Annotated in this window: 51 protein-coding genes (1 of these 51 running past the window's edge); 24 read left to right on the plus strand and 27 right to left on the minus strand. The window is 68.8% G+C overall.

From position 1 onward, the window contains the following. Window positions 1–71: 71 nt before the first annotated feature. Window positions 72–971: a MerR family transcriptional regulator gene (locus tag AWC24_RS00005; protein WP_085081479.1), complete on the plus strand. Its 900-nt coding sequence runs from the start codon at window positions 72–74 to the stop codon at window positions 969–971. 22 nt (window positions 972–993) lie between these two features. Here AWC24_RS00005 and AWC24_RS00010 read toward each other — a convergent pair whose 3' ends face one another. Then, the gene (locus AWC24_RS00010; protein WP_085081480.1) at window positions 994–2,220 is read right to left on the minus strand and encodes a cytochrome P450; all 1,227 of its coding nucleotides are present in this window, start codon (window positions 2,218–2,220) and stop codon (window positions 994–996) included. A gap of 52 nt (window positions 2,221–2,272) precedes the next feature. On the opposite strand from AWC24_RS00010, the gene AWC24_RS00015 reads away from it, so the two are divergent. Next, a complete protein-coding gene (locus tag AWC24_RS00015) occupies window positions 2,273–3,217 on the plus strand; it encodes an oxidoreductase (RefSeq protein ID WP_085081481.1) in 945 nt (314 codons plus the stop codon). Here AWC24_RS00015 and AWC24_RS00020 read toward each other — a convergent pair. Further along, entirely contained in the window at window positions 3,186–3,806 is a 621-nt protein-coding gene (locus AWC24_RS00020) for a TetR/AcrR family transcriptional regulator (RefSeq protein ID WP_085081518.1), read from the minus strand. The genes AWC24_RS00015 and AWC24_RS00020 overlap by 32 nt on opposite strands. A 134-nt stretch (window positions 3,807–3,940) precedes the next feature. On the opposite strand from AWC24_RS00020, the gene AWC24_RS00025 reads away from it, so the two are divergent. Next, complete coding sequence (locus tag AWC24_RS00025) at window positions 3,941–4,804, plus strand: TIGR03619 family F420-dependent LLM class oxidoreductase (protein ID WP_085081482.1); 864 nt, start codon at window positions 3,941–3,943, stop codon at window positions 4,802–4,804. A 40-nt stretch (window positions 4,805–4,844) separates the two neighbouring features. Here the strand turns inward: AWC24_RS00025 and AWC24_RS00030 are convergent, their stop codons facing one another. Both AWC24_RS00030 and AWC24_RS00035 read right to left on the minus strand, forming a co-directional pair. After that, entirely contained in the window at window positions 4,845–5,315 is a 471-nt protein-coding gene (locus AWC24_RS00030; protein ID WP_085081483.1) for a polyketide cyclase, read from the minus strand. Between the two features lie 13 nt (window positions 5,316–5,328). Beyond that, window positions 5,329–6,474 (minus strand): phosphotransferase family protein, encoded by a 1,146-nt coding sequence (locus AWC24_RS00035; protein WP_085081519.1) that lies wholly within the window; start codon window positions 6,472–6,474, stop codon window positions 5,329–5,331. A 149-nt stretch (window positions 6,475–6,623) separates the two neighbouring features. Here AWC24_RS00035 and AWC24_RS00040 point away from each other — a divergent pair, with 149 nt between their 5' ends. From AWC24_RS00040 to AWC24_RS00050, 3 genes are read left to right on the plus strand one after another with little or no spacing between them, the layout of a single operon-like run. Further along, window positions 6,624–8,081 carry an aldehyde dehydrogenase family protein gene (locus AWC24_RS00040; RefSeq protein ID WP_085081484.1) on the plus strand — a complete coding sequence of 486 codons (1,458 nt, stop codon included), beginning with the start codon at window positions 6,624–6,626 and terminating at the stop codon, window positions 8,079–8,081. A 13-nt stretch (window positions 8,082–8,094) separates the two neighbouring features. Beyond that, window positions 8,095–8,946, plus strand: a complete 852-nt coding sequence (locus AWC24_RS00045) for an LLM class flavin-dependent oxidoreductase (RefSeq protein WP_085081485.1) — start codon at window positions 8,095–8,097, stop codon at window positions 8,944–8,946. A 25-nt stretch (window positions 8,947–8,971) separates the two neighbouring features. Beyond that, window positions 8,972–9,589 (plus strand): hypothetical protein, encoded by a 618-nt coding sequence (locus AWC24_RS00050; RefSeq protein WP_085081486.1) that lies wholly within the window; start codon window positions 8,972–8,974, stop codon window positions 9,587–9,589. On the opposite strand, the gene AWC24_RS00055 is transcribed toward AWC24_RS00050, so the two are convergent. Next, window positions 9,586–10,257: a maleylpyruvate isomerase family mycothiol-dependent enzyme gene (locus AWC24_RS00055; RefSeq protein ID WP_085081520.1), complete on the minus strand. Its 672-nt coding sequence runs from the start codon at window positions 10,255–10,257 to the stop codon at window positions 9,586–9,588. The genes AWC24_RS00050 and AWC24_RS00055 overlap by 4 nt on opposite strands. Beyond that, window positions 10,250–11,500 carry an FAD-dependent oxidoreductase gene (locus tag AWC24_RS00060; RefSeq protein ID WP_234807195.1) on the minus strand — a complete coding sequence of 417 codons (1,251 nt, stop codon included), beginning with the start codon at window positions 11,498–11,500 and terminating at the stop codon, window positions 10,250–10,252. The genes AWC24_RS00055 and AWC24_RS00060 overlap by 8 nt, the downstream gene beginning before the upstream one ends. Before the next feature lie 243 nt (window positions 11,501–11,743). Between AWC24_RS00060 and AWC24_RS00065 the strand changes: the two genes are divergently transcribed. Genes AWC24_RS00065 through AWC24_RS00075 form a run of 3 tightly spaced genes read left to right on the plus strand, consistent with a single transcriptional unit; the run spans window position 11,744 to window position 14,663 of the window. Beyond that, window positions 11,744–13,015 (plus strand): PPE family protein, encoded by a 1,272-nt coding sequence (locus tag AWC24_RS00065; RefSeq protein WP_085081487.1) that lies wholly within the window; start codon window positions 11,744–11,746, stop codon window positions 13,013–13,015. Beyond that, entirely contained in the window at window positions 13,012–14,316 is a 1,305-nt protein-coding gene (locus AWC24_RS00070; RefSeq protein WP_234807196.1) for a PPE family protein, read from the plus strand. Before AWC24_RS00065 ends, AWC24_RS00070 begins: the two co-directional genes overlap by 4 nt. Next, window positions 14,313–14,663, plus strand: a complete 351-nt coding sequence (locus AWC24_RS00075) for a DUF732 domain-containing protein (protein WP_085081488.1) — start codon at window positions 14,313–14,315, stop codon at window positions 14,661–14,663. The genes AWC24_RS00070 and AWC24_RS00075 overlap by 4 nt, the downstream gene beginning before the upstream one ends. 16 nt (window positions 14,664–14,679) lie before the next feature. Here the strand turns inward: AWC24_RS00075 and AWC24_RS00080 are convergent, their stop codons facing one another. Then, on the minus strand, window positions 14,680–15,123 hold the full coding sequence (locus tag AWC24_RS00080) for an Rv1352/Rv1906c domain-containing protein (RefSeq protein WP_085081489.1): 444 nt from the start codon (window positions 15,121–15,123) through the stop codon (window positions 14,680–14,682). Window positions 15,124–15,240: 117 nt separating this feature from the next. On the opposite strand from AWC24_RS00080, the gene AWC24_RS00085 reads away from it, so the two are divergent. Then, window positions 15,241–16,437, plus strand: a complete 1,197-nt coding sequence (locus tag AWC24_RS00085) for a hypothetical protein (RefSeq protein WP_133055673.1) — start codon at window positions 15,241–15,243, stop codon at window positions 16,435–16,437. Between the two features lie 36 nt (window positions 16,438–16,473). Here AWC24_RS00085 and AWC24_RS00090 read toward each other — a convergent pair whose 3' ends face one another. Then, window positions 16,474–17,112, minus strand: a complete 639-nt coding sequence (locus AWC24_RS00090) for a class I SAM-dependent methyltransferase (protein WP_085081491.1) — start codon at window positions 17,110–17,112, stop codon at window positions 16,474–16,476. Window positions 17,113–17,166: 54 nt separating this feature from the next. Between AWC24_RS00090 and AWC24_RS00095 the strand changes: the two genes are divergently transcribed. From AWC24_RS00095 to AWC24_RS22285, 4 genes are all read left to right on the plus strand, one after another. Continuing rightward, window positions 17,167–17,961, plus strand: a complete 795-nt coding sequence (locus tag AWC24_RS00095; RefSeq protein ID WP_085081492.1) for a rhomboid family intramembrane serine protease — start codon at window positions 17,167–17,169, stop codon at window positions 17,959–17,961. A gap of 104 nt (window positions 17,962–18,065) precedes the next feature. Then, window positions 18,066–20,183 (plus strand): SGNH/GDSL hydrolase family protein, encoded by a 2,118-nt coding sequence (locus tag AWC24_RS00100; RefSeq protein ID WP_234807197.1) that lies wholly within the window; start codon window positions 18,066–18,068, stop codon window positions 20,181–20,183. Between the two features lie 153 nt (window positions 20,184–20,336). Then, the gene (car, locus tag AWC24_RS00105; RefSeq protein WP_109560256.1) at window positions 20,337–23,876 is read left to right on the plus strand and encodes a carboxylic acid reductase; all 3,540 of its coding nucleotides are present in this window, start codon (window positions 20,337–20,339) and stop codon (window positions 23,874–23,876) included. Window positions 23,877–24,173: 297 nt separating this feature from the next. Continuing rightward, on the plus strand, window positions 24,174–24,350 hold the full coding sequence (locus tag AWC24_RS22285; protein ID WP_163705465.1) for a hypothetical protein: 177 nt from the start codon (window positions 24,174–24,176) through the stop codon (window positions 24,348–24,350). Window positions 24,351–24,353: 3 nt separating this feature from the next. Here the strand turns inward: AWC24_RS22285 and AWC24_RS00110 are convergent, their stop codons facing one another. Genes AWC24_RS00110 through AWC24_RS00120 form a run of 3 tightly spaced genes read right to left on the minus strand, consistent with a single transcriptional unit; the run spans window position 24,354 to window position 27,798 of the window. Beyond that, window positions 24,354–25,124, minus strand: coding sequence for a L,D-transpeptidase (locus AWC24_RS00110; RefSeq protein WP_174813664.1), 771 nt, complete (start codon window positions 25,122–25,124; stop codon window positions 24,354–24,356). Between the two features lie 39 nt (window positions 25,125–25,163). Further along, the gene (locus AWC24_RS00115; RefSeq protein ID WP_085081493.1) at window positions 25,164–25,646 is read right to left on the minus strand and encodes a hypothetical protein; all 483 of its coding nucleotides are present in this window, start codon (window positions 25,644–25,646) and stop codon (window positions 25,164–25,166) included. A gap of 28 nt (window positions 25,647–25,674) precedes the next feature. Further along, window positions 25,675–27,798, minus strand: a complete 2,124-nt coding sequence (locus tag AWC24_RS00120) for an elongation factor G-like protein EF-G2 (RefSeq protein ID WP_085081494.1) — start codon at window positions 27,796–27,798, stop codon at window positions 25,675–25,677. 206 nt (window positions 27,799–28,004) lie between these two features. On the opposite strand from AWC24_RS00120, the gene AWC24_RS00125 reads away from it, so the two are divergent. Beyond that, window positions 28,005–29,057: a S1C family serine protease gene (locus AWC24_RS00125; protein ID WP_085081495.1), complete on the plus strand. Its 1,053-nt coding sequence runs from the start codon at window positions 28,005–28,007 to the stop codon at window positions 29,055–29,057. Between the two features lie 47 nt (window positions 29,058–29,104). Then, complete coding sequence (locus AWC24_RS00130) at window positions 29,105–29,785, plus strand: YoaK family protein (RefSeq protein ID WP_109560258.1); 681 nt, start codon at window positions 29,105–29,107, stop codon at window positions 29,783–29,785. 87 nt (window positions 29,786–29,872) lie between these two features. Here the strand turns inward: AWC24_RS00130 and ag85C are convergent, their stop codons facing one another. Next, entirely contained in the window at window positions 29,873–30,865 is a 993-nt protein-coding gene (gene ag85C / locus AWC24_RS00135; protein WP_085081496.1) for a diacylglycerol acyltransferase/mycolyltransferase Ag85C, read from the minus strand. Between the two features lie 227 nt (window positions 30,866–31,092). Here ag85C and AWC24_RS00140 point away from each other — a divergent pair, with 227 nt between their 5' ends. Both AWC24_RS00140 and AWC24_RS00145 read left to right on the plus strand, forming a co-directional pair. Further along, window positions 31,093–32,304, plus strand: a complete 1,212-nt coding sequence (locus AWC24_RS00140) for a CoA transferase (RefSeq protein WP_085081497.1) — start codon at window positions 31,093–31,095, stop codon at window positions 32,302–32,304. A gap of 33 nt (window positions 32,305–32,337) precedes the next feature. Next, window positions 32,338–32,793: a MaoC family dehydratase gene (locus AWC24_RS00145; RefSeq protein WP_085081498.1), complete on the plus strand. Its 456-nt coding sequence runs from the start codon at window positions 32,338–32,340 to the stop codon at window positions 32,791–32,793. Here the strand turns inward: AWC24_RS00145 and AWC24_RS00150 are convergent. Both AWC24_RS00150 and glnA read right to left on the minus strand, forming a co-directional pair. Next, window positions 32,781–33,866 (minus strand): MinD/ParA family ATP-binding protein, encoded by a 1,086-nt coding sequence (locus AWC24_RS00150; RefSeq protein ID WP_174813663.1) that lies wholly within the window; start codon window positions 33,864–33,866, stop codon window positions 32,781–32,783. The genes AWC24_RS00145 and AWC24_RS00150 overlap by 13 nt on opposite strands. Before the next feature lie 103 nt (window positions 33,867–33,969). Next, the gene (glnA, locus tag AWC24_RS00155) at window positions 33,970–35,394 is read right to left on the minus strand and encodes a type I glutamate--ammonia ligase (RefSeq protein WP_109560259.1); all 1,425 of its coding nucleotides are present in this window, start codon (window positions 35,392–35,394) and stop codon (window positions 33,970–33,972) included. 267 nt (window positions 35,395–35,661) lie between these two features. Between glnA and gltB the strand changes: the two genes are divergently transcribed. After that, window positions 35,662–40,296 carry a glutamate synthase large subunit gene (gltB, locus tag AWC24_RS00160; protein WP_085081527.1) on the plus strand — a complete coding sequence of 1,545 codons (4,635 nt, stop codon included), beginning with the start codon at window positions 35,662–35,664 and terminating at the stop codon, window positions 40,294–40,296. Continuing rightward, window positions 40,289–41,740: a glutamate synthase subunit beta gene (gltD, locus tag AWC24_RS00165; protein WP_085081500.1), complete on the plus strand. Its 1,452-nt coding sequence runs from the start codon at window positions 40,289–40,291 to the stop codon at window positions 41,738–41,740. Before gltB ends, gltD begins: the two co-directional genes overlap by 8 nt. 405 nt (window positions 41,741–42,145) lie before the next feature. Here the strand turns inward: gltD and AWC24_RS00175 are convergent, their stop codons facing one another. After that, a complete protein-coding gene (locus AWC24_RS00175; protein WP_085081502.1) occupies window positions 42,146–43,003 on the minus strand; it encodes an LLM class F420-dependent oxidoreductase in 858 nt (285 codons plus the stop codon). Between the two features lie 68 nt (window positions 43,004–43,071). Between AWC24_RS00175 and AWC24_RS00180 the strand changes: the two genes are divergently transcribed. After that, window positions 43,072–43,494 carry a hypothetical protein gene (locus AWC24_RS00180; RefSeq protein ID WP_085081528.1) on the plus strand — a complete coding sequence of 141 codons (423 nt, stop codon included), beginning with the start codon at window positions 43,072–43,074 and terminating at the stop codon, window positions 43,492–43,494. 16 nt (window positions 43,495–43,510) lie between these two features. On the opposite strand, the gene AWC24_RS00185 is transcribed toward AWC24_RS00180, so the two are convergent. Further along, window positions 43,511–44,131: a TetR/AcrR family transcriptional regulator gene (locus AWC24_RS00185; protein ID WP_174813684.1), complete on the minus strand. Its 621-nt coding sequence runs from the start codon at window positions 44,129–44,131 to the stop codon at window positions 43,511–43,513. Window positions 44,132–44,233: 102 nt separating this feature from the next. Between AWC24_RS00185 and AWC24_RS00190 the strand changes: the two genes are divergently transcribed. The 3 genes from AWC24_RS00190 (at window position 44,234) to AWC24_RS00200 (ending at window position 50,618) form a co-directional block, all read left to right on the plus strand. Further along, a complete protein-coding gene (locus AWC24_RS00190) occupies window positions 44,234–45,703 on the plus strand; it encodes a flavin-containing monooxygenase (RefSeq protein ID WP_085081504.1) in 1,470 nt (489 codons plus the stop codon). A gap of 625 nt (window positions 45,704–46,328) precedes the next feature. Then, window positions 46,329–48,995 carry a hypothetical protein gene (locus AWC24_RS23225; RefSeq protein ID WP_163705463.1) on the plus strand — a complete coding sequence of 889 codons (2,667 nt, stop codon included), beginning with the start codon at window positions 46,329–46,331 and terminating at the stop codon, window positions 48,993–48,995. Between the two features lie 144 nt (window positions 48,996–49,139). Beyond that, complete coding sequence (locus AWC24_RS00200) at window positions 49,140–50,618, plus strand: flavin-containing monooxygenase (protein ID WP_085081505.1); 1,479 nt, start codon at window positions 49,140–49,142, stop codon at window positions 50,616–50,618. Window positions 50,619–50,622: 4 nt separating this feature from the next. Here the strand turns inward: AWC24_RS00200 and AWC24_RS00205 are convergent, their stop codons facing one another. From AWC24_RS00205 to AWC24_RS22295, 11 genes are all read right to left on the minus strand, one after another. Further along, complete coding sequence (locus AWC24_RS00205) at window positions 50,623–51,351, minus strand: YggS family pyridoxal phosphate-dependent enzyme (RefSeq protein ID WP_085081506.1); 729 nt, start codon at window positions 51,349–51,351, stop codon at window positions 50,623–50,625. Window positions 51,352–51,364: 13 nt separating this feature from the next. Continuing rightward, entirely contained in the window at window positions 51,365–51,838 is a 474-nt protein-coding gene (gene rraA / locus AWC24_RS00210; protein ID WP_085081507.1) for a ribonuclease E activity regulator RraA, read from the minus strand. A gap of 8 nt (window positions 51,839–51,846) precedes the next feature. After that, the gene (locus AWC24_RS00215) at window positions 51,847–52,368 is read right to left on the minus strand and encodes a hypothetical protein (protein WP_085081508.1); all 522 of its coding nucleotides are present in this window, start codon (window positions 52,366–52,368) and stop codon (window positions 51,847–51,849) included. Window positions 52,369–52,470: 102 nt separating this feature from the next. Beyond that, a complete protein-coding gene (locus tag AWC24_RS00220) occupies window positions 52,471–53,016 on the minus strand; it encodes a copper resistance CopC family protein (RefSeq protein ID WP_085081509.1) in 546 nt (181 codons plus the stop codon). Then, a complete protein-coding gene (locus AWC24_RS00225) occupies window positions 53,013–53,663 on the minus strand; it encodes a YcnI family copper-binding membrane protein (RefSeq protein ID WP_234807198.1) in 651 nt (216 codons plus the stop codon). The genes AWC24_RS00220 and AWC24_RS00225 overlap by 4 nt, the downstream gene beginning before the upstream one ends. Window positions 53,664–53,857: 194 nt before the next feature. Beyond that, window positions 53,858–54,526: a DUF6474 family protein gene (locus AWC24_RS00230; RefSeq protein WP_085081510.1), complete on the minus strand. Its 669-nt coding sequence runs from the start codon at window positions 54,524–54,526 to the stop codon at window positions 53,858–53,860. Window positions 54,527–54,589: 63 nt separating this feature from the next. Then, window positions 54,590–54,988: a helix-turn-helix domain-containing protein gene (locus AWC24_RS00235; RefSeq protein ID WP_085081511.1), complete on the minus strand. Its 399-nt coding sequence runs from the start codon at window positions 54,986–54,988 to the stop codon at window positions 54,590–54,592. Window positions 54,989–55,327: 339 nt separating this feature from the next. Then, complete coding sequence (locus tag AWC24_RS00240) at window positions 55,328–56,017, minus strand: TMEM165/GDT1 family protein (protein WP_085081512.1); 690 nt, start codon at window positions 56,015–56,017, stop codon at window positions 55,328–55,330. 101 nt (window positions 56,018–56,118) lie between these two features. After that, window positions 56,119–56,655: a peptidase gene (locus AWC24_RS00245; RefSeq protein WP_085081513.1), complete on the minus strand. Its 537-nt coding sequence runs from the start codon at window positions 56,653–56,655 to the stop codon at window positions 56,119–56,121. 177 nt (window positions 56,656–56,832) lie between these two features. Further along, entirely contained in the window at window positions 56,833–57,453 is a 621-nt protein-coding gene (locus AWC24_RS00250; RefSeq protein ID WP_013831079.1) for a superoxide dismutase, read from the minus strand. A gap of 189 nt (window positions 57,454–57,642) precedes the next feature. Next, window positions 57,643–57,671: the 3' end of a hypothetical protein gene (locus AWC24_RS22295; protein ID WP_165757691.1), read on the minus strand. 130 nt of this gene lie beyond the right edge of the window; only the last 29 of its 159 coding nucleotides appear in the window; its start codon lies beyond the right edge, outside the window; the stop codon is at window positions 57,643–57,645.

The following is a 57,671-nucleotide window of genomic DNA, read 5'->3' on the forward strand; positions in this document are numbered from 1 at the left end:
GCAGTGACCTGGTGGCACCTCGGGTGCATCAACGCTTCATCCAGAAGCGATGACCTCAGGAAGGTAGACCAGTGAGCACGCCGGATCGTCACCCCAAGCCCGACTCCATCGCCGGCGTGCTGGCCAACCTGCGACGGGTGCCCCGCCGGGTGCGGCGCGAGTCGCGCGAGGTGATCGAAGCCGCAGTGACCCAGCTGTTCGAGGTCGTGGTGCGTCACCCCGGCGGCAGTGCGGCCTCGCGCGAGTATCGGGTCGACGACCTGGCCCGGATGGCCGGCACCACCACCCGCAACGTCCGGGTGTACCGGGACCGGGATCTGCTGCCGCCGCCGCGGCGGGTCGGGCGGATTGCGCTGTTCAACGACACGCACCTGACCCGGCTGCGGCTGATCACCTCGATGCTCGACCGCGGCTACACGATCGCGCACGTCAAAGAGATGATCGGCGCCTGGGAACAGGGCAAGGACCTCGGCGACATCCTGGGGCTGGAGAGCGCCCTTGCCGGAACCTGGACCACCGAGCGCCCGCAAGCCATGCCGCGCGCCGAAGCCGAACGGCTGATCGACGACCCGCCGGCGTTGCGCCGGCTGGTACAGCTCGGGGTGATCCGCCTCGACGGGCCCGACGGATCACAGGTCACCATCACCCGGCCCAAGCTGATCGAGGCGTTCAACGAGATTCGCGGGTACGGCATCACCGTGGACAAGCTCATCGACCTCTACGAGCAGACGCTGCCGCACATCGACGCGATCAGCCAGCTGTTGGTGCGCGCCGGCGCCGAACACGTCCTGGAGCGGGTCCAGCCCGGCGCGCCGCTGCCGGCCGACACCGAGATCGCGGAGTTGATCGGCATGCTGGTGCGGTTTCGCACCCAGGCCGTCGCATCGGTCACCGCCACCTTGGCCTCGTCGATCGAGTCGACCATCGAATCGATGGTCGCCGGTCTGCTCGCCGAGTCACTGCTGCGCTGACGCCCGCCCGGCGTCGAAAGCGCTAGCGCGGCTCGATGGTGACCGGCATGTGCCGCACGCCGGCGTGCTTGTTGCTGCGGACGTACTCGATCGGCCCGGTCAGGGTGACCGTGCCCACCTGGTCGAGCAGCACGTCGAAGATCACCCGCATCTCCAGGCGGGCCAGCGTCGAACCCAGGCAGAAGTGCACGCCGCGACCGAATGTCAGGTGCGGGTTCGGATTCCGCAGAACATCGAAGGTGTAGGGGTCGACGAAGACCGACTCGTCGCGGTTCGCCGACGCCCACCACAGGCTCACCTTGTCGCCGGCGCGGATCTGCCGGCCGTGCAGTTCCACGTCGCGGGTGGCGGTGCGCCGGTTGTAGGGCGTCGAGGACGCCCAGCGCAGCAGCTCCTCGACGGCCACCGGCAGCAGCTGCCGGTCCTGCCGCAACCGCTCCCAGGCCTCGGGATGCTCGCTGAGCGCCGACATGCCGATCGCGATGGAATTGCGTGTCGTCTCGCTGCCCGCGGCCATGATCAGGCTCAAGAACATCTGCTGCTCGTTGTCGGTGAGCGGTTCACCGTCGATCTGCGCGTGCGTCACCACCGACAGCAGGTCATCGGCCGGGTGGGCGCGTTTGTGCTCGAGCAGTTCGGCCCCGTAGGCGAACATCCGGGCCTGGGCCTGCATCATCCGGTCGTTGACCTCACCGACTTCGCGGTCCTCGTAGTCCAGGGTGACGTTGGCCCAGTTCATCAGCTCGTGCCGGTCCTGCTGCGGCACGCCCACCAGTTCCGCCACGGCCTGCAGCGGCAGCTCCGCGGCGACGTCGACCAGGAAATCGCATTCCCCCTTGGCCAGCGCGGCGTCCACGATCACCACCGCACGCTGCCGCAACTCCTGCTCGATCCCGCGCAGCGCCCGCGGAGTCATGCTGGGCATCAGCAGCTTTCGGAACTTGGCGTGGCGCGGATCGTCCATCATGTTCAGTAGTGCACCGACGGCGAAGCCCCGCGGCATGTCCTCCAGTGTCGTGCCGCCGCCGTCGCGCCCGCCGCCGGACTCCGAGGAGAAGGTCTGGTTGTCGGTGGCCGCGGCGACGATGTCGGCGTAGCGGCTGAGCACCCAGAATCCCTCCCCGCCGGGGGAGTGGGCGGTAGGCGGATGGAACCAGACCGGCGACTCGCGGCGCAGCACGTCGAACACGTGGTACGGAAAGCCGGAGGTGAACCGGTCCAGATCGGTGAGATCGACGTCGTCGGGCATCAATCCAGGACCATACACATAGATTCTGTTTGTCCCGTCTATAGTTCGGCGTGTGACGGCGACGGACTGGACCTTGGCGCAGGGTTCACCCCAGCGCGGCCGGATCGCCGTGGTGACCGGCGCCAACACCGGCGTCGGCCTCGAGGTCGCCCGCGGGCTGGCGACCCTGGGGGCCGGGGTGGTGCTGGCCTGCCGCAACCGCGAGGCCGCCGCCACGGCCCGCGACGACATCCTGCGGACGGCCCCGGGCGCCCGAGTGGACGTGGTGCACCTGGATGTCAGCGACCTGGCGTCGGTGCGCGGGTGCGCCGAGAAACTGCGGGCCGCTTACCCGGTCATCGACATCTTGGTCAACAATGCCGGTGTCATGCACCAGGTGCGGCGGGTGACCGCAGACGGCTTCGAAGGTGACTTCGGCACGAATTTCCTCGGGCCGTTCGCATTGACCGGGCTGCTACTCGACCGGGTGCTCGCCGCCCCGGCGGGGCGGATCATCGCGGTGAACAGCAAGACCAGCCGGGGCGGCCGGATCGCGTTCGACGATCTGCACTCAGAGAAGTCGTTCAGTTCGGCGGCGGCCTATACCCAGTCCAAGCTCGCCCAGCTGATGGCCGTGTTCGAACTGCAGCGGCGGCTGGAAACGATGGGCAGCCAAGCGATCTCGCTGGCGGCACATCCCGGCGGGACCCGCACCGGCATCCTGCGGGAGCAATCCCGGTCGGTTCGCTGGGTGTTCAACCGGCGTTTCCGCCATCTGACCGGCTGGTTCACCCAGGCTCCCACCGACGGGGCACTGCCGATGCTGCGGGCGGCGACCGATCCGGCCGCGGTGGGCGGCCAGTTCTACGGGCCCGGTGGGCGTTTCGAGCAGATCGGGCCGCCGGTGCTGGTCCGGGCCGCCGGGCGCGCCCACGACGTCGAGGCGCAACAGCGGCTCTGGCAGATCGCCGAAGACCTCACCGGCGTCAGCTACCCGCTGACCCGCGGACCTTCCTGACGCCGCGCGCCGCGGTCACCGCCGGAGCGATCCAGCGGCGCAACAGTCGCCGCAACTCATCGCCCGGGGCGGCCAACGGCGCCAGGATGAACGACTGCAAGGTGCGCAGCACCATCTCGATGATGTCGTCGACGGCCTGTTCGTCGAAACCGGACCAGTCGACGTCCAACCGCTCGAGAATGGAGTGCCCGAAGGCGCGCCCGGTATCGGTGGTCACCGTGACGGCGAAGGCGCTGGGCTGTTGGGCCCGCAGCAGCAGCCCGACATAGGGGTCATCGGGGAGACGTTCCAGGGTCAACGCGACACCTTCGGCGACCGCCTCCCCGGGATCGGTGATGCCGGCCAGTGCCGCGGCGAGTTGGTCCAGAAAATCCCCGACGCCGTCGATCGCGGTGGCCGACAACAACTCCTCGGTGCTGGGGAAGTAGCGGTAGACGGTCTGGCGGGTGACGCCGAGGGTGCGGGCCACATCGGCGATGCTGGTCTGTTCACCGCGTTCGTCGATGGTGCGCCGGGTGGCCGCCAGGATCCGCGCGACCGCCTCCTCGTCGCTGGCGGGCACATCGCCGCCCCAGCCGCGGGTGCGCATCAGATCCTCCCGGGCCGGTGTCGCGTCATAGCCGGAACGGTAATGGACTCGCCGCCGAACCACGTCATACACGTAAATATCAGCTGTATGATCTGCGTCGTGGAGCAATCGTCTGAAATGTGCAAGCCGGGTACGTGAAGTTCTACATCAGCACCGGGTTTCTGCCGACCGCCGACATCCTGGCGCTTGCCGCGGCAGCCGACCGGCTCGGCTATGACGGCGTCGGCATCCCCGACCACGTCGTGAACTTCGCCGAACTCGCCACGCGCTACCCCTACACCGCGGACGGGCAACGGCGCTGGCCGCCATTCACCGACTGGCCCGATCCATGGGTGCTGATCGGAGCACTGGCCCAGATCACCACACGGGTGCGGTTCGTCACCACCGTCTATGTCGCGGCGCTGCGGGACCCGTATTCGGCCGCCAAAGCGATTGGCACCGCGGCGGTTCTGGCCAACGGCAGGCTGGAACTCGGGTTGGGCGTGGGCTGGTGCGAAGAAGAGTTCGCGCTCATGGGGCAGCCGTTTACGGGCCGCGGCAAACGCACCGAGGAGGCGGTCGAGCTCATGCACGACCTGTGGGCGCCCGGCTGGACCGAACGCGACGGTGACCACTACCGCACGCCCCGGCTGGAGATGACGCCCAACCCGCCGCCGATCCCGGTGCTGTTCGGCGGGTTGACCGACCTCGCACTGCGCCGGGCTGCCCGCTACGACGGCTGGGTCGGCGACCTGATGACCACCGAGCAAGCCCTGGGGGTCGTGGCGCGGCTGCGGGACTACCGCACGGCGCTCGGGCGCGACGCCGATGAATTCACGGTGCTCGCACCGCTTACCGACCTGCTCGGCCCCGCCGATGTGGCGCGTGCCGAAGCCGGCGGGATCACCCACATCCTGACTCAGCCGTGGTTCTATTACTGCAAGCCCGATGCGCCCGTCGAGGCCAAGATCGACGCGATGGCCGCGTTCCGGCGCGATTTTCGCCTCGACAGCCCGTAGTCGTCCTCCTGCCGCAACAGGTTACGGGCCGCCATGCGAGTCAGGTTTGCAACTCTCTGGCGATGGCGGCGTGGTAGTCGTCGATCTTGGCGGGGTTGACCGCTCGGAAGAAACCGTCCGGCAGCGGCGCGTGCTTGTACGCCTCGACGGTCATGGTGCGGCTGAACAGCGTGATGTCCTCGGCGGGCCGGGTGAAGTGGTACTGGACGGTGATCCGGCCCTCCATTCCACCGTTGCCGTCGCGGTCGTGCCCCAGGCGCCCGACCGAATTGAAGACCCACAGTCTCGGGCGCATCGCCATCGCCAGCTGCCAGGTGAAGATCCGCTCGCCGTCCGGGCCGGCCTCGGCCCAGGTGTCGCCCACCTCCAAAGGCCGTCGGCTGGGCAGGTTTTCGATGTGTGCACTGCCGGGATAGGTCTTGGTCCAGTTGGCCGGATTGGTGACGAAATCGTAGATCGTCTCCGGGGCGTGGTTGAACGCGGTCTCCGAACTGGTGGTGACGATGCCCAATGTGGTGCCTTTCTTACAGTGCCGTCCGCAACGCGGCGACGGTGCCGAGATCCTCGAGTGCGGCCACCGACCGGGACAGTCCGGTCAGTGCGATGTCCTCGTTCTGCATGCCACCCAGACCCGCGGTGATCGCGGTCGCGGTGTAGGCGTACAGCGCGGCCTGACGGTAGCGGAGCCAGAGATCGTCGCGGTCGAGATCGGGCCCGCCGGCCGCCCGCAGCGCCTGCCGGTAGGTGTCGAGCAGTTCGCGTTCGCTGTGTCGGCGGTCTGCGGTGGTCATGCCGTTGATCAACGAGTAGGCGAGTTCCCGGCTGACGTGTCCACGCCGTACCGCCTGCCAGTCCAACAGCCCGGCCCGGCCGTTGCCGAAGTACAGATTGCCCGGGTGTGCGTCGCCGTGCATCAGGGTGTGCGGCCCGCGGTCGATCAGCGACGCCACCGCGCGATAGTTCTCATCGATGAATCGGCCACGGCCGATGGGGATTTCGGTCCGCTCCGCCAGCCGTTTCGCGGATGCCCGCAGCAGCCGTCCGGTCAGCAGCGAGACCGGATCCTCCGACGCCGTGTACACCCAGCCCAGACCGGCTTCACCGGAGGCAGGGAGCCGCTCCCAGAACACCGCGTGCACCCGGGCGAGCAGTTCGACGAGCAGCGCCGCCCGGTCCGGGCTCAAGGGATGCAGGGTATCGGCGAATTCGCAACTCCGGGCGGCGAGGTCTTCCAGCACCACCGCGAACCGCCCGGTGCGTGGGTCGAAGGCCGTCCCGAAGGCTCGCGGTACATCGGGTAGCCGCGGCGCGACCTCGCGGTAGAACCGGGTCTCGGTCTCGGCCAGCCGGCCCAGCTCCGTGATGAACCGGGTGGCGACTGTTGCGGCGGGCATCTTGACGAATACCGTGCCGGGGACGCCGTCCCCGTCGAGTGCCAGCCGGGCCCGCGAGGACGTGCCCGCATCGCCGTCGACCACTCGCACGCGTGTCACCCGGCGGCCGAGGATCCCGGTCAGGTGCGCTGCGGTCAGGTCGGTGACACGGCGGGGCAGCTGCGCGGATCTGCCGACGACCGCATCGGTGAGGACCCGTCTCGTTCCGCGGCCCAGTTGGGCAGTCAGACTCAGAGCCGGCGCGAAGCGCTGCGCACGGCGAGTGAGTCCGCCCATTTCCTGCTCCTTCACCAGGGTCGGCCTGACCAGCGGCCGCACCAGAGCCACCTTTACAGAATATGGATAAAATGTCTCGTTGTTGACCGGGCCGCACCCCGGGTGCTAAGCAAGTGCCCAGCATCTGTCGCCACACGAAGGGTCCTGCCATGGCACTGCAGTCGGTAATCGATGATCTGGCGAAGCGCCCCGGCACCGGCGAGGTGATACCGGTGATCGACCCCGCCACCGAGGAACAGATCACCGAGTTCCGCGACGCCGGTCCGGAAGCCGTCGACGAGGCCGTCGCCCGCGCCAAGGCGGCCTATCAGTCCGGGGTCTGGACCGACATCCCGGCCCGCCAGCGCGCCAAGGCGCTGTGGCGTCTCGGCGACCTGATCGACGAGCACGCCAAGGAGTTCGCCGAGCTGGAATCCCTGGATGCCGGTATGCCGCCGGCCCAGTCCGAGATGATCGTGTCCACCTGCGCGGAGTTCTTCCGCTACTACGCCGGCTGGTGCACCAAGATCAGCGGCAACAGCTACCAGGTGCAGATGGAGGGCGGCGTCAACAGCACCCACGCCAGTTTCCACGCCTACACCCACAAGGAGCCCTACGGTGTGGTCGGCCTGATCTACCCGTGGAACGGCCCGCTGTTCAACGCCTGCGCCAAGGTCGCCCCGGCGCTGGCCGCGGGCTGCTCTAGCGTGGTCAAACCGGCCGAGGAGACTCCGCTGTCGGCGGTGCTGTTGGAACGGCTGATCGCGGAAGCCGGTGTGCCCGAAGGGGTCACCAACTTCGTGATCGGCTACGGCGCCACCGCCGGTGCCGCGATCACCGCACACCCCGACGTGGAGAAGGTCGCCTTCACCGGCTCGACCGAGGTCGGCAAGCAGATCATGCGCGACTCGGCCGACAACCTGAAGAAGGTCACCCTCGAGCTGGGCGGCAAGTCCCCGGTGCTGATCTACGAAGACGCCGACCTGGACATGGCGATCATGATGGCCTCGATGGGCATCTTCGTGCACTCCGGGCAGGGCTGCGTGTGCGGCTCGCGGGTCTTCGTGCAGCGCAGCGTCTATGAGCGGGTGGTGGCCGGCATCGCGATGATCGGCGACAACCTGGTGCTGGGAGGGCCCCAGGATGAGGGCGCCATGATCAGCCCGCTGGTCAGCCAGAAGCAGCTCGACCGGGTGCTGGGCTACATCGAGCAGGGCCGCAAGGACGGCGTCGAGATCGTCAGCGGCGGCTACCGGCTGGACCGCAAGGGCTACTTCGTCAAGCCCACCGTGGTCACCGGCGTCGACCCGGCCACCAGCCGGCTGTACAAGGAGGAGATCTTCGGTCCGGTCGTCACGATCCTGCCGTTCGACGACGACGACGAAGCCATCGCGATGGCCAACGACACCAGCTACGGGCTGGCCGCCACCGCATGGACCACCAACCTGGCCCGCGCGCACAACCTGGGCAAGCGCCTCAACGCCGGCATGGTGGGGCTGAATTGCCAGCTCACCTTCGACCACAACGTGCCGTTCGGCGGGTATAAGCAGTCCGGCGTCGGCAAGGAATTCGGCTACGAGGGCATCGAGGGTTACCTGAAGACCAAGTCGATCTGGGCGGCGCTGTAGCCGGAGACCGCCGATGACCGAATGGTTCCTGTTTCTGCCGCAGAGCCGGCTGAGCATCACCGACATCGTGGAGCGGGCGCGCACCGCCGAGGCCAGCGGTTTCGACGGCCTGGCGTTCCTCGACCACCTCGAGACACCGATGGCACCCGACGCGCCGCTCTGGGAGGCGATGACGATCGCCACCTGGGTCGCCGCGCACACCGAGCGACTGCGGATCGGCCACCTGGTGCTCTGCGATGCGTTCCGGCACGCGGCGGTGCTGGCCAAGCAAGCGGTGACGCTGGCCGAAGCCTCCGGTGGCCGTTTCGAGCTCGGCCTGGGATCGGGGTCGATGCCCGACGAGCTGGCCCGGTTCGGCCTCGGCGCGCCGACCGCGGGCGGGCGGGTGACCGCCCTGGAGCAGACGGTGATCGCATTGCGGCGCTACTGGGCCGGCGGCGAGGACACCCAGCTGCCCACCCCGAGCAGCCCGATCCCGTTGCTGCTGGCCGGACGAGGCCCGCGGATGCTGAAACTGGTTGCCCAACACGCTGATTGGTGGAATCTTCCGGCCACCCACGTCGACGAACTGCCGAACCTGGTGGGCAAAATCGGCACGGCGCGGGCCTCGGTGCAGCAGATGGTCGGTTTCGTCGGCGACGGCGTCGACGCCGCTGACGGCGCTGCGGTGATCTCCAAGGCCCGCCGCCGCTTCAGCGCGCTCGGCCCCGGCCTGGTCTGCGGCCGCGCCGACGAACTGACCGCCTACTTCGCCGGTCTGCGCGACCAGGGCGCGCAACGCTTCTACGTGTGGTTCTCCGATTTCGCCGCGCCACAGACCATCGCCGAGTTCGGCGAGCGGGTAGTTTCGGCACTGCGGGACTGACAGCGGCGCGGAAGAGGGGTCACTCGTGACAGAGATTCCGGACAAGACGATCAGCCGGCGCACCTTCGTGCGCGGCGCCGCCTGGTCGGTGCCGGTCCTGGGCATCGCACTCGCCGCGCCCCGCGCCCTGGCGGTGCCGCCCGGCTCGCAGGACTGCGGTGATCCCGACGAACTGATCGAGAACTGCGTGGTGCAACTGCCCGAAGAGTTCACTTCGACCAGTTTCAGCACCACCGCCGTCGCGGGCGGCACGAATTACTCGGTGTTGTTCAGCACCAATATCCGGCCCGGGCCGTTGGTGCCGGCCGCTGCCACCGGCTACCGGATCAACAGCACCGGTCTGACCGGTACCAAGCGTGATGGCGTAGCCTTCTCGATCACACCGCACATCGGTGAGCGCGGGCCCCGGGTACTCGGCGCTCGGTCGGGATCGTCGCTGGGCTTCGTCGTCGACGCGCCGTGGACGGCGGGACAACTGGTTCGCAACTTCGCCTACGCCTTCGACGTGGTGTACCTCAACGGGCTGACCGAGATTCAGACCTGCTCGTATGTGACTGCGATGGCGCTGGCCGAGAACGGACTGATCGTCGGGGGAGTCGGCTCGGTGACGTTCTCCCCGCCGCGGTTGGCCGCCTGTACTTAGCCGACTGGGATCGGCTGGTCGTCGTCGCGGGGGCCGAACGCACCGAACCCGTCGACCAGCTCAGCCGGCGGTGCCGGCGACCAGTCCCAGCCGGCGATCTGCCGTCGCGACCGCCGGCTGAACAGCCCGCGCAGCAGCTCGTAGCCGTCGGCGCGCAACTCCATTACCGACTCCCCTGACCCGCAACGCCATTGCCGGTCCAGCTCATCGGTGATCACCAGCGTTGCGGTGTCGCGCAGCCGCCGGCCGGGGAAGTGGCCCATCGCCGCCAGGAACGGCTGCCAGTGCTCGCGGTCGGTGCGCGCCAGACCCAGCGCCTCGTGCAGGTCTGCTTCGTGGCAGATCGCGTCCGCGGCCAGGTTCGGGCCGGTGTGCCGCTCCGGCAGGCTTGCTTCGACGGCCGGGGCGGCACGTTGCCATTCGTCGAGCAACTCCTCGACCGGCCGGCGACGCCGTTCGGCGACGTGCCGCGCCGTCCAGGAGTCACCGGGCGCGCCGTCAAGACGGCCGGCCAACACGTCGGCGGCACCGCCGACCAGGTGGGCCAGCACGTGGTGCACCGTCCAGCCGGGCGTGGCCGGGACAGGGGTGCGCAGTTGGTGGTCGCCGAGCCCGGCGGCCAGCGCCCCGATCCGGCCGCGAGCGGCCCGGTAGATCGCGTCAAGCATGGGAGCCTCCTGCGCTGGGGTGTGGCGAAAGCAGTGTGCCCGCCGGGTTTTCGGGCAGCAGCCGGCGGGTGGGATGGCGTTCGGTGACTACCATGTCGCGGGCCGCGGCGGTTCCGGCCGCATCGGCGAACCAGCGGCCGAGCCGGTGGCGGATCGGGCGCGGGCGATCCGGCGAGGACGGCTGGTCGGCTGCGCCGTTCGCTGCCCAGACCGGCGCGATCCGGCGGGCCGCGGCGCGAAAGAACCGCTGCGGCAGCTCGGGTCCGCCTTCTCGCAGGCAGTCGCGCAGCGCGACCGCTTCGAGCGCGGCCATCGTCATGCCCTGTCCGTGCAGCGGATTGAGCCGGCACAGCCCGTCGCCGATCACCACCAGCCCGGCGGGCAACCGCGGCATTCGGTCGTAGCGGTGCCACAACGCACCGGTGTCGTGGGACACCGCGAGCTCGCCCATTGGCGTGGCATCGCGTAACCCCGCCAGGATGCCGGCCGGCAGGACTTGTTTGGCCGCGGCCAGCATGGCGGTGAAATCGGTTGGGGGAGGACCGTGCTCGCCGCGGCGGGCGATGGCCAGCATCCAGGTATCGCGCTCGCAGGCCATCAGCAACAGCACCGGGGCGGGCCGGCCCCGGTTGACGAAGACCAGCCGGTCGGCGAGCCGGCCCGGCGGGATGCGCACTAACTGGCTGGAGTAGCCCCAATTCGCGTCGCGGCGCTGCTCGGGCACGCTGCCGAAGCCGTGCCCGGCCAGGAACTCGGCGCTGCGCGCGGCGCGGCCCGTCGCGTCGACGACCAGATCGGCGTGCAGCACCTGGGTGAGGCGGTTGCGTTGATTTTTGACCCGGACGCCGGTGACGGTGTCCCGGTCGTGCACCGGCTCGATCGCGTCGTGGCCGTCGAGAAAGGCGACGTTGCCGATCCGGTCGACGCCCCCTCGCACCTGGAACTCCAGGAACGGCCGGCTCGCGCTGTAAACCGCCAGGGACTTCGGGTCGGCGAGTCTGGCTGTCCGGTTGAGCTCGTCGAGTATGCCGGGGAACAGTTCACCGAGGATGTTCGTGCCGCCGCTGAGGAAGCTGTGCAGGTGGCGGCCCTGCGGCACCCCCTTGCGGTGGACCGGGTGGTCGGGCAGCCGATCCCGGTCCACCACCGTGACGGAGTCGTAGAACTCCGAGACCACCCGAGCCGCCAGCAGTCCGGCCATCCCGGCTCCCAGCACGACCGCAGACGTTCCCGATTCGCCCACCGCAATCCCCTTCCCGACGCCAGGGGCCCACGATACACACAAATTAAGAAACTTAAGAGTATCTTGGCGTAACAGTAAGATGGCTGCCGGTCGGGGCCGCCCGCCGCCATGTGATCGCGGGCACAGCCTTCTCCAGGATGTCGGACAGTTACCTCCCGGCGATCTACCAGAGAGTCACTTTAGATTCGCTTTCTAGCCACCTTGGGTGGTCGTCGGAGTCCCCACTTCCGGAGGTCAGGTGAGATGGAATTCGCAGCGACGCCCCCAGAAGTCCACTCCGGCTTGATGTATTCCGGAGCGGGGCCCGGGCCGCTGCTGGCCGCCGCCGCAGCGTGGGCCGGGCTGGCCGGCGAATTGCACGCCGCGGCCGCGGCCTACTCTTCGGTGATCGCCGATCTATCCGGGTCCTGGCACGGGCCGTCGGCGGTGTCGATGGCGGTAGCAGCTGCCCCCTACGCGGAGTGGATCGGTGCGACGGCGCTGCGGGTCGAGCAAGTGGCCGCCCAGGTCGCCGCGGCGGCCACAGCCTACGAGGCCGCGTTCGCGGCGCACGTCCCGCCGCCGGTGATCGCGGCCAACCGCAGCCTGCACATGACGCTGGTTGCGACGAACCTGCTGGGACAGCACACCCCGGCGATCGCGGCGACCGATGCGCTCTACGCCGAGATGTGGGCGCAGGACTCCGCCGCCATGTACGCCTACGCCGGCTCGGCGGCGGCTGCCACCCAGGTCAGCGTGTTCGACCCGGCTCCGGAGGCCGCCGACCTCGCCGCCGTGACCCGGGCGGTCACGGCGGCCGAGAATGCCGGGGTCAGGACCGCCTCGGCCGCCCCGTCGAGGGTTTCGCAGCTGATGTCGGCGGTGCCCCGAGCGCTGCAGAACCTCAACCCATCCCCGGCGCAGACGGCGCCGTCCCTCGGTGACGTCGGTTCGGGGATCGGCGGCATCGGCGAGCTGCTGGGCGACCTGGTGGGGCCGTACTCGCCGCTCGGTCACCTCTCCAACCTCGGCAGCGGGTGGCTGATCGCCGGCCAGCTGGTGGGCTTGGCCCAGAACCCGCCCGGGGTGGCCGGCGTGCTCAGCGGCCCGGCCCCGGTCACCGGTGCCCTCGGCCCGCTGACGGGTGGGTACATCTCCTCCCAGCTGCCACTGTCCGCGGTGGGCTCGACCGGCGCCACGGTGGCGGCGAGCGCCGGGCAGGCGAGCATGGTCGGGTCGCTGTCCGTGCCGGCGAGCTGGGCCACCGCCGCACCGGCCGGAAAGGCGCTGCCGGCGGCACTGTCGAGCAGCCCGACCAGCGCCGGCGCCTCGGCGTTCGCTGTCGAGGGCTCATCGACTGCGATGTTCAATGAGATGGCGCTGGCGAGCCTGGCCGGCCGCGCCGTCGGTGGCACCGCGGTGCAGTCCGTCGCGGGCGGTGCCGCGCGGGTGATCGACAAGGCGCCCGACACCGAGGCGCTGACCACCGCGACCATTCTGGTCATCCCGGTACCCGAGGAGGGGGGTGCGTCGTGATCGACTTCGCCACCATTCCCCCGGAGGTCACCTCCGGCCTGCTCTACGCGGGCCCGGGCGCCGAATCCCTGCTGGCCGCGGCCACCGGCTGGCAGGGATTGGCCACCGAACTGCAGTCCGTCACGGCCTCCTATCGCGCCGTGCTGTCGACGTTGACGCTCGACTGGGTGGGTCCGTCGTCGACGGCGATGGTCGCTGCCGCAACGCCCTTCGTGGACTGGGTGTCGGGTGCGGCCGCGCAGGCCACCCAGGCGGCGGCGCAGGCCGGTGCCGCGGCGAGCGCCTTCGAGGTGGCGCTGGCCGCCGTGGTGCCACCGCCGGTGATCGCGGCCAACCGCAGCCTGCGGGACGCGCTGCTGGCGACCAACACCCTCGGGCAGCACACCGCGGCGATCGCGGCCGCTGACGCCCAGTACGCGCAGATGTGGGCCCAGGACGCCGCCGCGATGGTCCAATACGAGGCCGCCGCCGCGTCGGCCACCCGGCTCACCCCGTTCGCCTCGCCGCCGCAGTCCGCCAACCCGGCCGGCCAAGCCGGACCGGGCCTCGCCGCGGCCGGGGATGCCGCCGAGATCCCGGGCATCTACGAAGGACTGTTCAGCACCCTCGGTGGGGTCATGAAATTCGGTGGGCTGGGCAATGTCGTGCTGAGCGGGCCCAACTTCGGCATGGTCCAATTCAAGTCGTTCTACAAGCCGCAGGCGCTGCTGCCGGAGATCCCGCGGTCCGCGCTCGGTGCTGGGCTGGGCGCCGGTTTGAGCGGTGGGCCGGCGTCGGCGGCGCGCGGCGGCATGGCCCGCGCGGTGACGGCCGGAGTGGGCGCCGCGCCTACGGTCGGGGCGTTGTCGGTGCCGCCCGGCTGGGCGACCGCGACCCCGGCGATCCGGCTGGCCGCCACCGCGCTGCCGACCTCGCTGCCGACGGCCGGCAGCGCCGTCGCGGCGCCGGTGGCCGGCCCGGCCGGTCTGCTCAACCCGGCGGCGTTGGGTGCCCTGACCGGCGGCGCGCTGGGGGCTCCGGGCGCGCAGCTGATCAACGGCGCCAATATCCGCGGCGGGTCCGGCAGCGGCGGCAAGGGCGGCAAGGGCACCGCCCCGGTTCAACTCGACCGGGTGCTGGCCCAGTTGCAGAAGCAGAAGGATGCGGTGCAGCACTGGCAGATCGACGAGGCGGGCTTGGACGACCTGCTCGAGGAACTGGCGAAGAAGCCCGGTTTCCACGCGGTGCACCTGAGGAAAACCGCCCGGGACGCCGGGACGGCCGGCGCCGCCGGATCCGCCACGGCGACGGCGCTGCCGTGAAGCAGCGGTGGGCGCTGGGCGTTGCCGCCGGCCTCGCCGTCGGCGCGGTTCCGGCAGCCGCCGACCCCGGGCCGGGCGCCCAGCTCGACTCCGACGCTGCGGCCGTCGCCGTCCACCACGCGGCCTTCCTGGAGTCGCTGGACGCCGCCGGAATCACCTACAGCAGCGCCGGTCAGGCCATCGAGGCCGCCCGTGCGGTCTGCGGGCTGGTGGACCGCGGCGAACCCGGCCTGCAGGTGATCTCCGACCTGAAGGCCACCAATCCCGGGTTCACCACCGACGGCGCGGCGCAGTTCGCTGCCATTGCGGCCAACACCTACTGCCCGCACCAACTCGACACCAAGTGACGGGCGCCGGCCCCGGCTAACCCCCGCTGGGGGCGGGCGCGGGAGCGGGCGGCCGTTGCTGGGGCACGAAACCCTTGAGCACGTCGGGCAGCCCCGCCGACTGCTGCGGCACCGGTGCACAGGTGGGCGGGCATTCGGTCAGTTGCCAGGGCGCGCAGCGGTCGGTCCGGAAGGTGGTGTCGCTGGGCTCGATCAGCACCACCTGCGGTTTCTTGGTCATCGCGCTGTCGACGATCTTGTCGCCGCTGTTTCGACGCCAGTAGCAGGCGTTTCCCTCGCGCGGTCCGTCGGAGCGGTAGGTGCCCGGCGCAATGTCCTTTCCGACAGTGAAGGTGCCGTCGGTGTCGATCACCTGTTTGGGTCCCGGCGGTGGCGCCGGTTCCGAACTTGCGGAGCCGGCACCGGCCCAAGCCGCAGCCAGCGTGATAGCCACCGTGCCAGCCAACATCGTCGATCTCATACCAGGCGAGGGTACCGCCTTGCGCTGGTGACCCGACCACTGTAAGGCCGCTGCAAAAGACAAGGGAAAACCCTGTATCGGCGACGACGCGGACGTTGCTATCTTTCGCCTAATAATTTGCTGAAAGAACACGATGGAGGGGTTGAAATGATCCACTACCCTGGGATCGGTGCGCGGGTCGGCGCGCTGGCGCTGGCATTGGGTACCGGTGTGGCAGCGGTGCAGGGGGGCGGGATCGCCACCGCGGCGGCCGGAGTGGATTCCGCTGCCATGGCGGCTCCAGCGGGCGACTCCCTGCTGTCTGCGGTTGTGCAACTGCTCGCTTTGTCCTACGTGGATTACTACGACGATCCATGGATCGAGGCGGAAACTGCGATGGAACGCGAACTCGGCTCGATGTATATCAATCAGTACTTCTCCATATCGCCGGTGGATACCCCCCTTTACGATATGATGGCTCAAATCACTCAACAGCCGGTTTTTCCTTCCCTACTCACGGGTGACTACGGCCCATCCGATGCATACATGGTGGCCTGGCAGACCGATCCCGGCACCGGTATTGGCTATATGACTGGAGCTTGGAAAATGGATGTCGGAGTGCCGCTGTACGAAGAAAGAGGCTATGGACACGACGTCGTATTCTTCGACAAGGGTTTCTACCCGCAGATCTTTACTCAGATACCGGGATTCGCGCCCGAATTCGGTGACCATGCCTTCCCCAGCTACCCAGGTGACCCGGGCGATCCCGGTGGCCCCGGCGACGTTACCGGGTTTCCCGACCCGCTCAAAGATATTGTGGCTGCACTCGCGCCGCCGCTGCGGAGTGAGGACCTGGAAACACTGTTGGCAAACCTGGAGGCCCACCCGTTGGGCGCCACGGGACTCGACGAACTGTTGCAGAGTCTCGGCAACTTCAACGGGGATGTGGGCCGCTATCTGTTCAACAACTACAGTTCCATCGTGGACATACTTGCCAATAGTGTGAAGAATGCCGTCGGCGCCTATAACCTCCAAGGGTTCTTGAGTGGTATGTTCGGCAACGGCGAACTCACCGGACTGGGATTGAAGCTGACAGGAATTGGATATCTCAGCGCCGTGGCATTGCAGGTGGACAAGGACACTATAGGTATGATCCTGGCCAACAAGGATGATTTCAGCCTCGAGAACATCATGATGGTTGCGCAAAATAACTTCTTGCACCCCGATCAGGCGGTGTCCGGCCTCATGGATGGAATTCAAGTAGCCAGCAACAACATAGCGACCGAGGCCGTGGACCTGTTTGTCCCGGAGTGGCTGCAGAACATGTTCGGCTGAGGCCGGCGCATCGGCGGGCGTGGAGGCCGAAGCTCGTTACGACTTGACGCCGACCGTGATCAGGTCCGACACCAGCAGCGTCCATGCCGGTCGCGCCACTCGATGCTGGTCGGCCACGGCGAATCCGGCGTCGGTGAACAGCGTGCGCATCTCACTCGGCGAGGGCTGGCGCGACGGGTTCCACCGGATCCCGGCCAGCTGGAGCGGATCGGGCAGCCGGGGGCTCATCGCGGTGACCGCGGCCATCCCGCCCGGCGCCAGGACCCGGTGGAACTCCCGCACCGCGGCCGGTTGGTTGAAGAAGTGAAACGCCGAGCTGGTGACCACCGCGTCGAGCGTCTCGTCCTCGAACGGCAGCTGTTCGGCGGGCCCGGTCAGCCACTGCACCCGCGGTGACCGCGTCCGGGCCTCGTTGAGCATCCCGTCGGACATATCCACTCCGTAGACGGCATCGGGTTGCAGCTCGCGTTCGATGCGGTCGGCCAGGATGCCGGTGCCGCAGGCGATGTCGGCGACCCGGGCCGGCTGATGAGACCGCAGCGCGGCAATCAGCTCGTCCTGGGCCGGGCGATAGACCCAGCGTTGCAGGAAGCGGGTGTCATAGGCCGGAGCGGCAAAGCTCCAGAACCGGGTGACGACGTCATTGAGTGCTCGGCGCGGAGCGGGAGGTGCCACGACATGAAATCTACCGCCGTGCCGATGCGAGGGTCCCGATGAGAAGGTGTATCCATGACCGTCTGCTACCGGCACCCCGACCGGGCCACCGCACTGCGCTGCACCCGCTGTGAGCGCTACATCTGTGGTGAGTGCATGCGTGGCGCCGCCGTCGGGCAGCACTGCGTCGACTGCGCCCAGCAGGGCGGCGCGCCGCGCCGGTCTCGCCCGCTGGTGCGGGCCGCCTCGGCGACACCGGTGATCAGCTTCGGGCTGATCGCGCTGAACGTGCTGGCATTCATCGGGCAGATGTCATCCGGCCAGCTCGACTCCGAGTTGGTGCTCTGGTCGCCGGCGGTGGCCGACGGGCAGCTCTACCGGCTGTTGACCTCGGCGTTCCTGCACTACGGGGCGATGCACCTGTTGCTGAACATGTGGGCGCTGTATGTGGTGGGCCCGCCGCTGGAAGGCCTGCTCGGCCGGGCCCGATTCAGCGCGCTGTATCTGCTCAGCGCGCTGGGTGGTTCGGTCACGGTCTATCTGCTGGCGCCGCTGAACACCGCCACCGCCGGGGCTTCCGGGGCCATCTTCGGCTTGTTCGGGGCGACGCTGATCGTCGGCCGGCGACTGCAGATGGACATCGGCTGGGTGGCGGCGATCATCGTGATCAACCTGGTCTTCACGTTCACCATCCCGCAGATCAGCTGGCAGGGCCATGTCGGCGGCCTGGTCACCGGGGTGCTGGTCGCGGGCGCCTACGTCTATCCCGCGGCGCCACGCCGCACTCAGATCCAAGTCGCGGTCAGTGTCGCACTGCTTGCGCTTTTCGTTGCGCTGATCTGGTGGCGCACTGCCCAATTGGTCTCCTGACACCGAGCGTGTCCTCCCGGTACGACGCCCGCTCGCCCCCTAAGCTTTCGGTGGTCCACCAGCGAGAGGATCGACCAATCGTCGCCACCAGCGACCAACAGGAGATGAGTCGACCGGTCGGGAGCCGGACTCGCCGGGCCACCTCCGTGCGCACCTCGGGCCGAACCCGTTGGGTCGCGCCGGCCCCGCGTGCCGCCCGGCTGACCACCGCACGCGCCGCGGACCGGGATCGGCGGGAGCGGCGGCGGCCGGGGATTCACGCCCTCGACGGCCTGCGCGCGATAGCCGTCGCGTTGGTCCTGGCCGACCACGGCGGCATCCCCGGGGTGTCGGGCGGGTTCATCGGCGTCGACCTGTTCTTCGTGCTGAGCGGATTCCTGATCACCTCGCTGCTGATCGACGAGCTACACCGGACCGGGCGCATCGACCTCACCGGCTTCTGGATCCGCCGCGGCCGCCGACTGCTGCCCGCCCTGGTGCTGATGGTGCTGACCGTCGCGATCGCCCACGAGCTGTTGCCGTCCGACGCGGTCGTGGGCCTGCGGGAGGACGCGATCGCCGCGTTCTTCTGGGTGGCCAACTGGCGATTCGTCGCCCAGCAGACCGACTACTTCACCGAGGCCGGCACCCCGTCGCCGCTGCAGCACACCTGGTCGCTGGGCGTCGAGGAGCAGTACTACTTCGTCTGGCCGCTGCTGCTGATCGCGGTCACCCTGCTGCTGGGTCTGCGCGCCCGGCGCCGCGGCCGGCTGCCCAGCGTCGGTGGGGTGCGGCTGACCGTGTTCCTGCTGGCCAGCGCCGGTGCGGCGGCGTCGGCGGCCGCGGCCGAGATGCTGGCCTCGGATGCCACGCGCGACCGGGTCTACTTCGGTACCGACACCCGGGCGCAAGCACTGCTGATCGGCGCCGCCGCGGCGGCCCTGCTGGTGGGGGACTGGCCGGCGCTGACCGCCGGCTGGTCGGTGGTGCGAACCCGCCGGGGACGCTGGGTCGCCCGGCTGCTCCCGTTGGCCGGGCTGGCCGTGCTGGCGACTGCGGCGCACCGCGCCACCGGCAGTGCCGCGGAGTTCCAGGGCGGCCTGCTGACCCTGGTGGCCGTGGCGGCGATCGCGGTGATCGCGCCCGTCGCGCTGCATCAGGGCGGGCTGGTGGGCCGAGCGCTGGCCTGGACTCCGCTGGTGTGGCTCGGGACCATCTCCTACGGCCTGTACCTATGGCACTGGCCGGTCTTTCTGGTGCTCAACGGCGAGCGCACCGGCTGGTCGGGGTGGGCGCTGTTCGCCGTGCGGTGCGCCGCCACGCTGCTGCTGGCCGCGGTGTCGTGGTGGGTCATCGAGGAGCCGATCCGCCACTGGCGGCCGGCGCAGGTGTCGATGCTGCCGCTCGGGGCGGCGGTCAGCGCCACCGCGGTGGCGGTCACCGTGTTCGTGGTCCCGGTCGTCGAGCGGCCTGCCGCGCAGACCGGGCTGACCCCCGATGTGGCGGCGGCTGCCGCCGTGTCGCCGTCGCCGCCGAGCCCGCTTGGGGAATCCCGGAAGCCCCGGCCGCAGCCCGTGCGCCATGACCCCAACCGGCCGCGCACCGTCTCGGTGTTCGGCGACTCGATCGGTTGGACGCTGATGCACTACCTGCCGGCCACGCCGGGCTATGACTTCATCGACCACACCGTCGTCGGCTGCAGCATCGTGCGCGCCGGGCCCTACCGCTGGGCCGGAAAGACCATCGACCAGGGTCCGGACTGTGACGGGTGGCCGGCCCGGTGGACGCGGCAGGTCAAGGCCGACCGCCCCGACGTGGTGTTGTTGATCGCGGGCCGCTGGGAGACGGTGGACCGCGTCAACGAGGGCCAGTGGACCCACATCGGTGACCCGACGTTCGACGCCTACCTGACCGCCGAATGGCGCCGCGCGCTCGACGTGCTGGAGTCCGCCGGCAGCCGCGTGGTGGTGACGACGGTGCCCTACAGCCGCTACGGCGAGCGGTCCGACGGCAGCTTGTGGCCGGAGGACGACCCGAAGCGAGTCGACCGCTGGAACGCCCTGCTGCGGCGGGTGGTCGCCGGGCGCGACGCCGTGACGGTGGTGGACCTGAACAAGAAACTGGGGCCGGGCGGCGCCTACACCGCCAAGGTGGACGGCATCAAAGTGCGTAGCGACGGGATTCACCTGACCCCCGAAGGGGTGAAGTGGCTGCTGCCGTGGCTGGAGGAGTCGCTCAGCTGATCGTGTGCCGGGCCACTCGCAACCCGGCGTTGAGGGTGATGTCACAGCGGCAGCCCCATCCGGAATTAAATTAGTTTTGCTAACATTGTATCTATCAGCGCAGCGTCGCGCCTTTCAAAAACACTTCGCCAGATATCCCATTAGAGGTTCCACATGATGCTTACTGATCTGCCCGTTGCCGAGGATCGGCAGGCCCGCCAGGTCGCCGAACTGACAGCCGCCGACCCGCAATTCGCCGCCGCCCAACCCGACCAGGCCGTCGCCGACGCCATCGCCCAGCCCGGCCTGGTGCTGCCGCAGATCGTGCGGACCGCGCTGGCCGGCTACGCCGACCGGCCCGCACTGGGCCAGCGTGCCGTCGCCTTCGTCACCGACGCCGGACGCACCGTCGCACAGTTGCAGCCCCGCTACGACACCATCAGCTACGGCGAGCTGGCCGAACGGGTCCGCGCCCTGAGTGCCGCCCTGGTCGCCGCCGCCGTCCGTCCCGGTGACCGGGTGGCGGTGCTGGGCTTCACCAGCGTCGACTACACCGTCATCGACATCGCCCTGGGCCAGATCGACGCGGTCTCCGTGCCGCTGCAGACCTCTGCGGCGGTGAGCACCCTGACCCCGATCGTGACCGAGACCGAGCCCCGCGTGATCGCCGCCAGCATCGACTCGCTGGCCGATGCGGTCGAGCTGGTCCGGACGGGTCCGGCCCCCACCCGCCTGGTCGTCTTCGATTACCACGAGCAGGTCGACGACCACCGTGAAGCGCTGGCCGACGCGCGCGCGCAGCTGGCCGGCGCCGAGGTCGTCGTCGAGCCGCTGGCCGAGCTGCTGACGTGCGGCCGGACGCTATCCCCGGCGGAGCTGCCGGTCCACGACGCCGGCGAGGACACCGACCCGCTGGCCCTGCTGGTCTACACCTCCGGCAGCACCGGTGCCCCCAAGGGTGCGATGTACCCACAGCGCAACGTCGCGCGGATGTGGGTGCGCTCGGCCAAGCACTGGTTCGGCCCGACCGCCGCCTCGATCACGCTGAACTTCATGCCGATGAGCCACATCATGGGCCGCGGCATCCTCTACGGCACCCTCGGCAACGGCGGCACCGCCTACTTCAGCGCCCGCAGCGACCTGTCCACCTTCCTCGAGGACCTGGCGCTGGTCCGGCCCACCGAACTCAACTTCGTCCCCCGGATCTGGGAGATGCTCTACCAGCACTTCCAAAGTGAAGTCAACGGGATCACCGGCGCCGACCGCGCCACCGCCGAAGCCCAGGTGCTCGCCGAGATGCGGCGCGACCTGCTCGGCGGGCGCTGCATCTTCGCGATGACCGGCTCGGCCCCGATCTCCGACGAATTACGTTCCTGGGTCTCCGAACTCACCGGGATGCACGTGCTGAACGGCTACGGATCGACCGAGGCGGGCATGGTGCTCTTCGACGGCGCCGTGCAGCGGCCGCCGGTGCTCGACTACAAGCTGGTCGATGTGCCCGACCTGGGCTACTTCGGCACCGACAAGCCCCACCCGCGCGGTGAACTGCTGCTCAAAACCGAGAACCTGTTCCCCGGCTACTACAAGCGCCCGGAGATCACCGCCGAGGTGTTCGACGCGGACGGCTACTACCGCACCGGCGACGTCGTCGCAGAGATCGGCCCCGACCAGCTGGTCTACGTCGACCGGCGCAACAACGTCCTCAAGCTCGCCCAGGGTGAGTTCGTCACACTGGCGAAGTTGGAGGCGGCGTTCGGCAACAGCCCGCTGGTGCGCCAGATCTACGTCTACGGCAACAGTGCGCAGCCCTACCTGCTGGCCGTCGTGGTGCCGACCCCGGAAGCGCAGCAGCGCTTCGAATCCGACGCCACGGGCCTGAAGTCGGCGATCGCCGAGTCGCTGCAGTGGGTGGCCAAAGATGCCGGCCTGCAGTCCTACGAGGTGCCGCGCGACTTCATCGTCGAGACCGAACCATTCAGTCTCGAGAACGGGCTGCTCACCGGGATTCGCAAGCTGGCCTGGCCGAAGCTCAAGGCGCACTACGGCGGTCGTCTCGAACAGCGCTACGCCGAACTGGCCGAGGGCCAGGCCAATGAGCTGAGCGAGCTGCTGCAGCACGGCGCGCAGCGCCCCGCGCTGGAGACCGTCGGCCGCGCCGCCGCCGCCCTGCTGGGCGCATCGGCCGCCGACCTGGCCCCCGACGCGCACTTCACCGACCTGGGTGGGGATTCACTGTCGGCGCTGACCTTCGGCAACCTGCTGCGCGATATCTTCGACGTCGACGTTCCGGTCGGCGTGATCGTCAGCCCGGCAACCGATCTCGCGGCCATCGCCGCCTATATCGAGACACAGCTGCGGAGCGGCCAATCCGGCTCGGGGCGTCCGACGTTCGACTCCGTGCACGGCCGTGACGCCGTCGAGGTGGCCGCCGCCGACCTGACCCTGGACAAGTTCCTCGACGAGGAAACCCTGGCGGCGGCGCCAACGTTGCCCGCCCACTCCGGGCCGGTGCACACCGTGTTGCTGACCGGCGCCACCGGCTTCCTGGGCCGCTACCTGGCGCTTGCCTGGCTGGAGCGGCTGGCCCCGGTGGGCGGCAAGCTGATCTGTCTGGTGCGGGCGCGTTCTGACGCCGATGCCCGGGCCCGGCTGGACGCCACCTTCGACAGCGGGGACCCGAAACTGTTGGCCCGCTACACCGAGTTGGCCGCGGAACACCTCGAGGTCATCGCCGGGGACAAGGGCGAGGCGAATCTCGGCCTGGACCAACAGGTGTGGCAGCGCCTGGCCGACACCGTCGATGTGATAGTCGACCCGGCCGCGCTGGTCAACCACGTGCTGCCCTACAGCGAGCTGTTCGGCCCGAACGCGGTCGGTACCGCCGAGTTGATCAGGGTCGCCCTCACCGGAAAGATCAAACCGTTCAGCTATTTCTCGACCATCGGCGTCGGCGACCAGATCCCGCTGGATCGCTTCACCGAGGACGCCGACGTGCGGGAGATGAGCCCGCTGCGGGCGATCAACGACGGCTACGCCAACGGCTACGGCAACAGCAAATGGGCCGGCGAGGTGCTGCTGCGCGAAGCCCACGAGCTGTGCGGGCTGCCGGTCGCGGTGTTCCGCTGCGACATGATCCTGGCCGACACCAGCTACGCCGGTCAGCTCAACCTGCCGGACATGTTCACCCGGATGATGTTCAGCCTGGTCGCCGCCGGCGTGGCGCCCGCCTCGTTCTACGAGTTGGACGCCGACGGCAACCGGCAGCGTGCTCACTACGACGGGCTGCCGGTGGAGTTCATCGCCGAGGCGTCCACCACGCTGGGGGCCGGTTCGGTCGGCATAGCCGACGCCGGGTTCGCCACCTATCACGTGATGAACCCCTACGACGACGGCCTCGGCATGGACGAGTTCGTCGATTGGCTGATCGAGGCCGGCCACCCGATCGAACGGATCGACGACTACGGCGACTGGCTGCAGCGGTTCGAGACCACGCTGCGTGCGCTGCCGGAACGGCAACGTCAGGCGTCGCTGTTGCCGTTGTTGCACAACTACCAGAAGCCGCAGCCGGCCATCTGCGGGTCCATCGCGCCCACCGACAAGTTCCGGGCCGCGGTGCAGGAGGCGAAAATCGGTGCAACCCAGGACATCCCGCATGTGACACCGGCGGTGATCGTCAAGTACATCACCGACCTGGAGCTGCTCGGGCTGCTCTGATCCAGGTCGACGCTAACGCGGTGGCGGGCCAAATATGGTCCGCCACCGCGCTTGTGCGCGCCGCTCGATGGTCGCCGGGTCGTTTGACGACCAGCGGTTTCGATGGGAACATGGAGCGCAACGACATCCCCGCGTGTCTTGGCCGGAAGGAGGTGAGGGACGAAATGAGTCCCAGCGACGGACCGTATCCGAGTTCGAATACCGATCTGTCCCTCACCGGCCCCGGCGTCTCCGCCGCGGCCTGATCCGCGAGTTCCGCCGACGCGATCCGGCGGCAATCACGGCAGGAGAAGAATCATGACTTTTGTTATCACACAGTGCACCTCGAAGAACGACAGCTCGGCAGTGCGCCGGGCGGGCCGCCGCATGATCGGTCGGCTGCGCCACCTGGGCGCTCCGTCGGAGATGGGCCCGCAGCAGCGCGCCGATCGGTACGTGGCGCACATGCCGACCGCGGTGCTGGGCGCCTGCTGAACGTTAGGCCTGCACCACGATCGGATCGCCCAGCTGCACCGTGTTGAAGTACCACGCGGCGTCGTCGGGGCTCAGGTTGATGCAGCCGTGGCTGACGTTGGAGTAGCCCTGTGAACCCACCGACCACGGTGCGGAGTGGACGTAGACGCCGGACCAGGTGACCCGCACGCCGTACTCGCCGTTGATCAGGTAGCCCTCGGGGTCGTTGAGCGGGATGCCGATGGTGCGTGAATCGAACTTGACGGTGCGCTCCTTCGACAGCGCGGTGAACGAGCCGATCGGAGTGGGTCGCTTGGGTTTACCCATCGAGGCCGCCATCACCCGCAGCGTGTCTCCGTTGACGCTGACGGTGAAGGTGTGATCGGAGATGTCGGCGACCCCCAGCACCGCGTCGCCGGTCTCGAAGCCGGTCGACATGCCGTGGGCGTCGACCTCGATCGTGCTGTGCGGTGACCAGTACCCGTCGGGAACCCAGTGCACGACATCATCGCTGACCCATTCAAAATGCCCGGAAGGCATGCCCGATGCCGTCTTTCCGGTCACCGCGATGTGGATGCCGCGCTCGGCGCCCTCCCGGTCGATCACCGGCCCGGTGAACGTCACGATCACCGGGTAGGCCACCCCCACCACCGAACCGGCCGCCGGCTCGATCGCCGCGACGGCGATCCCCGGCGCCGGCGCCGGCTGCGCCGCCTGGCCGATGCCGATGGACGGCCCCATCACCAGGGCCACCGACCCCGCCATCGCCAGAATTCCCCGCCTCACCCTGTCCATGGCGTCCATTGTGCCAAGCGCAACGGGTGCAGTGCAGATTTAGCCGTCTTCCGCCGGCGCCAGCAAGCTGCCCCAGGCCGCCTTGCTCCCCGATTCGCCGATGGTGTGGATCGCGAACATCGACCCGCCGGCCAGGGCGATCACCATCGTGGCGATCGTCAACCGCACCACCGGCGTCACGGTGCCGCCGCGCGACAGTGCCACGTGCAGGCCGGCCAGCAGTGCCGCCGCGACGGCCAGCCCGAGCGCCATGTAGAGGCCGTACCCGCCGGCGGTCATGTGGCGGTCGAGGTCGGGCGACCCGCCGATCTTGCCGGTGTCCGCCAGCCACTCGCCGGCGGTCACCGTCGCCGGGGTGACCAGCAAGATGAGGGCCGCCAGCGCCGCCACCAGCCAGACCAGCCGTCGGCGTGCCGCCGGCCACACCGCGCACAGGATGAGCAGGACCGCGGTCAGTGGCACCAGCACCACCACGAGATGCAGCAGCAGGATGTGCGCGGGCAGCCCGGCGATGGTCGTCATTGAGAGTCCTTTCGGTGGTCGGCGGGGGTTAGGCGTTGCTGCCGGCGGCCACGGCGACAGACGCCGAGGACTCCGGCAACGGCTCATATCGGGCGAAACCGCGGGTGAACGAACCGGCGCCGTGGGTCAGCGAACGCAGTTCGATCGCATACCGGATCAGCTCGGTCTGCGGTACCTCGGCTTTCACCAGCGTGCGGTCGGCACCGACTTTATCGGTGCCGACGACCCGGGCGCGGCGAGACGACAGATCACCCATCACCGCACCGACTAGTTGATCGGGAACCAGTACCGTGACGGCGTCGATCGGCTCGAGCAGCCGCACCCGGCCGGCGGCCGCGGCGTCGCGCAGTGCGGCCGCGCCCGCCATCTGGAACGCGAAGTCGGACGAGTCGACGCTGTGCGCCTTGCCGTCGAGCAGGGTCACCCGGATGTCGACCACCGGGTAGCCGCCTGCGGCCGCACCGGTGAGCCCGCGCTCCAGCTGCGCGCGGACGCCCTTCTCCACGCTGGGGATGAACTGGCGGGGCACCGCCCCGCCCACCACCCGGTCGACGAACTCGAAACCGGACCCTCGCGCCGTCGGCTCGACTTCGATGTCGCAGACCGCGTACTGACCGTGCCCGCCGGACTGCTTGACATGGCGGCCGTGCCCATTGGCCTTGGCGGCGAACGTCTCCCGGAGCGCGACCCGCAGCGCCACGGTGTCCACCGACACCCAGTGGGCCAGCGTGTCGAGCACGATGCCCGAATGCGCCTCGCCCATGCACCACAGCACGGTCTGATGGGTCTCCGGGTTCTGCTCGATCCGCAGGTCCGGATCCTCGGCCGCCAGCCGCGCCAGCCCGACCGCCAGCTTGTCCTCGTCCGTCGTGGCGTGGGGGACGACCGCGACCGGCAGTAGTGGGTCGGGCATCGGCCAGGGCTTGCAGACCAACGGTTCGGTCCTGTCCGACAGCGTGTCCCCGGTCTCGGCGTGGCTGAGCCGGCCCACCGTGCCGATGTCGCCGGCCATCACCGCGGCGGCCGGCCGCTGTTGTCTGCCGAAGGGAAAGGCCAGCGCGCCGATCCGGTCGTCCTCATCGTGGTCGGCGTGGCCGTTGCCGTCGCCGAAGAACCCGGTGCGGTGCCCGCTGACGTGGATCCCGCTGTCGGGCTTGATGGTTCCGGAGAACACGCGCACCAGGCTGACCCGGCCGACGTAGGGATCAGACGTCGTCCGGACCACCTCGGCCAGCAGTGGCCCGGCCGGGTCACAGCGCAGCCCGGGTCGCGCCGCACCCTCGGGGGTGAACACCTCCGGGAGCAGATGCTCGGGCGGACCGGGGAATTCGGCGGTGATGACCTCGATCAGTTCGGCAACGCCGACGCCGGTGTTGCTGCAGACCGGGATGATCGGGAAGAGCGAACCGCGCCCGAGGATCTGCTCGAAGGCCCGCTCCAGATCTTTGGCGAGCACCGCCCGGTCGATCCGCTCCCCGCCCAGGTAACGGTCCAGCAGCGACTCGTCTTCGGACTCCTCGATGATCGTCTCGATCAACTCGCCGCGCTGTCGCTCGGTGTCGGCCGCATCGCACCGCTCCGCTGCCAGCAGCCCGCTCAGGCCGGTGCCGGCCGGCAGGTAAAGCGGCAGCACCTTCTCGCCGAAGGCCGTCCGGGCGGCCGCCACGGTGCCCGGGTAGTCCGCCCGGGCATGATCCAGCTTGGTCACCACCACCGCACGCGGCATGGCAAGCCGGTGGCATTCCTGCCACAACGCGGCGGCGGCGTCGTCGATGTCCTCGTTGGCCGCCACGACGAACAGCGCAGCGTCGGCGGCCCGCAACCCCGCCCGTAGTTCCCCGAGGAAATCGGCGCAGCCGGGTGTGTCGATCAGGTTGACCTTGATCCCGTCGTGCGACAGCGATGCGCACGCGACCCCGACCGAACGCTGCTGGCGGATCTCGGCGTCGTCGTAGTCGCAGACCGTGCTGCCATCGGCGACGGAACCGGCCCGCGGCAACACCCCGGAGGCGACCAGCATCGCCTCGACGAGCGTGGTCTTGCCGGAGCCGGGCGGACCGACCAGCACGACATTGCGGATGGCGGCCGGACTGGCCGCGGTGGGGGCCTGCCCTGACGAGGCGCCCCTTGAGGTCCCGGTCTTGTCTGCCATGGCGTCCTCCTGCCAGCTCAGCCTTCCTTCAACGAAGGCTGAGCACAACCCCTCCGATACCTCGTTGTTTGACCAGTTGGCAGCCACCTTTTGCGGGCCGTACCGACGGTTCCGGTAAGCTTGCGATGTTTGTTTCACGGATTCACGGTCGTAGACGTGCCGGCTTTCGGCACTCGAATCGTGACCGACCGCAGGAGGTAACGTCGATGAGCGGACCGCATCGCCCTAGCAGGTGGTGGCTGCTCAGCCTCACAGCGGCTGTGATCAGCACAGCCGGTCTGGGCCTTGGTGCTGTGCCGGCCCAAGCGGCACCGACGTTGCCGAAGCCTCCGCTGGACCCGTCGGCGATGGTCGCGCAGGTCGGTCCCTCGGTGGTCAACATCGACGCGCAGATGGGCTACCAGAGCGCGGTCGGCGCCGGAACCGGGATCGTGCTCGATCCCAGCGGCGTCGTGCTGACCAACAACCATGTCATCGCCGGGGCCACCAATCTCACGGTGGTGTCGGTCGCCAACGGCCAGAGCTACGAGGTCGACGTGCTCGGCTTCGACCGCAGCCATGACGTGGCGGTGCTGCAACTGCGCGGCGCCTCCGGTCTGCCGCCCGCCAACATCGGCGACTCGTCCAAGGTCGCCGTCGGCGACCCGGTGGTCGCGATGGGCAACGCCGGCGGTCAGGGCGGGACGCCGAGCGCGGTGCCCGGCAAGGTCATCGGCTTGAACCAGACCGTCTCGGCCGCCGACGAACTCACCGGCACCACCGAGACGCTGACCAACATGATCAAGGCCGACACCGCGATCCGCCCCGGGGATTCCGGTGGCCCGATGGTGAACGCGGCCGGCCAGGTGATCGGGATGAACACCGCGGCATCGGACAACTACAAGTTCGCCCAGCCCGGCGGCGAGGGCTACGCGATCCCGATCAACCAGGCGATGGCCATCGCCGGGCAGATTCGGTCCGGCATCTCCTCGCCCACCGTCCACATCGGTGAGACCGCGTTCATGGGTGTCGGGGTGGTGGACAGAGACGGTGGGGCACGGGTGGCCCAGGTGCTCGACGGCACTCCGGCCGCCGAGAGCGGTATCGCCAGGGACGACGTCATCACCTCGGTCAACGGCCGGCCCGTCAACTCGGCCACCGATCTGACCGACGTACTCGACCAGCGCCACCCGGGCGACATCATCACCTTGACCTGGCGCACCCCGATGGGCAGCGAGCACAGCGCCACCATCACCCTGGTGCCGGGTCCGGTCGGCTGAGGTAGAACGCATCAGTTCCAGGCTCGCGTGATACGCCGGCAACTCGCGTGATCCGTCGGCACTACGACAGCGAAACCAAGCTGTCCTGGGTGCTTGCTGCCCTGGCCGGGGTGCTGGCCGCCACGGCCTACACCCACTCAGAGGGCTACTTCGTCACCTTCATGACCGGCAACGCCGGGCGTGCGGTGCTGGGAGTCTTCGACGGCAACGAGTGGCTGTCGATCTCCGCGGCGGCCCTGCTGTTCTCCTTTCTGGGCGGCGTACTGACCGCGTCGGTCTTCCGGCGCCGGGTCTGGCCCCACCAGCCGCACGGCGCGCTGGTGCTTACCGCCGCCGCCCTGCTGGCCGCGACCCTGCTCGACTGGACCGTGGCGGGCGGGCCGTCGCTGCCGCTGCCGCTGCTGCCGATCCTGTTGGTCGCCTTCGGGGTCGGCGCGCTCAACACCACCTTCGTCCGCGACGGAGAGGTGTCGATCCCGTTGAGCTATGTCACCGGGACAGTGGTGAAACTGGGCCAGGGCATCGAGCGTCATGTCAGCGGCGGCAGCATTGCGGACTGGCTGGGGCACTTCATGCTGCTCGCCGGCTACACCTCCGGCGCGGCCGTCGGTGGCTGCATCAGCCTGGCGGCCGGCGGCACCTGGATGCTGGGCATCGCCACGGCGGTCTGCGTGCTGGCCATGTGGTACACCCACCGCTACGTCGACCGCCGCGACGTGTGGCGGTGAGCGCCGTCGCACGAAACCGACGCTTCGCAGGGCCGCTCTCGCGGTTTGCCTGCAAAACGTCGGTCTCGCGTACCCGGGACGGGTCGATCAGGTCGGGTCGATTCCCACTCCCAGCACCCGCTGGATGTCGGGCTTCATCGCGACCAGCTGCTCGTTCCAGTACGGCCAGTCGTGCGTGCCGTTGGCCGGGAAGTTGAACACCCCGTTGTTGCCGCCGGCGGCCAGGTAGTTCTGCTGGAACGTCTGGTTGGTGCGCAGCGTCAGGCTCTCCAGGAACTTGGCGGGCAGGTTGTTGCCGCCCAGGTCGCTCGGTGTGCCGTTGCCGCAGTAGAGCCAGATGCGGGTGCGGTTGGCCACCAGCCGCGGGATCTGCACCATCGCGTCGTTCCGCCGCCAGGCCGGGTCGGACGACGGGCCCCACATGCTGTTGGCGTTGTAGCCGCCGGCGTCGTTCATCGCCAACCCGATCAACGTCGGCCACCAGCCCTCAGACGGGTTGAGGAAGCCTGAAAGTGCAGCGGCGTAGGGGAATTGCTGCGGGTAGTACGCCGCCAGGATCAGCGCCGAACCGCCCGCCATCGACAGTCCCACCACCGCGTTGCCGTTGGGCGACACGCTCTTGTTGGCCTCCATCCAGGTGGGCATTTCCCGGGTCAGGAAGGTCTCCCACTTGTAGGTGTAGTCCTGCCCGTTGCCCTGCGACGGCTGGTACCAGTCGGAGTAGAAACTGGACTGCCCGCCGACCGGCATGATCACCGACAGCCCCGAGCCGTAGTACTCCTCGAACGCCGGGGTGTTGATGTCCCAGCCGTTGTAGTCGTCCTGGGCCCGCAGCCCGTCCAGCAGGTACACCGCGTGGGCGCCACCCGGCTGGAACTGCACCTTGATGTCACGGCCCATCGACGCCGACGGCACCTGCAGGTACTCCACCGGCAGTCCCGGCCGGGAGAACGCGGATGCGTCACCCGAACCGCCGACGACCCCGACGAGTCCGCCCAGCAGTGCGGCCCCCACCGCTGCGACCGACAGCCGGCGTGACACCCGGCCCGCCGCGTGACGCAACTTCTCAACGCTCTTCATAACCTGTTTCCCATCCCAATGGTCGTTCCGCAAGCTGCGGAAGGCTTCTGGCTTTGTCCTCCTGCACGAAGTCAAACACGATGTGCCGTTGTGTCCTGTTCGCCGCCACGGGATTTCATATCGCGGTTCGGCAACGATTGAGATTCGGCGCGGACTCGCTCGCCGCCGGGGATGCGGTCGGGGTAGGCATATAGTCGACGTAATCATCGACAACAAGGAGCACGGTTATGGTCCCGACTGCCGCGGAAGCTCCGCGACCGCTGGCCGGGGTGCGCGTCATCGAGATCGCCAGCTTCGTCGCGGTGCCGCTCGCCGGAATGACACTGGCCCAACTCGGCGCCGACGTGGTGCGCATAGATCCGGTCGGCGGGGCGGCCGACTACCGTCGCTGGCCGGTCACCGAGGACGGCACCTCGATCTACTGGACCGGGCTCAACAAGGGCAAGCGTTCCATGGCCGCCGACCTGCGGGCGCCGGAAGGCCAGCGCCTGGTACAGCGCCTCATCGCGGAAAGCGGTGTGGTGTTGACGAATATGGCAGGCCGGCAGTGGCTTTCCTTCGACACGTTGGTCGCCGAACGCGCCGACCTGATTCATCTCGAGGTGCTCGGCCGCGCCGACGGCTCCACCGCCGTCGACTACACGGTCAACGCGGCCACTGGCTTTCCGTTGGTGACCGGACCTGCGGCCTACGGCGCACCGATCAACCATGTGCTGCCGGCCTGGGACATCGCCTGCGGGCTGCACGGCGCGCTGGCGGTGGTCGCCGCGCTGCATCGCCGCGACCGCAGCGGCGAGGCCTGCCAGATCCGGCTGGCGTTGGAGGACGTCGCATTGGGAACCGCCAGCGCGCTGGGCTTTCTGACCGAGGCGATGGTCAACGGAGCGCGGCGGGAACGCATCGGCAACGCGCTCTACGGCAGCTATGGCCAGACCTTCACCGGCAGTGACGGCGTGTCGTTCATGATCGTCACGCTGACCAACCGGCACTTCCGCGACCTGACCGAGTTAACCGGAACGACGAAAGTCGTTGCCGCACTGGCTGAGGCGCGCGAAGTCGATTTCGGTGACGAAGGGCAGCGTTACCGTCACCGCGATGTGCTCACCGGGCTGTTCAACGGCTGGTTCGCCGAGCGGACCGGAGCGCAGATCGAGGCGGCCCTCGCGGGGAGCTCGCTGCTGTGGGACCGCTACCGCAGCTTCGCCGACGTGGCTGCCGACGAGCGGCTGCGCGACAACGCGATGTTCCGCTCGCTGCACCAACCCCGGGTCGGCGACTATCTGGCGGCCGGGCTGCCGACGTCCATTGACGGCGTACACCCGCCTGCGGTGGCGGCACCGGCCTTGGGCGCCGATACCGAACAGTTGTTGACCGAACTGGGGATGACACTCGACGATATCGAGCTGCTGCGCCGAAACGGCACGGTGGCAACGGATTAGATACAACGGAATAGATGGAGGAAACGGGAGCGTATGCGCACTTTCAAATCGATCGAGGAACTCGCCGCCTGCCAGGGCGAGGCGATCGGCCACAGCGAATGGGTGACCATCACCCAGGACGCCGTCGATCTGTTCGCCGATGCCACCGGTGACCATCAGTGGATCCATGTCGACCCGGAGCGGGCGGCCGGCGGGCCGTTCGGGACCACGATCGCTCACGGCTACCTGACGCTGGCCATGCTGCCGCAGCTGATGTCGCAGATCAGCCGCCTCGAGGGCGTCAAGCTGGCGATCAACTACGGGCTGAACAAGGTGCGCTTCCCGGCGCCGGTCCCGGTCGGCTCCAGAATCCGGGCGGAGACCACCCTGGTCGAGGTCACCGATGTCGGCGGCGGCGCCCATCAGGCGACCTACTCGACCACGGTGTCCATCGACGGCCATGCCAAGCCGGCCTGCGTCGCCGAGAGCGTGGTGCGCTACCTGTTCTGATTCGGTCTGGTCCTGGTGTCCCGGCCGCCGGGACGCGCCGAGAAGTAATGCGCGATGATCGCCGCGATCTGCAGGAAGCGCCGGCGGGTGTGCGGTGACATCTCCTGCATGATGTCGATCACGCCGCCGGGCCGCAGGTGCGCGTCGAACGGCACCTCGACCACTGCTTGGCCGTGCCGCAGGAACTGCGCGGTGAGCGCGGAGCGGGTGCGCTTGTCGGCGTGGCCGTCGGAGTCGTTGAGCACCACCACGGTGCGCTGCAGCAGCCCGCCCTGGCCGCGGTCTGCCAGCCACTCCATGGTCTTGGCGGCCGCGCCGGCGCCGTCCGCCCAGGGTGAGGACACCACGATCAGCGCGTCGAGGTCGCGCAGTGCCTCCTGGGTCACCGGTGAGTCCATCGTCGAACCGCAGTCGATGATCGAGATGGTGAAGTGCCGGTCCAGGCGCAGCGCCGCCTCCCGGTACAACGCGGCGTCGAGGATCCGCCGCCGACCCGCGGCCGGCTCGCCGATCAGCACGTAGAGCCCCGCCGCGTTGGCGCCCACCCGGCTGCTGATGTCGGCGAACGACTGCATGCCCGCATCGGCCGCCAGGTCCCAGTAGGAGCTGGTGGCACGCGGGTCGATACGGCTGCCGAGCCGGCCGAACGCGGTATCGGCGTCGACGGCCACCACGTGGTCGGCCCGGCGCAGTGCGGCGAACACCGAACCCACGCTGGCCGCCACCGTGGTCTTACCGACACCACCTTTGCCCAACACGCCCACCTTGTAGCTGCCGTTGGGCATCGATCGGATGGCCGCCTCGTAGGCGGCCTCCTCACGCTCGGCCGGTGACGGGCCCAGGTTGACCAGCCCGAACGTCGCCGACAGCACGACGCTCCGCCAGCCGCGGGTGGGGCGGGGCCGCACCGGCCGCATCGGAGCCGGCGGGGGAAAGGGCGCGTGCCGGGGCGGCGGCTGCGGTTGCGGTTGCTGGGGTTGCTGCGGCCAGGGCCGTTGTTGCTGCGACTGCTGTTGCGACTGTTGTTGCGATGGCGGCACCCGGCCCCGCAGGAAGTCGTCCTGGGCGTTCATAGGCTCCTCGGGGCATACGAAAGCGGCACGGCCGGGTGGCCCGATGACCCCTGCAGCTTAATCGTGGCGGCGTCGATACCGCGTCAGCCCCGGTCAGCAGTGCTCAACAGTCGTAGTACAGCGCGAACTCATAGGGGTGCGGGCGCAGGTTGATCGGGTTGATCTCGTGCTCCCGTTTGTAGCTGATCCACGTGTTGATGAGGTCGGGAGTGAACACCCCGCCCTCGGTGAGGTACTCGTGGTCGGCTTCCAGGTTGTCGATCACGTGGGACAACTGGGTCGGGGCCTGCGGGATGGCGGCCGCCTCGTCGGGCGGCAGCTCGTAGAGGTCCTTGTCGACCGGGTCGGGCGGCTCGATCTTGTTCTTGACGCCGTCGATGCCGGCCATCAGCATCGCCGCGAACGCCAGATACGGGTTGCCCGAGGAGTCCGGGCAGCGGAACTCCAGCCGCTTGGCCTTGGGGTTGGTGCCGGTGATCGGGATGCGCACACAGGCCGAGCGGTTGCGCTGGCTGTAGACCAGGTTGATCGGTGCCTCGTAGTGCGGCACCAGGCGCTTGTAGGAGTTGATGGTCGGGTTGGTGAATGCCAGCAGCGACGGGGAGTGGTGCAGGATGCCGCCGATGTAATGCCGGGCGGTGTCGGACAGCCCGGCGTAGCCGGCTTCGTCGTAGAACAGCGGTTCGCCGTCCTGCCAGACCGACTGGTGCACGTGCATGCCCGAGCCGTTGTCGCCGAACAGTGGTTTGGGCATGAAGGTGACCGTCTTGCCGTGCGCCCAGGCGGTGTTCTTGATGATGTATTTGAACAGCATCAGGTCGTCGGCGGCGTGCAGCAGCGTGTTGAACCGGTAGTTGATCTCGGTCTGGCCGCCGGTGCCTACCTCATGGTGACCGCGCTCCACCGCGAAACCGGCGTTGGTCAGGTTGGTCGCCATCGCGTCGCGCAGGTCGACGAACTGGTCGTTGGGCGCCACCGGGAAGTATCCGCCCTTGGGCCGAACCTTGTAGCCGAGGTTGGGGCTGCCGTCCGATTCGGTGGTCTTGCCGGTGTTCCACCACCCCGCGACCGAGTCCACCTGGTAGAACGAGCCGTTCATCTGCGAGTCGAAGCTCACCGAGTCGAAGATGTAGAACTCGGCTTCGGCGCCGAAATAGGCGGTGTCGGCGATGCCGGTGCTGGTCAGGTAGTTCTCCGCTTTGCGCGCGACGTTGCGCGGATCGCGGGAGTAGGGCTCACGGGTGAACGGGTCGTGGACGAAGAAGTTCAGGTTCAGCGTCTTGGCCGCCCGGAACGGGTCGATCCAGGCGGTGTCCACGTCGGGCAGCAGCAGCATGTCCGACTCGTGGATGGACTGGAAGCCCCGGATCGAGGAACCGTCGAAGGCCAGCCCGTCCTCGAAAACGCTCGCATCCAATGCCGAGGCAGGGATGGAGAAGTGTTGCATCACGCCGGGTAAATCACAGAACCGAACGTCGACGTACTCCACTGACTCATCGGTGAGCAGTTTGAAAATATCGACGTCCATATCCAGTCTCCTTTGCGCGCGAACAGCCAGACGATAGGCAGCCCACATTTCCTGGACATCATCCGAATATTGCGTACAGGTAACACAACTCTCACCGCGGGTCATTTGTCCAGCAGGTGGCACACGGCGCTGCTCGGGGTATATCGTGACGTTGCCTGTGAAGAATTTCAGGCGGACCGCCGTTCAATGTCGCACGGACCAATCCCCTCGATCGCTCGTCGATGCCACGACGAGTCGACGCCGGAAAGTGTGAAGGATCAGGTGGTGATGACACCCTCCCGGGCCGGGCTCTACAACCCCGCGTTCGAACACGACGCGTGCGGTGTGGCCATGGTCGTCGACATCCACGGCCGACGTAGCCGCGACATCGTCGACAAGGCGATCACCGCGCTGCTCAACCTCGAGCACCGCGGCGCCGCCGGAGCCGAACCGCACAGCGGCGACGGTGCCGGCATCCTGATCCAGGTTCCCGACCAGTTCCTGCGCGCGGTCACCGATTTCGACCTGCCGGCCGAAGGCGACTACGCCACCGGCATCGCTTTCCTGCCGCAGTCGGCCAAGGACGCGGCTGCCGCCTGCGCCGGCCTGGAGAAGATCGTCGAAGCCGAAGGGCTGCAGGTACTCGGCTGGCGCGACGTGCCGATCGACGACTCGTCGCTGGGCGCGCTGGCCCGCGACGCGATGCCCACCTTCCGCCAGCTGTTCATCGCCGGGGCCTCGGGCATGGACTTGGAGCGGCGCGCCTACGCGGTGCGCAAGCGCGCCGAGCACGAGTTGGGTAACAAGGGCCCCGGACAGGACGGCCCGGGCCGGGAAACCGTCTATTTCCCAAGCCTTTCCGGCCGGACCATGGTCTACAAGGGCATGTTGACCACGCCGCAGCTCAAGGCCTTCTATCCCGACCTGGCCGACGGGCGACTGCGCAGTGCGCTGGGGATCGTGCATTCCCGGTTCTCCACCAATACGTTCCCGTCGTGGCCGCTGGCGCACCCGTTCCGGCGCATCGCGCACAACGGCGAGATCAACACCGTCACCGGCAACGAGAACTGGATGCGGGCCCGGGAGGCGCTGATCCGGACCGAGGTCTTCGGCGCGGGGGGAGCGGAAAGCGCTGGGGGAGCCCAGAACAGCGCCACCAAGCTGTTCCCGATCTGTACTCCGGGCGCCTCCGACACCGCCCGGTTCGACGAAGTGCTCGAGTTGCTGCACCTGGGCGGCCGCAGCCTGCCGCACGCGGTGCTGATGATGATTCCGGAAGCCTGGGAACGGCACGAGAGCATGGACCCCGCCACCCGGGCCTTTTACGAGTACCACGATTCGCTCATGGAGCCCTGGGACGGCCCGGCCTCGATGACCTTCACCGACGGCACCCTGGTGGGTGCGGTGCTGGACCGCAACGGCCTGCGGCCGTCGAGGATCTGGGTCACCGACGACGGCCTGGTGGTGATGGCATCCGAGGCCGGAGTGCTCGACCTGGATCCGGCCACCGTGGTGCACCGGCAACGGCTGCAGCCCGGCCGGATGTTCCTGGTGGACACCGCCGCCGGACGGATCATCTCCGACCACGAGATCAAGGCGACGCTGGCGGCTGAGCGCCCGTACCAGCAGTGGATCGACGAGGCGCTGATCCGCATCGACGAACTGCCGCCCGGTGACGCACCCCGCATGGAGCACCACCGGGTGCTGTTGCGCCAGCAGGTGTTCGGCTACACCTACGAAGAACTCAACCTGCTGCTCGCGCCGATGGCCCGCTCCGGCGCCGAGCCGATCGGGTCGATGGGCACCGACACCCCGGTGGCGGTGCTCTCAGCCCGGCCCCGGTTGCTCTACGACTACTTCCAGCAGTTGTTCGCCCAGGTCACCAACCCGCCGTTGGACGCCATCCGCGAAGAGGTGGTCACCAGCCTGCAGGGCGCCCTCGGACCGGAGGGCGACCTGCTCAACACCGACGAGCCCACCTGGCGCCAGATCGTGCTGCCGCAGCCGATCCTGAGCAACCAGGACCTGGCGAAGTTGCTGAAACTGGATCCGGAGCAGCGGATCGGCACCCGCGGCCCGCACGGCCTGTCGGCGGCGGTGATCAACTGCCTGTATCCGGTGGCCGAGGGCGGGGCGGGGCTGCGCGCAGCGCTGCAACAGGTATGCGCCCGGGCGTCGGCGGCGATCGCCGACGGGGCCGCCTTCCTGGTGATCTCCGACCGCGAGTCCGACGAGACGATGGCGCCCATTCCCTCGCTGCTGGCCACCGCGGCGGTGCACCACCACCTGGTAGCCGAGCGCACCCGCACCAAGGTGGGCCTGGTGGTGGAGTCCGGAGACGCCCGCGAGGTACATCACATGGCCGCGTTGATCGGGTTCGGCGCCGCCGCCGTGAACCCGTACCTGGCGTTCGAGTCCGTCGAGGACATGCTCGACCGGGGGTTGATCGAAGGCTTGAACCAACCCCAAGACCGGGGCAAGGCGTTGACCAACTACGCGAAGGCCGCCGGCAAGGGCGTGCTGAAAGTCATGTCCAAGATGGGCATCTCCACGCGGGCCTCCTACACCGGTGCACAACTGTTCCAGCCCGTCGGCATCTCCCAGGACCTTCTCGACCAGTACTTCGTCGGCCTGTACTGCCCGATCGGCGGCATCACCCTCGACGACATCGCCGCCGACGTGGCTACCCGCCACGCGCTGGCCTACCTGGACCGTCCCGAGGAGCGCGCGCACCGCGAGTTGCCGGTCGGTGGGGAGTACCAGTGGCGCCGCGAGGGGGAGTACCACCTGTTCAACCCGGACACGGTGTTCAAGCTGCAGCACTCCACCCGCACCGGCCAGTACGAGGTCTTCAAGGAGTACACCGCGCTGGTCGACGATCAGAGTGAGCGGCTGGCCACGCTGCGGGGACTGCTGAAGTTCAGATCCGGGGACCGGCCGCCGGTCCCGATCGACGAGGTCGAGCCGGCCACCGAGATCGTCAAACGGTTTTCGACCGGGGCGATGAGTTACGGTTCGATCTCCGCCGAGGCGCACGAGACGCTGGCGATCGCGATGAACCGGATCGGCGGTCGGTCCAACAGTGGTGAGGGCGGTGAGCACTCCGGCCGTTTCACCCGCGACGCCAACGGGGACCTGCGCCGCAGTGCGATCAAGCAGGTCGCCTCCGGCCGGTTCGGTGTGACGAGCGACTATCTGGTCAACTGCACCGACCTGCAGATCAAGATCGCGCAAGGGGCCAAACCCGGTGAGGGCGGCCAGCTTCCGGGCAACAAGGTGTATCCGTGGATCGCCGAGGTTCGCCACGCCACCCCCGGTGTCGGGTTGATCTCGCCGCCACCGCACCACGACATCTACTCCATCGAAGACCTCAAGCAGCTGATCCACGACCTGAAGAACGCCAACCCGGATGCCCGCATCCACGTCAAGCTGGTCGCGGAGAACGGCGTCGGGACGGTGGCCGCCGGGGTGTCCAAGGCGCACGCCGACGTGGTGCTGATCTCCGGGCACGACGGCGGCACCGGGGCGGCACCGCTGACCTCGCTCAAGCATGCCGGGGCGCCGTGGGAGCTGGGCCTGGCCGAGACCCAACAGACCTTGCTGCTCAACGGTCTTCGCGACCGGATCGTGGTGCAGGTGGACGGGCAGCTCAAGACCGGTCGCGACGTGGTCATCGCCGCGCTGCTGGGCGCCGAGGAGTTCGGCTTCGCCACCGCGCCACTGGTGGTCTCGGGCTGCATCATGATGCGGGTCTGCCACCTCGACACCTGCCCGGTCGGGGTGGCCACCCAGAACCCGGTGCTGCGCGAGCGGTTCACCGGCCAGCCCGAGTTCGTCGAGAACTTCTTCTGGTTCATCGCCGAAGAGGTACGCGAATACCTTGCGGCGCTGGGTTTCCGCACCATCAATGAAGCGGTCGGGCAGGTGAACGCGCTGGACACCACGTTGGCGCGGGCGCACTGGAAGGCCCACAAGCTCGACCTGGGGCCGGTGCTGCACGAGCCGGAGTCGGCCTTCATGAACCAGGATCTGTACTGCAGCTCCGGCCAGGATCACGGGCTGGAGAAGGCGCTGGATCAGCAGTTGATCGTGATGAGCCGCGAGGCCCTCGACTCCGGCACCCCGGTCCGGTTCGCCAGCAGTATCTCCAACGTCAACCGGACCGTCGGCACCATGCTCGGGAACCAGGTCACCAAAGCCTATGGCGCCAAAGGCCTGCCCGACGACACCATCGACATCACCTTCACCGGATCGGCCGGCAACAGCTTCGGCGCGTTCCTGCCGCCCGGGATCACGCTGCGGGTCTTCGGTGACGCCAACGACTACGTCGGCAAGGGCCTCTCCGGTGGCCGGATCGTGGTCCGGCCGCCGAGCGACGCGCCGGGCGGTTACGTCGCCGAGGACAACATCATCGGCGGCAATGTGATCCTGTTCGGCGCCACCAGCGGTGAGGTCTTCCTGCGGGGCGTGGTCGGTGAGCGGTTCGCGGTCCGCAACTCCGGGGCCCACGCCGTGGTCGAGGGTGTCGGCGACCACGGCTGCGAATACATGACCGGCGGGAAGGTGGTGGTGCTGGGCAGCACCGGACGCAACTTCGCCGCCGGCATGTCCGGCGGGGTCGCCTACGTCTACGACCCCGATGCGCAACTGCCGGGCCGGCTCAACACAGAGATGGTGGAACTGGACGCCTTCGAGGACTTCGACGCAGACGACGTCAGCTGGCTTCGCGAGATCCTGACGGCCCACGCCGAGGCCACCGACTCCGCGCCCGCGCGGGCCATCCTGGCCGACTGGCCGAACCACCGTCGCCACTTCGTCAAGGTGATGCCGCGTGACTACCGAAGGGTGCTCACCGCGGTGGCCGAGGCGAAGGCGAGCGGCACCGATCCGAATGAGGCGATCATGGCGGCAGCACATGGCTGACCCGAGGGGATTTCTCACCCACACCCAGCGCATCCTGCCGTTGCGCCGGCCGGTCTCTGAGCGGCTGGACGACTGGAACGAGGTGTATCAGGAGTTCGCCGAGGACACGCTGCGCGAACAGGCGGGGCGCTGCATGGACTGCGGGGTTCCGTTCTGCCACACCGGGTGTCCGCTGGGCAACCTGATCCCGGAATGGAACGACCTGGTCCGCACCGGACGCTGGCGCGAGGCGTTCGACCGGCTGCACGCCACCAACAACTTCCCCGACTTCACCGGGCGGCTCTGCCCCGCGCCGTGTGAGCCGGCCTGCGTGCTGGGCATCAATCAGCCGCCCGTGACGATCAAGCAGGTCGAGTACGAGATCGTCGAGCGCGGCTTCAAGGAAGGCTGGGCGGAGCCGATCCGGCCGTCGAAGACGACCGGCAAGTCGGTGGCGGTGGTGGGCTCCGGGCCGGCCGGGCTGGCCGCCGCCCAGCAACTCACCCGGGCCGGGCACGCGGTGACGGTCTACGAGCGTGACGACCGCATCGGTGGCCTGCTGCGTTACGGCATACCGGAATTCAAGATGGAGAAGCGCATCGTCGACCGGCGGCTGGCTCAGATGGTCGCTGAGGGCACGGAGTTCCGGACCGGCGTGAACGTCGGCGTGGACGTCACGGCCGATCAACTGCGCAGTGATTTCGATGCCGTCGTGCTGGCCGGAGGGGCCACCGCGTGGCGCGACCTGCCGATCCCGGGCCGGAAACTCGACGGGATCCACCAGGCGATGGAGTACCTGCCGTGGGCGAATCGGGTGCAGGCCGGTGATCTGTCCGAGCCGCCGATCACCGCGCACGGCAAGAAGGTGGTCATCATCGGCGGTGGCGACACCGGCGCCGACTGCCTGGGCACCGTGCACCGCCAGGGCGGCACCTGCGTGCACCAGTTCGAGATCATGCCGAGGCCACCGGAGACCCGGGACGCTTCCACGCCGTGGCCGATGTACCCGCTGATCATGCGGACCTCGGCGGCGCACGAGGAGGGCGGCGACCGGGTGTTCTCGGTCAACACCGAGGAGTTCTTGGGCCGCGACGGTCATGTCACCGGGCTGCGGGCCCACGAGGTGCGCCGCCGCAACGGCGCGTTCGCAAAGGTGGACGGCACCGACTTCGAGTTGGAAGCCGACCTGGTGCTGCTGGCGATGGGGTTCGTCGGCCCGGAACGGTCGGCGTTGCTGACCGACCTGGGCGTGGAGTTCACCGAGCGCGGGAGCGTGGCACGCGACGCGGAGTTCGCTACCGGGGTGCCGGGGGTCTACGTCGCCGGGGACATGGGACGCGGCCAGTCGCTGATCGTCTGGGCGATCGCCGAGGGCCGTGCGGCCGCGGCCGGTGCGGACCGGTATCTGATGGGCAAGACCGCCTTGCCGGCCCCGATCAAGCCGACGATGGCGCCGATCCGGTAGGGCGGTGCCACCGGCGACGGCACGCTGATCTTCTGTCCCGTCAGAAACTCTCGTCCCGATTACAACAAAAGCAACACAATTCGGCGCGTCGCGTCTTGTTTGCCATGCGTCCGGTGTCTAATGGTCGGCAATGGGCGCCGCGTTAACCGCTGTGTTAACATGGTCCGCGTTATTCCAATCTGGTCCGAGCCGGGGCGGGGGTTCATCGCCGTGTACATCAACCCGATATATCGATACCGGATGGGCCGAATGGCCTGGTCATTGCTGCGCCATCCACGCAGGAGCCGGGAGTTCCCAGCCAAGCACGAGCGTCTCATCACCGCGGACGAACTGCTTCGCTACGCGACGTAGGTTTTTCGAGCTGCGCGGGGCGGTCGGCCCCGAAAAGTTTGCTGACTGCCCGCGCTACGCGTTCGGGCTCCACAGGCCCGAATCCCGGACCGCCTCGGCCAACGGTTCCAGCACCGCCGGGTCGTAGGGCACCGGCAGATAGACGATCGCCAGATCCAGACCTTCGGCGCCGAGTGCGGCGGCGTCGTCGATGACCTTGCGGCAGTCATGATCGGGGTCCAGGCGCAGGTGCGCCGACAGGGTGATCTCGGTCGGGTCGCGGCCGATGTCGGCGCAGTGGCCGGCCAACACCTCGCGCTTGCGGGCGAATTCGGCCGGCGTGCCGCCCACGAAGTTCCAGTGCTGGGCGTAACGCGCGGTGATCTTCAGGGTGCGCTTCTCGCCGCTGCCGCCGATACAGATCGGCGGGTGGGGACGTTGCGGACCCTTCGGCTCGTTGCGGGCCGCGGTGAGCTGGTAGTAGCGGCCCTGGAAGTCCGTCGTCTCCCTGCTCAACAGGCTGACCAGCACTTCGCAGGCCTCCTCGAAGCGATCGAAGCGCTCCCGGATGCTGCCCAACTCGATCCCGTAGGCGCCGGATTCCTCCTCGTTCCAGCCGGCGCCGATGCCCAGTTCCAGTCGGCCCCCGGAGATGATGTCCAGAGCCGCGGCCATGTTGGCCAACACCGCCGGATGGCGGTAATGGATCCCGGTGACGAGCGTGCCCAGTCGCAGCCGGGTGGTGGCCTGGGCCAGCGCCGTCAGCGTGGTCCAGCCCTCCAGGCATGGCCCGGTCGAGTCGCTGAAGATCGGATAGAAGTGGTCGAAGGTCCAGCCGGACTCGTAGACGTCGATGCCGTCCGCGGCCTGCCAGACGGCCAACATGTCGACCCAGGTGGTGTTCTGCGGCGAGGTCTTGAACGCGAATCGCATCTCATCGACGTTAGCGGCTGCTCGGGGGAACAAGCGCAGCGCCCGATAGGCTGGCCGATGTGGATGTGGTGACGCTGGGTATCGACACCAAGGTGACGCTGCTGGCGGCCGGGCTGATCTTCCTGCTGGCGCTGTTACTGGGGGTCTGGAAGTACCAACAGATCGTCACCTCGGAGAACCACCAGGCTCACATCTACGTCGACATCGCCCACCGGGCGGCGCTGCTGTACTCCTTCGCCACACTGCTGGTCGCGGTGTTCGTCGAACTCAGCGGCTGGCCCACCTGGGTGAACATGACCGCGTCGATGGTGATGGTGTACTTCTTCGTCACCGCGATCGCCAGCTACATGCTGCACGGCGCGTTGCGCGACACCAGCAATCAGTTCGAGAAGGCCGGCCCGCTGTTGAAGGTGGGAATGGTGCTGCTCATCATCGGTGAGATCGGCGGTTTCGCGGTGCTGCTGGCCGGATTCGGCGTCGGCGAGTTCTGACGGACGCCGCGGGCGGCTAGCTTGCTTCGCCGTAGATGCTGCTGACCCAGATGTGCGTCAGCGTGTCGACCACCCGATCGGGCTGGACCGACGGCTCCTCGGCGACCAGCGACGCCATCATGGTTCGCTCGTTCATCTGATTCAGCGACGTCGCCAGGTCCAGCACCGGGATGGTCTCCGGCGCCGCGCCGCGGTCCCGTTCGGCGCGGATCATCGCCGCGGTTTGCTCGATCCACTTGCCCATGAACCCATTCCACATCGCCCGGAACTCCGGGCTGGTGGCCAGCGCCTCGGTGCCGGCCCGGGCGATCGCGCGATGCGAGGTGAACGCGGTGAAGAACGCCTTGATGCCGCTGCGCCAGACCCGGCGCGGGTCGCTGGGGAGCCGCTGCACCGCCCCGACGAAGTTCTCGTCGGCGGCCGCGATCAGTGGCTCCAGCAACGAGAGCAGCACTGCGTCTTTGGATTTGAAATAGAAGTAGAACGTCGGACGCGAGATGCCGGCGCCTTTGGCCAGGTCGTCCACGGAGATCTCGGCGAGTGGGCGCTGCTCAAGCAGCCGTTCGGCCGTGCTCAGGATCGCCCGCTCCCGGTCGTCGCCGGATGGCCGGGTCGAACGGCGGCTGCGGGATCGCATCGAGCCAAGCGGGGTCACGAGCGATAGTCTACACTCCGTCGAGAAAATCGACACTATGTCGAGAGCTTGCGGCGGGCCGTCCGTTGACTACGCTAATCGCCCGTGTCCGAATACCTCGACGTCGCGGTCGTCGGCGCGGGGATCTCGGGGATCAGCGCGGCGTGGCATCTGCAGCGGCATTGCCCGGCGAAGAGCTACGCCATCCTGGAACGCCGCGCCGACCTGGGCGGCACCTGGGATCTGTTCCGCTACCCGGGAATCCGTTCGGACTCCGACATGTTCACCTTCGCCTTCCGGTTCAAACCGTGGACTGCCGACACCACCATCGCCGATGGTGCAACGATCAAGAACTACTTGCGGGAGGCCGTCGCCGAGAGCGGCATCGCAGAACGCATCCGCTATGGCCACCGGCTGGTGGCCGCCGACTGGAGCGAAGCCGACGCCGCGTGGCGGCTGACCATCGAGCGTGACGGCGAGACGATCGAGATGCGCTGCGGCTTCCTGATCGCCTGCAGCGGCTACTACGACTACGACGACGCCTACGCGCCGGAGTTCCCGGGCACCGAGAGCTTCAGCGGACCGATCATCCACCCGCAACACTGGCCGACGGAACTGGACTACGCCGGGAAGAAAATCGCCGTGATCGGCTCCGGCGCCACCGCGGTGACGCTGGTGCCGGCGCTGGTCGCCTCCGGGGCGGGCCACGTCACCATGGTCCAGCGGTCGCCGGGCTATATCGGGCTGCTGCGTTCGGTTGATCCGGTGGCACGCTGGGCGAACCGGCTGCTGCCGAGTCGGGTCGCCGCTGGGGCCAACCGTTGGGGCTACATCGTGGGCCAGGTCGGTGTCTACCAGGTGAGTCGGCGCTTCCCGAACTTCATGCGCAAGACGTTGATGGCGATGGCCCGGCGGCGCCTGCCCGCAGGGTTCGACGTCGCCAAGCATTTCGGCCCGAGCTATCAGCCGTGGGATCAACGGTTGTGTCTGGCTCCCGACGGCGACTTCTTCGCCGCGATCAGCGCCGGGCGCGCCAATGTTGTCACCGACGAGATCGAGACGTTCACCCCGTCCGGGATTCGGTTGGGTTCCGGCGAGGAGTTGCCGGCGGAGCTCATCGTCACCGCGACCGGGCTGAACCTGCGATTGTTCGGCGGTGCCGAGATCAGCCGCGACGGCAAACTGATCAGCCCGCGTGACACGGTTGCCTACCGGGGCATGATGCTCAGCGGCGTGCCCAACCTGGCCTTCACCGTCGGGTACAGCAACGCGTCGTGGACCTTGAAGGCCGACTTGGTGTCGGCGTCGGTCTGCCGGGTGCTCAACTACATGGACTCACAGGGTTTCGACACCGTCGTCCCGGGCGAACCCGACCCGCACGTGCAGGATCGTCCGCTGGTGGCGCAGATCTCCGGTTATGTACTGCGCGCGCTGAGCCAACTGCCGCGGGCCGGCTCGCACCGTCCGTGGCGACTGCACGACAACTATCTGCTGGACTCAGCACTGCTCAGGCACGCCAAAGTCGATGACGGGCATCTGCTGTTCACCCGATGCTCGTCTACGATTTCGGAATAATGTCTTAAATTACGGCATGAAGTATTTGGCGCCACGCTAGAAGCGTCCGGGGGGCGGGCAATCGCAGCGGAGCGGGACGTCATGTCGGAGAACTCCGCGGGATTCCAGCGCGTCATCGACTCGCCTGTGGCACGACCAGCAAAGCCACGCTCGCGCATGGGGTTTTCTTGGTTTCGGGTGCGCCTGGCAGGCTCCCGTCACCCGAGTGTTCCGGTGGTCGCCGCCCGTAGCGCGTGTCCGATCCCGGCCGGCTAGCCCTCGGTGGACCACGGGTCCGCCCGTTTCACCACCAACGGTTCACAATCGGGCACGGAGGGCTAAATCCAGGCACTTTCCGCCAAAAGTGGACATTCGATCCGGATGTGTTGTTGACTACAGGATGACTTAGGGTTTGATTAGCGGCGGCGCGTTCTTGTGTGGCGCTTTCACAGCTGGAGAGGGGCTTTTTGTGTCGGAACGTAATCGCGGTGGGGGGCCCCAGCGGCGTCGTCGGGTGGTTGGTGCGGCGACGGCGGTGGGGGCGTTTTTGGCGTTCGGGATGACACCGTTGGCCGCAGCTCCGGCGCAGGCTGACTTTGACTGGTTGGACCCGTTCGCGTGGTTCGACACGGCCGGGATTGACACGGTGGCTGAGGTGCCCGGGGCGGCCGACTTTACGTTCGCTGACTGGGGTGGCTTGTTCATGGGCGAGCCGGGGGCGTGGCTGGCCTTCGATGAACAGGTCTACATGGCGATCTATGACCCGATGTCGGCAATGATCGGCAACTCGGCCAATGACTGGTGGCTGGATCCGCTGAACGAGATGTTCGCCACGAGTGACTCCTGTGGCGTGCTGTGCAACGGCGCGGACGCCTACCTCGACGGCGACGGTGACCTGGTCGCGGCCCAAGACGGCGGCTTGTGGTTCGGTGACGGCGGCAATGGCATCGATGGTTCTGATGGTGGCGCGGCCGGCTTCTTCGGCAATGGCGGCGCCGGCGCCGATGCGGCTGCTGGATCGATCATCACGATCGAGGGAATCAACTACGCGGGCACCGGTGGTGACGGTGGGGCCGGTGGTACCTGGATGGGTTACGGCGGCACCGGTGGTAACGGCGGGGCCGCGTTCGTCGACGGCGACGGCGACGTGGTGCTGGCCGGGACCGGTGGTAACGGTGGCGACGGCATGGGCCTGATGGGCATCGGCAACGGCGGTGACGGCGGTGTCGGTGGCGCCGGCCTGGACGCGACCGATGGCTACGCGGCTACCGCCGGTGGTCTGGGTGGCAACGGCGGTAACGCCGGGCCGCACACCGGTAACGGTGGTAACGGTGGCGCCGGCGGCATCGGTGGTCAGGGCCTGCAGGGTGTTACCGACGCCAACGGCAACGGTACGGCCGGCAGCGAGGGTGCTGCCGGCGGCAACGGCGGCGTCGGCGGTGGCGGCGGCGAGGTCTTCGGCAACGGCGGCAACGGTGGTGCCGGTGGTCAGGGCGGCAAGGGTGGCACCGGCGGTACCGGCGCCGACGGCGTCGACGGCGACTGGGCAGTGAACAACGGCAACGGGACCGACGGTGGCAACGGCGGTGCCGGCGGAGACGGTGGCGTCGGTGGTAACGGCGGTGCTGCCGGTACGGCGCACCACGAGGGCAGCGGCGCCGACGGCGCCGGGGGTGTCGGCGGCAACGGCGGTGCCGGTGGCGACGTCGGCCTCGGTGGTGACGGTGGCAACGGTGCGGCCGGTACTGCGGCCAACCCCAACGGCGGCGACGCCGGCAACGGTGGCGACCCCGGTGACACCGCGGGCCTGGGCGGCGCGGGCGGCCAGGGCCACGACGGCAGCGCGGACGGCCAGGCCGGTGCCGACGGCACCATCACTCCGATCGTCTCGGGTAACGGTGGCGTCGGTGGCGCCGGCTACAACGCGGCGGCTGACGCCGGCGCGGCAGCTGGTACCAGCGGCGGCAATGGCGGCGCGGGCGGCAACGGCGGCAAGTGGGGCGACGGCGGCAACGGCGGCTCCGGTGGTAGCGGTGTCCAGGGTGCGGCCGGTGACTTCGCCGGCGGCGGCAGCGGCAACGGCACCACCGGCGGTAACGGTGGTGACGCAGGCAACGGCGGTGACTCCGGTGAGCTGGCGGCCAACACCGCCGGTAACGCGGGTGCGGCCGGCAACGGCGCCGACGGCGGTGCCGGTGCGGACGCGACCGTGGCGGGTGCCAACGGCGGTAACGGCGGTGCCGGTGGTGATGCCGGTAACGGTGGTGCCGGCGGTTCGTCGGCCAACGGCACCGCGGGCACCGACAGCGACGGTGGCGTGGCCGGTGACGGCGCCATCGGCGGTAACGGCGCGGCCGGCACCGACGGTGTGGGCACCCCCGTCTACAACAGCCCAGCGGGCAACGGCACGGTCGGCGGCAACGGCGGTACTGGTGGTGCCGGCGGGGCCGGCGGCGCGGGCGGCGGCACCACCGGTGTCGGCACCGACGGTGGCAGCGGCGGGACCGGCGGCAACGGCGGGGCCGGCGGTAACGGTGGCTACACCTACCACGGCAACGACCAGGGGCTTCCGCAAGGCCACAACATCGGTGTCGGCGCCCAGGGTGGTGACGGCGGCGACGGCGGCGACGGCGGCGCGGCCGGCGCCGGCACGGCCCAGGGAGCCGGCGGCAACGTCGGCAACGGTGGCGACGGTGGTAACGGTGGCACCGGTGGCAGCGGGGGCGATCTCGCGGACCTGGCCTACGTCGACACAGTCGGGAACGCCAACCTCGGTGTTCCGGCTGATGTGACCGGCGCCGGCGGCGATGGCGGCGAAGGTGGCGACGGGTTCGTCGCCGGGAACGGTGGCACCGGCGGTAACGGTGGCAGCGACGACTTCGCGGCCGGCTCCAACGGCGGCCAGGGCGGTGCCGGCGGTGACGGCGGTACCGGTGTCGGCGCCGGCAGCACCGGTGGTGACGGTGGTGCCGGCGGTAACGGCGGCGACGGCAGCGACATCCGCTGGGGCTACCCTGGCCCGGGCACGCCTCCGGCGTCGATCGGCATCAGCAACAGCGCTTCGGGCCCGGTTGACGGCGTGTCCGGCGGTGACGGCGGTAACGGCGGCAATGGCGGCGTCGGCGACGCGGCCAACGGCACCGGCGGTGACGGCGGAGTCGGCGGCACCGTGGTCACGCCGGACCTGCCCACCGGGCCGGGATCCATCAACCCCGACGGTACGCCGAACGATGAGATCAACGGTGGCGCCGGCGCCACCGGCGGTACCGGTGCCACCGACGGGTCCAACGGCACGCCCGGCACCACGCCGTAATAAGGCAGTACATCAGTCGGGAAAGCCCCGCACGCCTCGCGCGTGCGGGGCTTTTCCGGTCTCTGGGCCGGCCGGCATCTACACGCCGTCGAAATACTCAACGCACCGTTGACTAACTCAACACGCCGTTGATAGTCTGTCGCCATGACTGAACACCTCGATGTTGTGATCGTCGGCGCCGGCATCTCCGGTATCAGCGCGGCCTGGCACCTGCAGGACCGCTGCCCGAACAAGAGCTACGCGATTCTGGAGCGCCGCGACGACCTGGGCGGCACCTGGGACCTGTTCAAATACCCGGGCATCCGCTCGGACTCGGACATGTTCACCCTGGGTTTCCGGTTCAAGCCGTGGCGCTCGGCGCACTCGATCGCCGACGGCGCCTCGATCAAGGACTACATCAAAGAAGCCGCGGCCGAGAACGGCATCGATGACCACATCCGCTACCGGCAGCACGTGGTCGCCGTCGACTGGTCCGACGCCGACAACCGCTGGACCGTCACCGTGGAGACCGACGGTAAGCAGAGCGAGATCACCTGCTCGTTCCTGTTCGCCTGCAGCGGCTACTACAACTACGACGAGGGCTATTCGCCGCAGTTCGAAGGATCCGAGGACTTCCAGGCCGCCGGGGGCACGATCGTGCATCCGCAGCACTGGCCCGAGGACCTGGACTACGAGGGCAAGCGCATCGTGGTGATCGGCTCCGGCGCCACCGCGGTGACGCTGATCCCGAGCCTGGTGAACACCGGTGCCGGCCACGTGACGATGCTGCAGCGCTCCCCGACCTACATCGGTTCGCTGCCGCTGGTCGACCCGTTCGCCGAGCGGGCGAATAAATTCCTGCCGGCGCACCTCGCGCATATCGCCAACCGCTGGAAGGCGATCGGCTTCTCCACTGCCCAATACCAGCTGTCGCGGCGCTTCCCGGCGTTCATGCGCAAGACCCTGCTGACTATGGCCGAGCGGCGACTGCCGAAGGGCTACGACGTCGAGAAGCACTTCGGGCCCAGCTACAACCCGTGGGACCAGCGGCTGTGCCTGGCGCCCAACGGTGATCTGTTCAAGACCATCCGCAGCGGCAAGGCCGACGTGGTCACCGACACCATCGAGCGGTTCACCAAGACCGGCATCAAGCTCAGCTCGGGCCAGGAACTGCCCGCCGACATCATCATCACCGCCACCGGGCTGAACCTGCAGTTGTTCGGCGGGGCCGAGGTGCGGCGCAACGGCGAACCGGTGCCGCTGCACGACACCATGGCCTACAAGGGCCTGATGCTCACCGGCATCCCGAACATGGCTTTCACCATCGGTTACACCAACGCGTCCTGGACGTTGAAGGCCGACCTGGTGTCGGAGTTCGTCTGTCGGGTGCTCAACCACATGGATGCGCACGGATTCGACACGGTGGTGCCGGGACAGCCCGGCACCGACATCGAGGGCCGGCCGCTGATGGACTTCACCCCCGGCTACGTGCTGCGGGCGCTGGAGTATCTGCCCCAGGCCGGTTCGCGCGCGCCGTGGCGGCTCAAGCAGAACTATCTGCTGGATCTGCAACTGATCCGGCGCGGCAAGGTCGACGACCAGGTGCTGCGCTTCACCAAGCACAAGGCCGCCGTCGCGGTTTGATCGCTTACGGTGCCCGCCCTGCCTCGGGCCAGTAGTAGGAGTCGGGGTAGGGGCGGGCCCCGAACAGTGCCGTCCCGATCCGCACCTCGGTGGCGCCCTCGGCGATCGCCAGCGGAAAGTCGCCGCTCATCCCCATCGACAGCCGCGGCAACTCGTGGCCGCGTGCCGCGGCGGCATCGCGTAGCTCCCGCAGCCGGCGGAAACAGCCGCGAACCCGCTCGGGGTCGGAGGTGTTGATGGCGAGCGTCATCAGGCCCCGCACCCGCAGGGTGGGGTAGCCGGCCAGCTCGTCCAGAAAGCCCGGCACGGCTTCCGGCGGCAGGCCGTACTTGCTGGGCTCCTCGGAGGTCTTGACCTGCACCAGCGCGTCGATGGCACGGTCGGCGGCGCGCAGCTGCCGGTCCAACGCCGCGGCCAGCTTGGGCCGGTCGACCGACTGCACCTCGGTGGCCAACCGCGCCACCACGCCGGCCTTGTTGGTCTGCAGATGCCCGATCATCACCCAGTCGATGCCGCAGCCGGCCAGCGGCTCGTACTTGTCCCGGATCTCCTGAACCTTGTTCTCGCCGAACCGCTGCAGGCCCAGACCGACCGCCTCACGGATCAGTTCCGGGCCGAAGGTCTTGCTCACCGGCAGCACCTCGACATCGCTCGGGTCACGCCCGGCGTCTCGGCACGCGTCATCGACCCGCTCCCGGAGCCGTTCCCACCGTGACCGGAGGCTGTCGTCCATCGTGGCGCCGAATCTAGACGACGACGATGCCGTCGTCGTCGCTGTAGGCGAGCTCGCCCGGCACGAAGGAGACGCCACCGAGTTCGACGACGACGCCGCGTTCCCCGGCCCCGGTCTTGGTGCTCTTGCGCGGATTGGTACCCAACGCCTTGACCCCGATGTCGAGCGTGCGCAGCATCGCGGCGTCACGCACCGCGCCGTGCACGATCAGTCCTGCCCAGCCGTTGCTGCGGGCCAGCTCGGCGATGACGTCACCGACCAGCGCGGTGTGCAGCGACCCGGCGCCGTCGATCACCAGCACCCCGCCGTCGCCCGGCTCGGACAGCACCGCCTTGAGCAGCGCGTTGTCCTCGAAGCACCGCACCGTGCTGATCCGGCCGGCGAACGAGGTCCGGCCGCCGAGCTGGCGGAACTGCAGGTCGCAACTGCGCACGTCGGCGCCGATGTCGTCGACGAGGTCGGCGGTGGGCCGGAAGGCTGGGCTCACCGGTGGGCTCAGTCGCGGCGCGCGTGCAGCAGCCGGCGGATCAGCAGCAGCCCGAGCAGGCCGAGGACGCCGGCGGCCAGTACCGCACCGGGGGACCGGTTCGACGGCGACGGCGCCGGGGGGAGCGGGCTACGCGCCGCATCCACCGTTGACTTCGCCTGGGCGGCCGTTTCCTTGGCGCCGTCGGTCAGTCGGCCCGAACCGTTGGTGTCGGCGGGCCGGGCCGCCGGTGCCGGTTCCGCGGCGGGCGTCTTCTTGGCGGGGGCCTTCTTGGCGGGAGCTTTCTTGGCCGGGGCCTTCTTGGCCGCCTTGGCCGGGGCCTTCTTGGCGGCCTTGCCCGGAGTCTTCTTGGCTGCCTTGGCGGGCGCCTTCTTGGCCGGAGGCTCGGCGGGCTGCGCGGGCTCGGGCGGCTCGGCCGACCCGGCCGGTGCGGCGGGCTCGGCTGCGGCCGGCGGTACCGGCTCGGTCGGCGCGGTGGGCTCGGGTGCGGCGGCGGATTCGTGGTCGGGCTTGCCCTGCGGGTCGGTCATACGGCAGCTCCTCTGGCGGGTTCTCGTCTCAGATCACTCGGCGACACCGGCAACTTCGCCCATCATGCCAGTATCCGACGGTGATTCAACGAGGGGCAGCGGTCAGGATCGCGACCGATTCAGCCACAGACCAGCCGCGACGAGCGCCACCGCCCCGGCCACGAACGGCCAAATCGGCAGGTCATCCCCGGGGTCCGCACCGCGGCGGGGGACCGGCGGCGGCGCGTCGGCGTGGGCGGTGACGGCCGGGCCGGGTTCGCCGGTGCCGGCCACCGTCAGCCGGAACGGCCACGAGCCGGACACCACATGACCGTCGGCGGAGGTGACGCGATAATTGACGGTGTACGTGCCGACCGGACCGAGGGGACGGACCGCGACGCTGGCGACCGCACCGCGAACCTGCGTTTCCCCGGTGGACCACAACCGCCCGTCGGGCCCGACCACGGTCATGGCGGCGAAGGCGGTCTGCAGCTGCTCGTTGAAGGTGGCGCTGACGCGTTCCGGTCCACGGGTCAGCTCAGCACCGCCGACCGGGTCGGCCGAGACCAGCACCGCGTGCGCGGCAGCCACCCCGGGGACCGCCAACAGCGGAAACAGCACAGTCAGCGCGAGCATCCCCGCCAGCGCGGCGCGCCCGACCCTCCTCATGTCCGGCGCCGGCCCAGCGCCAGGATGGCGGCCACCGCGGCGACCAGCAGCGCCGCACCGCCGAGCAGTCGGGCCGCGTTGTCCGCGCGGCCGGTCGCAGCGTCCTCGGGCTGGGCGGTCTGCGCCGGTCCGGCCGAGACTGCCGGTGGCGGGTGCTGGGCGTGGTGCTCGGGTGCTGACGCCGGACCGGCCGCCAACTCCAGCGTGGGCACCGGGCGCTCCGCCTCGCCGCCGCCGGGCGGAGGTGGCTGATCCCAGCGCACCACGGTTCCGTCGGCGTAGCGCTGCGCGGAGGGGAAGTCCACCGTGTCGGTGTCGGGCAGCTTCATCGCGATCCGGAACAGGCCGAACTGGTCGGCGCCGATTCCACCGGCGGTGGCCGTCCAGGTGACCGATCGCACCGCGCCGGTCTCGGCGTCGCGATCCAGCCGGGCCGTCCAGCCCGGTTGGGTCTCGGTGCGCGCCGAGGCCACGTCGGGCAGTGTCACGGTGAGTTCGGTGGTGGCAGAGCCGGTCGGTGACTCATTGGGGACTTCGAAGGTCACCATCGCGACGCCGCCGCGCACGGCGCCCGGGCTGCTGGCGTGCACGTGCGCCCAGGCCGGTGTGGCGCCGATGAACGAGACCACCGCGATCGCCGCCGCCAACGCGCCCGCACGAATCCCCGTGCCGAGGCGGCGGTCCCAGCTTCGCCTCTCCTTCGTCGTGTCTCGCTGAACCGCCGTGCTGATGCGGCGGTCCCAGCTTCGCCTCTCCTTCGTCGTGTCTCGCTGAACCGCCGTGCTGATGCGGCGGTCCCAGCTTCGCCTCTCCTCCGTCGTGTCTCGCTGAACCGCCGGGCTCATGACGGCAGCCCCAGCCGTGCCATCAGATCGGCGTCGATGCCGTCGAGCTGCCCGCTGATCGACGCCGCCGCAGCCCGGCGCCGCTCGACCGGCATGGTCTCGATGGCGGTCACCGCGGTGGCGAGATCGCTCAACCGTTCGGTGATCGCCGTGACGAACTGCCGGGTCTCGGAGTCCTTGGGCTTGCGGTCGGAAACCATGTGCAACGTCTTCTCCGCTCCTGCGATCCGCGCCGACAACCGGGCCTCGTTCTTTCCTGACCCGGAGAACTCGCCGATACGGGCCAGCGGCACCCCGAGCCGCTCGGCCCGCTGCTCATCGATCAAACCCCGGACCGCCATGGCGGCCCGGTACACCAGCGGCACCACGATCGGCGCCAGCATCCGGGTCACCGTCAGGGTCCGGCGGATCCGGGCCGGTGACAGCAGCTTGCCCTCGCGGGCGGCCTTGAGTTGGCTCTCGGCCGCCTTGAGCGCGGCGCGGTCGCGGTCCCGTTCGGATTTGAGCTGCGCCTTGAGCGTGCGAGCTTCAGCGCGCTGGGCGGCCTTGAAGCGCTTGGCCTCACCCTTGGCGGCCAGTCGCGCCTCGAGCTTGGCCCCCGCCTTCAGGGCGCGTGCCTCGGCGCGCCGGGTCGCGCGGCTCTTACGTTTTCTGAACAGGCCCATCGCGGCCGCCTCCCGGTGTCTCGCTGGAACCGATCAAGCCACCCTAATCGCGGCGCCGGTGTCTCAGGCGCTGAGGTGCTCCTTGCGGCGCAGCTCATCGATGCGGGCCAGGACGTCCTCCTGCGCCTCCGGCGAGAGTCCGACGGCGTGGGTGGCGATCCGGCGCACTCCGGCGTCACGGACGCTGTCCAGCCACGTCAATTCGACGTCGAGCTTGGTGTAGTAGTCGTCGTCGGTGAAGAACGCCGGCTTGATCCGGAAGAAATTGGCCAGCGCGGCCATGGTGGCCACCGACGGGTTGGTCCGGTTACCCGAGCGCAGCTGGGACAGGTAAGGAGCCGACATGGTGATGCCCTCCGCCTTGAGCGCCGCGATCACCTCGGCGGACGTATGCGGCCCGCGGCCGGGCGGATAGACCACGTCGAAAAGGCGGTTCAAGCGGACAGCGAAAGTCGCGCTCATCTATAGGACCTCCAAGGGGCGGCAAGTGGTCGACAGGCGCTCGGCGAGGGGGGAGCCGTCACGTCTGATGATTTGCTGATCATCGTAGCCATAGATACCCACACAACCAAGGGTGTTTCGGAAGCGAATCCGATCTTGATATTCAGCGTGCCGCCGCGTGGCGCGGCCGCCGGCAGCACCGGCGGCCGCGGCCGGACTTTTCGTGGTGTACCAAGCACAATTGCGGCGCGGGGGACGGCCGGCCCGGCCCGGTCGGGGGTCGGGCGACGTTCCTCGGCCCCGGACGCGGGTCCGGCGAAGTGAAGTCAGCACCACGCGCGGGCCCGTCGGAGGGATTTGCTACCGGGCGGTGGATCGGTCGCCGGCGGTGGGTTCGCGACGTCGCACGACGGCCCGCCGAAGCGCTGCCGCGGACGCCAGCGACACCACACCGGCCACCGCGACGACGGCCACCGGGCGCCAGCCCAGCGCCTCGTCGAGCAGCATCCACAGGCCGAACACCAAGAAGAGCAGGCTGGCCGCGCCGTGCAGCAGATGCTCGGGCAACTGACGGTGTAACACCGTTCCGACGGCGATGGCCACCGCGTCGGCCGACACCATGCCCGCCGTCGCGCCGAGCCACACCCCGAGCCAGTTGCGGTCACTGGCCAGTGCCACCGAAGCCAACATCGTCTTGTCGCCGAGCTCGGCCAGCAGCACCGAGGACACCACCGCGAGCAGCACGAACCGCGGCTCACGAACCGGCCCGTCGTCGGCCCCGGAGTAGGTGCCCTCCTTCCAGCTCCATACCGCGAAGCCGATGAACGCCACCCCGGCCACTGCGGCGATGGGCCGCGCCGGCAACGTCAGACCCAGGAAGTGCCCCACCGTCACCGAGATGCCGTGCACCGCGAACGCGGCGATTGCCACACCGCCCAGCACCACCCACCAGCGGTGCCGCAGCGCGTAGGTCATCGTGATCAGCTGCGACTTGTCGCCGAGTTCGGCCAGGAACACCACTCCCAGGCTGATCAGCATGGCAGCGAGCATGCGAGACGACCTTTCGTCAGCTGCGAGGCTAATGGCCCCCCGGCCCCGCCGCCAGCGCCGGCCGGGGTTTCGGCGACCCGAATCCGGCGGTTCGAAATGCCTTATGCGGCAAGGAGCATGGCCAGGACCGCGGTATCAGGATGGCTGACCGGGTCGACGCCGACCCGGCTCACCATGGACGTGACCGTGCCGTCGGATTCGGCTTCGACCCAGGCCGCCCGGTGTTCCAGACCCAGGTAGGGCAGACCGGGCAGCAGCACGCATCCCGAGGCTGCGCCCCGGCATTCCGGTAGCGAGGGAATGGTCTCCGAAGGCGGGTGCAACATCAGCAGTGCCGACGGCTGGCGGCGGGCGAAATATCCCGGCGCGATCGCGGATTCGCCGGCCACGGTGCCTTCGGCCAGCAGCAGCCCGACCGTTCCGGGGCCCGGGTTGTCGGGGAGTTCCTCTCGCGTGCCGAACACCGTTGTGGTGGTCAGCAGTCCGGGCATCGAGGCCACCCGGACCGCGATGCTGAGCAACTGTGCCCATTCCTTGGTCGAATCCGGCCAGCGGCCGAAGACCACGAATCCGTGCAGCTCGCCGCGAGAATGGAACGGGGCGACTTCGATCGCCCGACCGGACCCTGTCGTCTCCATCGCACACCCTCCGCGACATCTGGCTCGTCTGCTCGCATTTCAGCGGGTGAGTTGCCTGGCAGCATGCGACAGCGCACGAGCGCGTGCAAGCGGACACGACGGCGCGGGTGATAACGAATCGATGAACAAAACGAAGCGGGGCGCCGCGCCACCGGCGCGACGCCCCCGCTGGTGCGACTAGAAGATCAGACCCGAGGTCTTGGAGGTGGCGGCCGCGAACCGGGACTGCACGTCGGCCCAGTTGACCACGTTCCAGAACGCCTTGACGTAGTCCGCCTTGACGTTCTTGTACTGCAGGTAGAAAGCGTGCTCCCACATGTCGACCTGCAGCAGCGGGATGATGCCCAACGGCACGTTGGCCTGCTGGTCGTAGAGCTGGAAGGTCAGCAGCTTGCCGCCGAGGGTGTCGTAACCGAACACCGCCCAGCCCGAACCCTGCAGGCCGTTGGCGGCCGCGGTGAACTGCGCGCGGAACTTGTCGAACGACCCGAAGGCGTCATCGATGGCCGCGGCCAGTTCACCGGTGGGCTTGTCACCGCCGTTGGGGGACAGGTTCTTCCACCAGATCGAGTGGTTGACGTGCCCGCCGAGGTGGAACGCCAGGTTCTTCTCGTTCAGGAAGATCGCGCCGTGGTCGTCGTTGGCGCGGGCCTCTTCGAGCTTGGCCAGCGCGCTGTTGGCGCCGGAGACGTAGGCGGCATGGTGCTTGCTGTGGTGCAATTCGTTGATCTGGCCCGAGATGTGCGGCTCAAGGGCTCCGTAATCCCAGTCCAAGTCCGGCAAGGTGTAGTCGGCCACGGGGTTCCTTCCTTCGATCAGTACTGATCCGGTGTCGATCACCGTTGATCATTGTCGACTTGCGTTGACGCTCTGGCGGCACCCCACCGTCGACCGCGGCCGCGGTGGGGTCAGGCCACCTCGATCAACACTGCTCCAACAGCGGGAGTACCGCAACAATGGGCCGCGCGGCGATGCCGAGAACAGCGCTCAGATCAGGACGATCGCCAGCAGGACCG

The sequence above is a fragment of the Mycolicibacter senuensis genome (genome assembly GCF_002101885.1).
Taxonomy (GTDB): Bacteria; Actinomycetota; Actinomycetes; order Mycobacteriales; family Mycobacteriaceae; genus Mycobacterium; species Mycobacterium senuense.

Excerpts from the sequence above, each read along its gene's own strand:
- AWC24_RS00010 (WP_085081480.1), bottom strand. The coding sequence starts at position 2,220 with ATGCCCGACGACGTCGATCTCACCGATCTGGACCGGTTCACCTCCGGC.
- AWC24_RS00020 (WP_085081518.1), bottom strand. The coding sequence starts at position 3,806 with ATGCGCACCCGCGGCTGGGGCGGCGATGTGCCCGCCAGCGACGAGGAG.
- AWC24_RS00035 (WP_085081519.1), bottom strand. The coding sequence starts at position 6,474 with ATGGGCGGACTCACTCGCCGTGCGCAGCGCTTCGCGCCGGCTCTGAGT.
- AWC24_RS00040 (WP_085081484.1), top strand. The coding sequence starts at position 6,624 with ATGGCACTGCAGTCGGTAATCGATGATCTGGCGAAGCGCCCCGGCACC.
- AWC24_RS00045 (WP_085081485.1), top strand. The coding sequence starts at position 8,095 with ATGACCGAATGGTTCCTGTTTCTGCCGCAGAGCCGGCTGAGCATCACC.
- AWC24_RS00055 (WP_085081520.1), bottom strand. The coding sequence starts at position 10,257 with ATGCTTGACGCGATCTACCGGGCCGCTCGCGGCCGGATCGGGGCGCTG.
- AWC24_RS00065 (WP_085081487.1), top strand. The coding sequence starts at position 11,744 with ATGGAATTCGCAGCGACGCCCCCAGAAGTCCACTCCGGCTTGATGTAT.
- AWC24_RS00080 (WP_085081489.1), bottom strand. The coding sequence starts at position 15,123 with ATGAGATCGACGATGTTGGCTGGCACGGTGGCTATCACGCTGGCTGCG.
- AWC24_RS00095 (WP_085081492.1), top strand. The coding sequence starts at position 17,167 with ATGACCGTCTGCTACCGGCACCCCGACCGGGCCACCGCACTGCGCTGC.
- AWC24_RS00100 (WP_234807197.1), top strand. The coding sequence starts at position 18,066 with ATGAGTCGACCGGTCGGGAGCCGGACTCGCCGGGCCACCTCCGTGCGC.
- car (WP_109560256.1), top strand. The coding sequence starts at position 20,337 with ATGATGCTTACTGATCTGCCCGTTGCCGAGGATCGGCAGGCCCGCCAG.
- AWC24_RS22285 (WP_163705465.1), top strand. The coding sequence starts at position 24,174 with ATGACTTTTGTTATCACACAGTGCACCTCGAAGAACGACAGCTCGGCA.
- AWC24_RS00110 (WP_174813664.1), bottom strand. The coding sequence starts at position 25,124 with ATGGACAGGGTGAGGCGGGGAATTCTGGCGATGGCGGGGTCGGTGGCC.
- AWC24_RS00115 (WP_085081493.1), bottom strand. The coding sequence starts at position 25,646 with ATGACGACCATCGCCGGGCTGCCCGCGCACATCCTGCTGCTGCATCTC.
- AWC24_RS00120 (WP_085081494.1), bottom strand. The coding sequence starts at position 27,798 with ATGGCAGACAAGACCGGGACCTCAAGGGGCGCCTCGTCAGGGCAGGCC.
- AWC24_RS00125 (WP_085081495.1), top strand. The coding sequence starts at position 28,005 with ATGAGCGGACCGCATCGCCCTAGCAGGTGGTGGCTGCTCAGCCTCACA.
- ag85C (WP_085081496.1), bottom strand. The coding sequence starts at position 30,865 with ATGAAGAGCGTTGAGAAGTTGCGTCACGCGGCGGGCCGGGTGTCACGC.
- AWC24_RS00140 (WP_085081497.1), top strand. The coding sequence starts at position 31,093 with ATGGTCCCGACTGCCGCGGAAGCTCCGCGACCGCTGGCCGGGGTGCGC.
- AWC24_RS00145 (WP_085081498.1), top strand. The coding sequence starts at position 32,338 with ATGCGCACTTTCAAATCGATCGAGGAACTCGCCGCCTGCCAGGGCGAG.
- AWC24_RS00150 (WP_174813663.1), bottom strand. The coding sequence starts at position 33,866 with ATGAACGCCCAGGACGACTTCCTGCGGGGCCGGGTGCCGCCATCGCAA.
- glnA (WP_109560259.1), bottom strand. The coding sequence starts at position 35,394 with ATGGACGTCGATATTTTCAAACTGCTCACCGATGAGTCAGTGGAGTAC.
- gltB (WP_085081527.1), top strand. The coding sequence starts at position 35,662 with ATGACACCCTCCCGGGCCGGGCTCTACAACCCCGCGTTCGAACACGAC.
- gltD (WP_085081500.1), top strand. The coding sequence starts at position 40,289 with ATGGCTGACCCGAGGGGATTTCTCACCCACACCCAGCGCATCCTGCCG.
- AWC24_RS00175 (WP_085081502.1), bottom strand. The coding sequence starts at position 43,003 with ATGCGATTCGCGTTCAAGACCTCGCCGCAGAACACCACCTGGGTCGAC.
- AWC24_RS00185 (WP_174813684.1), bottom strand. The coding sequence starts at position 44,131 with ATGCGATCCCGCAGCCGCCGTTCGACCCGGCCATCCGGCGACGACCGG.
- AWC24_RS00200 (WP_085081505.1), top strand. The coding sequence starts at position 49,140 with ATGACTGAACACCTCGATGTTGTGATCGTCGGCGCCGGCATCTCCGGT.
- AWC24_RS00205 (WP_085081506.1), bottom strand. The coding sequence starts at position 51,351 with ATGGACGACAGCCTCCGGTCACGGTGGGAACGGCTCCGGGAGCGGGTC.
- AWC24_RS00215 (WP_085081508.1), bottom strand. The coding sequence starts at position 52,368 with ATGACCGACCCGCAGGGCAAGCCCGACCACGAATCCGCCGCCGCACCC.
- AWC24_RS00220 (WP_085081509.1), bottom strand. The coding sequence starts at position 53,016 with ATGAGGAGGGTCGGGCGCGCCGCGCTGGCGGGGATGCTCGCGCTGACT.
- AWC24_RS00230 (WP_085081510.1), bottom strand. The coding sequence starts at position 54,526 with ATGGGCCTGTTCAGAAAACGTAAGAGCCGCGCGACCCGGCGCGCCGAG.
- AWC24_RS00235 (WP_085081511.1), bottom strand. The coding sequence starts at position 54,988 with ATGAGCGCGACTTTCGCTGTCCGCTTGAACCGCCTTTTCGACGTGGTC.
- AWC24_RS00240 (WP_085081512.1), bottom strand. The coding sequence starts at position 56,017 with ATGCTCGCTGCCATGCTGATCAGCCTGGGAGTGGTGTTCCTGGCCGAA.
- AWC24_RS00245 (WP_085081513.1), bottom strand. The coding sequence starts at position 56,655 with ATGGAGACGACAGGGTCCGGTCGGGCGATCGAAGTCGCCCCGTTCCAT.